Origin of the sequence: Streptomyces sp. B6B3 (genome assembly GCF_039871525.1) — a bacterium.
In the GTDB taxonomy this organism is placed as follows: domain Bacteria; phylum Actinomycetota; class Actinomycetes; order Streptomycetales; family Streptomycetaceae; genus Streptomyces.
In genome coordinates, this window is sequence record NZ_JBDPLU010000004.1 from 226826 (window position 1) to 281756 (window position 54931).

The 54931-nt window shown below is 73.5% G+C and carries 58 protein-coding genes (2 of these 58 cut by a window edge); 31 read left to right on the plus strand and 27 right to left on the minus strand.

The features are described from left to right. The 3 genes in view from ABGB06_RS11200 to ABGB06_RS11210 are tightly spaced (at most 53 nt apart) and all read right to left on the minus strand, a layout consistent with a single transcriptional unit that may run on beyond the window. Positions 1-118, minus strand: the 5' portion of a protein-coding gene (locus ABGB06_RS11200) for a hypothetical protein (protein ID WP_347587924.1). Its footprint begins 50 nt before the window's first position; only the first 118 of its 168 coding nucleotides appear in the window; its start codon is at positions 116-118; its stop codon lies beyond the left edge, outside the window. 10 nt (positions 119-128) lie between these two features. Further along, on the minus strand, positions 129-485 hold the full coding sequence (locus ABGB06_RS11205; protein WP_347587926.1) for a PRC-barrel domain-containing protein: 357 nt from the start codon (positions 483-485) through the stop codon (positions 129-131). A 53-nt stretch (positions 486-538) separates the two neighbouring features. After that, positions 539-1300: an IclR family transcriptional regulator gene (locus ABGB06_RS11210; RefSeq protein ID WP_347587928.1), complete on the minus strand. Its 762-nt coding sequence runs from the start codon at positions 1298-1300 to the stop codon at positions 539-541. Between the two features lie 89 nt (positions 1301-1389). On the opposite strand from ABGB06_RS11210, the gene ABGB06_RS11215 reads away from it, so the two are divergent. From ABGB06_RS11215 to ABGB06_RS11245, 7 genes are all read left to right on the plus strand, one after another. After that, the gene (locus tag ABGB06_RS11215; protein WP_347587930.1) at positions 1390-1992 is read left to right on the plus strand and encodes a bifunctional 4-hydroxy-2-oxoglutarate aldolase/2-dehydro-3-deoxy-phosphogluconate aldolase; all 603 of its coding nucleotides are present in this window, start codon (positions 1390-1392) and stop codon (positions 1990-1992) included. Continuing rightward, entirely contained in the window at positions 1989-2957 is a 969-nt protein-coding gene (locus tag ABGB06_RS11220; protein ID WP_347587932.1) for a PfkB family carbohydrate kinase, read from the plus strand. The genes ABGB06_RS11215 and ABGB06_RS11220 overlap by 4 nt, the downstream gene beginning before the upstream one ends. Positions 2958-3212: 255 nt before the next feature. Continuing rightward, positions 3213-3707: an ROK family protein gene (locus ABGB06_RS11225; RefSeq protein ID WP_347587934.1), complete on the plus strand. Its 495-nt coding sequence runs from the start codon at positions 3213-3215 to the stop codon at positions 3705-3707. Between the two features lie 210 nt (positions 3708-3917). After that, the gene (locus ABGB06_RS11230; RefSeq protein ID WP_347587936.1) at positions 3918-4988 is read left to right on the plus strand and encodes a lactonase family protein; all 1071 of its coding nucleotides are present in this window, start codon (positions 3918-3920) and stop codon (positions 4986-4988) included. A 184-nt stretch (positions 4989-5172) separates the two neighbouring features. Beyond that, complete coding sequence (locus ABGB06_RS11235) at positions 5173-5670, plus strand: TrkA C-terminal domain-containing protein (RefSeq protein WP_347587938.1); 498 nt, start codon at positions 5173-5175, stop codon at positions 5668-5670. 2 nt (positions 5671-5672) lie between these two features. Beyond that, positions 5673-6968 carry a cation:proton antiporter gene (locus tag ABGB06_RS11240; protein WP_347587940.1) on the plus strand — a complete coding sequence of 432 codons (1296 nt, stop codon included), beginning with the start codon at positions 5673-5675 and terminating at the stop codon, positions 6966-6968. Between the two features lie 124 nt (positions 6969-7092). Then, positions 7093-8565, plus strand: a complete 1473-nt coding sequence (locus ABGB06_RS11245; protein ID WP_347587942.1) for an FGGY family carbohydrate kinase — start codon at positions 7093-7095, stop codon at positions 8563-8565. 58 nt (positions 8566-8623) lie between these two features. Here ABGB06_RS11245 and ABGB06_RS11250 read toward each other — a convergent pair whose 3' ends face one another. Genes ABGB06_RS11250 through ABGB06_RS11260 form a run of 3 tightly spaced genes read right to left on the minus strand, consistent with a single transcriptional unit; the run spans position 8624 to position 12217 of the window. After that, positions 8624-9142, minus strand: a complete 519-nt coding sequence (locus ABGB06_RS11250) for a DUF1203 domain-containing protein (RefSeq protein WP_347587944.1) — start codon at positions 9140-9142, stop codon at positions 8624-8626. 37 nt (positions 9143-9179) lie between these two features. After that, the gene (locus ABGB06_RS11255; RefSeq protein WP_347587946.1) at positions 9180-11312 is read right to left on the minus strand and encodes an acyltransferase family protein; all 2133 of its coding nucleotides are present in this window, start codon (positions 11310-11312) and stop codon (positions 9180-9182) included. Positions 11313-11368: 56 nt separating this feature from the next. Next, positions 11369-12217 (minus strand): helix-turn-helix transcriptional regulator, encoded by an 849-nt coding sequence (locus tag ABGB06_RS11260; RefSeq protein WP_347587947.1) that lies wholly within the window; start codon positions 12215-12217, stop codon positions 11369-11371. Between the two features lie 143 nt (positions 12218-12360). Here ABGB06_RS11260 and ABGB06_RS11265 point away from each other — a divergent pair, with 143 nt between their 5' ends. Together ABGB06_RS11265 and ABGB06_RS11270 are read left to right on the plus strand one after the other, a co-directional pair. After that, positions 12361-13230 (plus strand): SDR family NAD(P)-dependent oxidoreductase, encoded by an 870-nt coding sequence (locus ABGB06_RS11265; protein WP_347587949.1) that lies wholly within the window; start codon positions 12361-12363, stop codon positions 13228-13230. 36 nt (positions 13231-13266) lie between these two features. Beyond that, positions 13267-13908, plus strand: a complete 642-nt coding sequence (locus tag ABGB06_RS11270) for a hypothetical protein (protein ID WP_347587951.1) — start codon at positions 13267-13269, stop codon at positions 13906-13908. Here the strand turns inward: ABGB06_RS11270 and ABGB06_RS11275 are convergent. Next, positions 13893-14819 carry a LysR family transcriptional regulator gene (locus ABGB06_RS11275; RefSeq protein WP_347587953.1) on the minus strand — a complete coding sequence of 309 codons (927 nt, stop codon included), beginning with the start codon at positions 14817-14819 and terminating at the stop codon, positions 13893-13895. The two genes, ABGB06_RS11270 and ABGB06_RS11275, sit on opposite strands and share 16 nt — an antisense overlap. Positions 14820-14872: 53 nt before the next feature. Here ABGB06_RS11275 and ABGB06_RS11280 point away from each other — a divergent pair, with 53 nt between their 5' ends. The 4 genes from ABGB06_RS11280 to ABGB06_RS11295 all read left to right on the plus strand — a co-directional run bounded on the left by ABGB06_RS11280 (position 14873) and on the right by ABGB06_RS11295 (position 16948). Continuing rightward, on the plus strand, positions 14873-15985 hold the full coding sequence (locus ABGB06_RS11280) for a DMT family transporter (protein WP_347587955.1): 1113 nt from the start codon (positions 14873-14875) through the stop codon (positions 15983-15985). Continuing rightward, complete coding sequence (locus tag ABGB06_RS11285; RefSeq protein WP_347587957.1) at positions 15913-16437, plus strand: YbaK/EbsC family protein; 525 nt, start codon at positions 15913-15915, stop codon at positions 16435-16437. The genes ABGB06_RS11280 and ABGB06_RS11285 overlap by 73 nt, the downstream gene beginning before the upstream one ends. Before the next feature lie 120 nt (positions 16438-16557). After that, on the plus strand, positions 16558-16695 hold the full coding sequence (locus ABGB06_RS11290; RefSeq protein ID WP_347587959.1) for a hypothetical protein: 138 nt from the start codon (positions 16558-16560) through the stop codon (positions 16693-16695). Positions 16696-16717: 22 nt separating this feature from the next. Further along, entirely contained in the window at positions 16718-16948 is a 231-nt protein-coding gene (locus ABGB06_RS11295) for a hypothetical protein (RefSeq protein WP_347587961.1), read from the plus strand. A gap of 18 nt (positions 16949-16966) precedes the next feature. Here the strand turns inward: ABGB06_RS11295 and ABGB06_RS11300 are convergent, their stop codons facing one another. Further along, the gene (locus ABGB06_RS11300; RefSeq protein ID WP_347587963.1) at positions 16967-17332 is read right to left on the minus strand and encodes a VOC family protein; all 366 of its coding nucleotides are present in this window, start codon (positions 17330-17332) and stop codon (positions 16967-16969) included. 366 nt (positions 17333-17698) lie between these two features. On the opposite strand from ABGB06_RS11300, the gene ABGB06_RS11305 reads away from it, so the two are divergent. From ABGB06_RS11305 to ABGB06_RS11315, 3 genes are all read left to right on the plus strand, one after another. Continuing rightward, positions 17699-18220, plus strand: coding sequence for a DUF6879 family protein (locus ABGB06_RS11305; RefSeq protein ID WP_347587965.1), 522 nt, complete (start codon positions 17699-17701; stop codon positions 18218-18220). 21 nt (positions 18221-18241) lie between these two features. Beyond that, positions 18242-19093 carry a helix-turn-helix transcriptional regulator gene (locus ABGB06_RS11310; RefSeq protein WP_347587967.1) on the plus strand — a complete coding sequence of 284 codons (852 nt, stop codon included), beginning with the start codon at positions 18242-18244 and terminating at the stop codon, positions 19091-19093. Between the two features lie 89 nt (positions 19094-19182). After that, positions 19183-19383, plus strand: coding sequence for a hypothetical protein (locus ABGB06_RS11315; protein WP_347587969.1), 201 nt, complete (start codon positions 19183-19185; stop codon positions 19381-19383). 66 nt (positions 19384-19449) lie between these two features. Here ABGB06_RS11315 and ABGB06_RS11320 read toward each other — a convergent pair whose 3' ends face one another. After that, positions 19450-19983, minus strand: a complete 534-nt coding sequence (locus ABGB06_RS11320; RefSeq protein WP_347587971.1) for a hypothetical protein — start codon at positions 19981-19983, stop codon at positions 19450-19452. A gap of 239 nt (positions 19984-20222) precedes the next feature. Between ABGB06_RS11320 and ABGB06_RS11325 the strand changes: the two genes are divergently transcribed. Then, positions 20223-21158, plus strand: a complete 936-nt coding sequence (locus ABGB06_RS11325; RefSeq protein ID WP_347587973.1) for an SDR family oxidoreductase — start codon at positions 20223-20225, stop codon at positions 21156-21158. Between the two features lie 149 nt (positions 21159-21307). Here the strand turns inward: ABGB06_RS11325 and ABGB06_RS11330 are convergent, their stop codons facing one another. The 6 genes from ABGB06_RS11330 to ABGB06_RS11355 form a co-directional block, all read right to left on the minus strand. Continuing rightward, positions 21308-21904, minus strand: a complete 597-nt coding sequence (locus ABGB06_RS11330; protein WP_347588394.1) for a GNAT family N-acetyltransferase — start codon at positions 21902-21904, stop codon at positions 21308-21310. Between the two features lie 137 nt (positions 21905-22041). Further along, positions 22042-22734 (minus strand): lytic polysaccharide monooxygenase auxiliary activity family 9 protein, encoded by a 693-nt coding sequence (locus tag ABGB06_RS11335; protein WP_347587975.1) that lies wholly within the window; start codon positions 22732-22734, stop codon positions 22042-22044. 404 nt (positions 22735-23138) lie between these two features. Next, positions 23139-23579, minus strand: coding sequence for a hypothetical protein (locus tag ABGB06_RS11340; protein WP_347587977.1), 441 nt, complete (start codon positions 23577-23579; stop codon positions 23139-23141). Between the two features lie 387 nt (positions 23580-23966). Next, the gene (locus ABGB06_RS11345) at positions 23967-24506 is read right to left on the minus strand and encodes a DUF1707 domain-containing protein (RefSeq protein ID WP_347587979.1); all 540 of its coding nucleotides are present in this window, start codon (positions 24504-24506) and stop codon (positions 23967-23969) included. 36 nt (positions 24507-24542) lie between these two features. Next, positions 24543-24752, minus strand: a complete 210-nt coding sequence (locus ABGB06_RS11350) for a DUF397 domain-containing protein (protein WP_347587981.1) — start codon at positions 24750-24752, stop codon at positions 24543-24545. Next, entirely contained in the window at positions 24749-25573 is an 825-nt protein-coding gene (locus ABGB06_RS11355) for a helix-turn-helix transcriptional regulator (RefSeq protein WP_347587982.1), read from the minus strand. Before ABGB06_RS11355 ends, ABGB06_RS11350 begins: the two co-directional genes overlap by 4 nt. A gap of 121 nt (positions 25574-25694) precedes the next feature. On the opposite strand from ABGB06_RS11355, the gene ABGB06_RS11360 reads away from it, so the two are divergent. From ABGB06_RS11360 to ABGB06_RS11375, 4 genes are all read left to right on the plus strand, one after another. Further along, positions 25695-25904, plus strand: a complete 210-nt coding sequence (locus ABGB06_RS11360) for a hypothetical protein (protein ID WP_347587984.1) — start codon at positions 25695-25697, stop codon at positions 25902-25904. A 139-nt stretch (positions 25905-26043) separates the two neighbouring features. After that, positions 26044-26283 carry a hypothetical protein gene (locus tag ABGB06_RS11365; protein ID WP_347587985.1) on the plus strand — a complete coding sequence of 80 codons (240 nt, stop codon included), beginning with the start codon at positions 26044-26046 and terminating at the stop codon, positions 26281-26283. A 34-nt stretch (positions 26284-26317) separates the two neighbouring features. After that, on the plus strand, positions 26318-26707 hold the full coding sequence (locus ABGB06_RS11370) for a hypothetical protein (protein WP_347587987.1): 390 nt from the start codon (positions 26318-26320) through the stop codon (positions 26705-26707). 6 nt (positions 26708-26713) lie between these two features. After that, positions 26714-29296, plus strand: coding sequence for an Hsp70 family protein (locus tag ABGB06_RS11375; RefSeq protein WP_347587989.1), 2583 nt, complete (start codon positions 26714-26716; stop codon positions 29294-29296). Positions 29297-29321: 25 nt separating this feature from the next. Here ABGB06_RS11375 and ABGB06_RS11380 read toward each other — a convergent pair whose 3' ends face one another. Beyond that, positions 29322-29768: a hypothetical protein gene (locus ABGB06_RS11380; RefSeq protein ID WP_347587990.1), complete on the minus strand. Its 447-nt coding sequence runs from the start codon at positions 29766-29768 to the stop codon at positions 29322-29324. Between the two features lie 131 nt (positions 29769-29899). On the opposite strand from ABGB06_RS11380, the gene ABGB06_RS11385 reads away from it, so the two are divergent. Together ABGB06_RS11385 and ABGB06_RS11390 are read left to right on the plus strand one after the other, a co-directional pair. Beyond that, the gene (locus ABGB06_RS11385) at positions 29900-30442 is read left to right on the plus strand and encodes an MOSC domain-containing protein (protein WP_347587992.1); all 543 of its coding nucleotides are present in this window, start codon (positions 29900-29902) and stop codon (positions 30440-30442) included. 32 nt (positions 30443-30474) lie between these two features. Then, positions 30475-31377: a CehA/McbA family metallohydrolase gene (locus ABGB06_RS11390; RefSeq protein WP_347587994.1), complete on the plus strand. Its 903-nt coding sequence runs from the start codon at positions 30475-30477 to the stop codon at positions 31375-31377. 4 nt (positions 31378-31381) lie between these two features. Here ABGB06_RS11390 and ABGB06_RS11395 read toward each other — a convergent pair whose 3' ends face one another. The 7 genes from ABGB06_RS11395 to ABGB06_RS11425 form a co-directional block, all read right to left on the minus strand. Then, positions 31382-32083, minus strand: coding sequence for an ATP-binding protein (locus ABGB06_RS11395; protein ID WP_347587995.1), 702 nt, complete (start codon positions 32081-32083; stop codon positions 31382-31384). A 44-nt stretch (positions 32084-32127) separates the two neighbouring features. Continuing rightward, on the minus strand, positions 32128-33240 hold the full coding sequence (locus tag ABGB06_RS11400; protein WP_347587997.1) for an RNA polymerase sigma factor: 1113 nt from the start codon (positions 33238-33240) through the stop codon (positions 32128-32130). 74 nt (positions 33241-33314) lie between these two features. Continuing rightward, positions 33315-35261 (minus strand): DNA primase, encoded by a 1947-nt coding sequence (gene dnaG / locus ABGB06_RS11405; protein WP_347587999.1) that lies wholly within the window; start codon positions 35259-35261, stop codon positions 33315-33317. 104 nt (positions 35262-35365) lie between these two features. Next, entirely contained in the window at positions 35366-36208 is an 843-nt protein-coding gene (locus tag ABGB06_RS11410; RefSeq protein WP_347588000.1) for a nitroreductase, read from the minus strand. Between the two features lie 100 nt (positions 36209-36308). After that, a complete protein-coding gene (locus ABGB06_RS11415) occupies positions 36309-37583 on the minus strand; it encodes an FAD-dependent oxidoreductase (protein ID WP_347588002.1) in 1275 nt (424 codons plus the stop codon). Positions 37584-37652: 69 nt separating this feature from the next. Then, positions 37653-39140: a deoxyguanosinetriphosphate triphosphohydrolase gene (locus tag ABGB06_RS11420; protein ID WP_347588004.1), complete on the minus strand. Its 1488-nt coding sequence runs from the start codon at positions 39138-39140 to the stop codon at positions 37653-37655. Between the two features lie 35 nt (positions 39141-39175). After that, the gene (locus tag ABGB06_RS11425; RefSeq protein WP_347588006.1) at positions 39176-39940 is read right to left on the minus strand and encodes a CbiX/SirB N-terminal domain-containing protein; all 765 of its coding nucleotides are present in this window, start codon (positions 39938-39940) and stop codon (positions 39176-39178) included. 161 nt (positions 39941-40101) lie between these two features. On the opposite strand from ABGB06_RS11425, the gene ABGB06_RS11430 reads away from it, so the two are divergent. The 3 genes from ABGB06_RS11430 to ABGB06_RS11440 all read left to right on the plus strand — a co-directional run bounded on the left by ABGB06_RS11430 (position 40102) and on the right by ABGB06_RS11440 (position 44862). Continuing rightward, on the plus strand, positions 40102-42462 hold the full coding sequence (locus ABGB06_RS11430) for a molybdopterin oxidoreductase family protein (RefSeq protein WP_347588008.1): 2361 nt from the start codon (positions 40102-40104) through the stop codon (positions 42460-42462). 78 nt (positions 42463-42540) lie between these two features. Beyond that, a complete protein-coding gene (locus ABGB06_RS11435; RefSeq protein WP_347588010.1) occupies positions 42541-42912 on the plus strand; it encodes a cupin domain-containing protein in 372 nt (123 codons plus the stop codon). A gap of 435 nt (positions 42913-43347) precedes the next feature. Further along, on the plus strand, positions 43348-44862 hold the full coding sequence (locus ABGB06_RS11440) for a phosphatase PAP2 family protein (protein ID WP_347588012.1): 1515 nt from the start codon (positions 43348-43350) through the stop codon (positions 44860-44862). A gap of 19 nt (positions 44863-44881) precedes the next feature. On the opposite strand, the gene ABGB06_RS11445 is transcribed toward ABGB06_RS11440, so the two are convergent. Beyond that, entirely contained in the window at positions 44882-45823 is a 942-nt protein-coding gene (locus ABGB06_RS11445; RefSeq protein ID WP_347588013.1) for an AraC family transcriptional regulator, read from the minus strand. 82 nt (positions 45824-45905) lie between these two features. On the opposite strand from ABGB06_RS11445, the gene ABGB06_RS11450 reads away from it, so the two are divergent. Both ABGB06_RS11450 and ABGB06_RS11455 read left to right on the plus strand, forming a co-directional pair. Continuing rightward, positions 45906-46778, plus strand: coding sequence for an NmrA family transcriptional regulator (locus ABGB06_RS11450; RefSeq protein WP_347588015.1), 873 nt, complete (start codon positions 45906-45908; stop codon positions 46776-46778). 518 nt (positions 46779-47296) lie between these two features. Continuing rightward, on the plus strand, positions 47297-48022 hold the full coding sequence (locus ABGB06_RS11455) for a hypothetical protein (RefSeq protein ID WP_347588017.1): 726 nt from the start codon (positions 47297-47299) through the stop codon (positions 48020-48022). A gap of 63 nt (positions 48023-48085) precedes the next feature. On the opposite strand, the gene ABGB06_RS11460 is transcribed toward ABGB06_RS11455, so the two are convergent. Continuing rightward, positions 48086-49096 (minus strand): sulfotransferase, encoded by a 1011-nt coding sequence (locus ABGB06_RS11460; RefSeq protein WP_347588018.1) that lies wholly within the window; start codon positions 49094-49096, stop codon positions 48086-48088. Positions 49097-49223: 127 nt separating this feature from the next. Between ABGB06_RS11460 and ABGB06_RS11465 the strand changes: the two genes are divergently transcribed. The 3 genes from ABGB06_RS11465 to nirD are packed head-to-tail and all read left to right on the plus strand — an operon-like array spanning position 49224 to position 54062. Then, positions 49224-51029 carry an FAD-dependent oxidoreductase gene (locus ABGB06_RS11465; RefSeq protein ID WP_347588020.1) on the plus strand — a complete coding sequence of 602 codons (1806 nt, stop codon included), beginning with the start codon at positions 49224-49226 and terminating at the stop codon, positions 51027-51029. A 4-nt stretch (positions 51030-51033) separates the two neighbouring features. Then, positions 51034-53655 carry a nitrite reductase large subunit NirB gene (gene nirB, locus ABGB06_RS11470; RefSeq protein ID WP_347588021.1) on the plus strand — a complete coding sequence of 874 codons (2622 nt, stop codon included), beginning with the start codon at positions 51034-51036 and terminating at the stop codon, positions 53653-53655. Further along, positions 53655-54062, plus strand: coding sequence for a nitrite reductase small subunit NirD (nirD, locus tag ABGB06_RS11475; RefSeq protein WP_347588023.1), 408 nt, complete (start codon positions 53655-53657; stop codon positions 54060-54062). The genes nirB and nirD overlap by 1 nt, the downstream gene beginning before the upstream one ends. Here nirD and ABGB06_RS11480 read toward each other — a convergent pair. Both ABGB06_RS11480 and ABGB06_RS11485 read right to left on the minus strand, forming a co-directional pair. Further along, positions 54041-54586 carry a hypothetical protein gene (locus tag ABGB06_RS11480; protein ID WP_347588025.1) on the minus strand — a complete coding sequence of 182 codons (546 nt, stop codon included), beginning with the start codon at positions 54584-54586 and terminating at the stop codon, positions 54041-54043. The two genes, nirD and ABGB06_RS11480, sit on opposite strands and share 22 nt — an antisense overlap. Positions 54587-54705: 119 nt before the next feature. Next, positions 54706-54931: the final stretch of an endo-1,4-beta-xylanase gene (locus ABGB06_RS11485; protein WP_347588026.1), read on the minus strand. It continues 860 nt past the right edge of the window; the window shows 226 of its 1086 coding nt (coding positions 861-1086); the start codon falls outside the window, past its right edge — the gene reads right to left on this strand; it ends in the stop codon at positions 54706-54708.

The following is a 54931-nucleotide window of genomic DNA, read 5'->3' on the forward strand; positions in this document are numbered from 1 at the left end:
CGAGGTCGGCCACCAGCACGGCGATGCCGATGAACAGCAGGTAGGTGAGGCCGTCGGCGGCGATCCCGATGATGCCGAGGACGATCGCCACCAGCAGCAGTAGGAGGAAGAGGATCATCGTCGGATCCTCAGCGACGGGCCAGCCGGCGCTCGCCCTGGCTGCCCGGCTGGTAGGTGAGGTCGTAGTGGGCGAAGACGGCCGGCTCCTCGGTCGCGGGCAGCTCGTCGTCGGTGCCGATGGCCGGGGCCGCCTTCACCGTGCGCTTGTCGAAGGAGACCTTGAGGTAGCGGGGCCCGACCTGCGCCCCCCGCAACGGGACGAACGCCAGCCGGCGCCGGCCCGCCATGCCCATCGTGACCGTGGCGAACGAGGGCAGGTCGCTGACGGTGTCCACGTAGACGGCCTCCAGCGTGCCGATCTTGTGCCCGCCGTCATCCACGACGGACTCACCCCGCCAGTTCCGGATGTCGTCAGCCTCGAACATTTGTCCTCCTTCCTCCGGTTATGCCGAGTACCCTGACGAGCGACGGCTACGCCTCAGACCAGGCGGCTGGAGAGGGCCGCGGCGGTGGTGCGGAGGGTGTCGGACCAGGTGAGGAGCTCGTCGCGGTCGACCTGGAAGGTGACCGTGGAGACGCTGACGCCGCCGATGACCGCGCCGGACGGGTCGCGCAGCGGGGCCGCGAGGCAGCGGACGGTGGCCTCGTTCTCCTCGTCGTCCAGGGCCACGCCGCGGTCCCGCACCTCGGCCAGCTCGCGGCGCAGCGCGGCCGCGTCCGTGAGGGTGCGCGGGGTGCGGGCCGGCAGCCCGGTGCGGCCGATGAGGGCGGCGAGCTCGTCGTCGGCCAGCCCGGCCAGCACGCACTTGCCGATGGCGGTGGAGTGCAGCGGCATCTCCATGCCGACGTGCGAGGCCATCTGCACGGCGTGCGGCCCGGCCACCTTGTGCGTGTAGACCGCGCGGTCGCCGCTGCGCAGCGCCAGGTGCACGGTGTTCCCGGTGAGCTGCCGCAGCGCCGTCAGCTCACCGCGGATGCCCTGGTCGTCGTCCGCCGCGGCGCCGACCCGGGCGGCGAGCGCGCGCAGCCGGGGCCCGTGGGCGTAGCCGCCGGTGCCGTCGGCGGTGAGGAAGGCGGCGTCGACGAGGGTGCGCAGGATGCGGTGCGCGCTCGCCTTGGGCACGCCTGCCGTCGCGGCGATCTCGCCCAGCCGGTGCGGGCCGCCGGGCGCGGCGGCGGCCTCCAGCAGGCGCAGCGCCTTCTCGGTGGCGTTGCCCGCCTGCGACGTTCGCCCGGTCAACGGCGCTCCTCCCATCGACGGCCCGCGGCCCGCGTGTTAGCGTAGCCGCGTTCTTCCTAGTGAACTCATATTCTATGTAACGGAACTCCATGGACGCAACGCACCCGCTCGTTCCCGCGCTGCGCGCCCAGCGGCTGCTGCCCGTGCTGCGCTCCCCCGACCCGGCGTCCGCCGTGGCCCGGGTCCGCGCGCTGCTGGCCGCCGGCTGCCGGGTCGTGGAGCTCACCACCTCCACCCCCGGCTGGGCCGGGGCGCTCGCCGACTGCCGGGGCGAGCACGGCGACGGCGCGCTGCTCGGGGTCGGCACCGTGACCCGCGCCGAACAGGCGACCGCCGCGGTCGAGGCGGGCGCGGACTTCCTCGTCTCCCCCTTCCCCGCGCCGCCGGTGCGGGAGGTGGCCGCGCGGGCCGGAGTGCCGTTCGTGGAGGGCGGCTTCACCCCGGCGGAGATCGCCGACGCGGCGGGGCGCGGTCCGGCCAAGGTCTTCCCGGCGCACGTGGGCGGGCCGAGGTATCTGGCGTCGCTGCGGGCGGTGTTGCCGGACGCGGTGCTGGTGCCCACCGGGGGGATATCCGTGGCGGAGGCGCCCGCGTACCTCGACGCGGGTGCGGTCGCGGTGGGGATCGGCTCCGGCCTGCCGGCGGAACCCGAGGCGCTGGCCCGGGTGTTCGGCGGGGGTGGCGCGGCGTGACCGCGACGCGGGCGGACGGCCCGTTCGACGTGGTGCTGCTGGGCGAGATCCTGGTGGAGTTCTTCTGCGAGGGGCCGTTGGGCGGTGAGACGCCGGTGCGCCTCGGCTTCTCGGGCGACACGCTGAACGCCGCCGCCGCGGCCGCCGCGGCCGGCGCCCGCACCGCCGTGCTGACCGCCGTCGCCGACGACGCGCTCGGCGACGCGCTGGTCGCCCGCGTCGCCGAACTCGGCGTGCACACCTCGCTGATCCGGCGCGGTCCCGGCAGCAACGGCGCCTACCTGCTGCACGGCGACGTGACCGGCGAGCGGGAGTTCACCTACTGGCGGCGCGGCAGCATCGCCTCCCGACTGGACGAGCCGGACGTCGAGCGCTGGGCCGACGCGCTGCGCGGCGCCGGCGCGCTGGTGGTGTCCGGCATCGGCAGCGCCCTGTCCGACGGCAGCCGCCGGGCCGTGCTGGCCGCCGCGCGGACCGCCGCCGGGGCGGGCGCGGCCGTGCTCTACGACCCGAACTTCCGCGCCCGGCTGACCACCACCGAACGAGCCCGCGCCGCGCTGGCGGAGATCGCCCCGCACTGCGCGCTGGTCACCCCGTCCTGTCCGGCGGACGCCCGCGCGCTGTTCGGCACCGAGGACCCGGCCCGGGCCGCCACGGCGGTGCGGGCGCTCGGCGCACGCGCCGCGGCGGTCACCTCGGGCGCGGAGCGGGTGCTGGTCGCGGACGCCGGCGGGGTGGTCGGCCTGCCGGTGCCGCACGTTGCGGACCCGGTGGACGCGACGGGCGCCGGCGACGTGCTCGCCGGCACGACGGCCGCCCGGCTGGCGCTCGGCGACCCGCTGCGGGCCGCCGTGGCGCTGGGCGTCGGCGCGGCCTCGCTGTCCCTGGCCGGCCGCGGCGGCACCGGACACGTCCCGCCCCTGGCCGCCAGCCGGGCGGCGGCCCCGGCCGTCCCGGAGGGCTGAGGTCCGGAAGGGCCGCCGCCCTCGGCGGCTGCGGCTACGGCATGGGCGGGGTGGGGCGGGTCTCGGTCAGCGGGATCTCGCCCTTGAGCATCCGGCCGCCGTCGCCGGTCAGCCGGAGGTACCGGCATCACGCAGGGCTGGTAGTCGATGCCGTGTGCCGCGCAGTCCTCCTGGTCGGGCACGACGTCGTTCGCGTAGTGGGCGTCGGCGCCGGCGACGTCGGAGATCCGGCCGACCATCCACGGCGAGGGCCTGGTGGTGGAGGACACGGTGCTGCGCGGGGTGTCGGGGAACGCCGGCGAGGTCGGCGGCCTCGGCGCGGCCTGCACCACCCGGGCGATGGTCGAGGAGGCCATCCAGCTCGGCGTGCTCGGGCACGACTACACGCCGGCCGGGCCCAGGGACGCGGAGCGCGGCCTCGTCGAGCTCAGCCGGCTGGCCGAGGACAACGCCACCGCGGGCGACATCATCGACCGCTGGGCGGTGCGGGTGGGCCGCGGCGTGTGCGCGGCGGCCACGCTGGTGGACGCGGAGATGATCGTGTTCGGCGGGCCCATCTGGCCGCATCTCTCCGAGCGTTTCCTGCGGATCATCCCCGCGATGGTGGAGAAGTCACCCTTCGTCAAGAAGATCCACCCGACCGCGGTGACCAGCACGGAGATCGGCGACGACGTCGGCGCGGTCGGCGCGGCCTGTCTGGTCCTGGACCGCACGCTGTCGGTGCAGCCGCAGTCCCCGCTGCTGCGATGACGCCCGTCGCGGCCCGCACCGCGGCCCTGGCTGCCGCGGTGCGGGCCGCGGCGGTGCGGTCGCGCCGTGCGCCGGCGGGGTGCGCGGCATGATGGCGCGGTCGCGTGTCACCCGGCCGCGCCGTCTCGGCCGGCGCCGGGTCACCTGCGCGCCGCGGCCCCGCCCACACCCGCACGGGCGCCAGGAAGCAGGAAGAGAGCGAGGAGAACCATGCCCGACCAACCGCACCGGCTGATCTGCGTCGGCTCCTACACGCCGGAGACCGGCGGCACGGGACCCGGGGTCACCGTGCTCCGGGAGCCGCTGGGCTCGCCGGACGCCCCCGGGGACGGGCGCCCCGGCCGGCCGGAGCCGGCCGGCGAGCTGCGCCTGACCGCGGCCTCCTGGCTCCAGTGGCACCCGTGGCTGCCCGTGGTCTACGCGGTGCGGGAGCTGGCCGAGGGCGCGGTGAGCGCGCTCCTGCTCGACCCGGACGGCACCGTCCGGGTCATCGGCGAGGAGGCGACCGGCGGCGCCGACCCCTGCCATCTGGCCGTCACCCCCGACGGCGACTACCTGCTGGCCGCCAACTACGGCAGCGGCAGCGTCGCCGTCTTCGGCCTCGACGAGCGCGGCGCCCCCACCCGCCGCGCCGACCTGGTCGAGCATTCGGGTTCGGGCCCGGTCGAGGACCGCCAGGAGGGTCCGCACGCGCACATGGTCACGCTGGACCCGGCCGGGTCGCTGGTCTGCGTCACCGACCTGGGCAGCGACCGGATCTGGGCGTACCGGCTGCGGGCCGACGGGACCCTGGCCCGGGTCGCGGCGAGCGCCCTGCCGCCGGGCACCGGCCCGCGCCAGCTGGTGCGGGCGCCGGGCGGTGGCCGCGGCTTCGCGGTGGCCGAGCTGGGCTCGGAGCTGCTCGTGCTGTCCGAGGAGGAGCCCGGCGCGTTCGTGCCGCGCGGCTCCTGCGCCGCCTCCGACCGTCCGGGCACGAACTTTCCCGCCCATCTGGCGCTGTCCCCCGACGGCCTGCGCGGCTACCTGTCCAACCGCGGCGCGGACACCGTGGCCACGTTCGACCTGACCGGCGACCGGCCCGAGCGGATCGCCGAGCACGATCTGGGCGCGGCCTGGCCACGCCACTTCGCGCTGGTCGACGACCGGCTGTACGTCGCGGCCCAGCAGTCCGACGAGGTGGTCGCGCTGGACCTGGACCCGGAGACGGACGAGCTCGTCGAGCGCTACCGGATCCCGGTCGGCTCCCCGGCCTGTGTGGCGGTGCAGCCGAGGCCGGCGTGACGGCCGCCGGCACCGATCGGCCCTGAGTAACACTGAACTGAGAAGCGCGGAACGGCTCGGAGGAGCACGGAGTGGCTCCCCGGCTGCCCGTGAACAGCCTTTATACCCGGATTATCCGGACACGCTACGGCGTTAAGATCACATTAAGATCCTAGGAAAACCACCTCGGGGAGGACGGCACCTCATGGCCCTGAAACGCACTCCGCTGCCGGGGGTCGGCACGCAGTACGACTTCACGACCCGGGAGGGGCGGCACATCTCCGTGGTGGTGCACGAGGACGGCCGGCGCTTCGTCGGCTTCTTCGATCCCGACGATCCGGACCGCTGTCAGGCGACCGTGCCGCTGGAGATGATGGAGGCCGCCAAGCTCGCCGCCATCCTCGCCCCCGAGGGCACCGGCGCGGTCGGCGCCGCCGTGCGCAAACTGTCCGGCGGCGAGCTGGGGCTCGACCTGGTCACCGAGAAGATCCCGATCGGACCCGAGTCCCCCTACCGCGGGCGCCCGTTGGGCGACACGAAGGCGCGCACCCGCACCGGCGCCTCGATCGTGGCCGTGCTCCGCCGGACCGGGGCACACCCGTCACCGGCACCTGACTACCGGCTCGAGGCAGGTGACACGCTGGTCGCCGTCGGCACCCGGGAAGGTGTCTCCGACCTGGCCGACATCATCGGCGGAGGTTGAGCGTGCACGACACGACCAGCATGCTCATCGAGCTCGGCCTCATCGTCCTCGGTCTCGGGATCGTCGGACGGCTGGCCGGGCGCCTCGGACTCTCCCCCATCCCCCTCTACCTGCTCGGCGGCCTCGCGTTCGGCCAGGGCGGCCTGCTGCCGCTGGACACCGTCGAGGGCTTCATCGAGGTCGGCGCCGAGATAGGCGTCATCCTGCTGCTCCTGATGCTCGGCCTGGAGTACACCGCGCCGGAACTGGTGAGCAGTCTGCGCGAGCAGTACCCGTCGGGCCTGGTGGACCTGCTGCTGAACGCCACCCCCGGCGCGATCGCCGCGCTGCTGCTCGGCTGGGGCCCGGTCGGGGCGTTGGCGCTGGCGGGCATCACCTACATCTCCTCCTCCGGCGTGGTCGCGAAGGTGCTCACCGAGCTGGACCGGCTCGGCAACCGCGAGACGCCCGTGGTGCTGGGCGTCCTGGTGATCGAGGACCTCGCCATGGCCGTCTACCTGCCGGTGCTGACCACCGCGGTGGCCGGCGTCGGGCTGGCCAGCGGCAGCCTCACCGTCGCGCTGGCACTTTTCACGGCGGGCGTCGCGCTGTACGTGGCGCTCCGGCACGGGCGGGTGATCAGCAAGGCGGTCTCCTCCGACAACCCGGAGATGCTGCTGCTCGTGGTGCTCGGCCTGACGCTGCTGGTGGCCGGCGTGGCCCAGGAGCTGCAGGTGTCGGCGGCGGTCGGCGCGTTCCTGGTGGGCATCGCGCTCTCCGGCGAGGTGGCGACCACCACCCGGCGGCTCTTCACGCCGCTGCGGGACCTGTTCGCCGCGGTGTTCTTCGTCTTCTTCGGCCTGTCCACCGACCCCACCGAGATCCCGCCGGTGCTGGCCACCGCGCTGCTGCTGGCGGTGATCACCGCGGGCACGAAGATCGCCACCGGCATCTACGCCGCCCGGCGGGCGGGCATCGGCCCGCGCGGCCGGCTGCGGGCCGGCGGCGTGCTGGTGGCGCGTGGCGAGTTCTCCATCGTCATCGCGGGACTGGCCGCCGCTTCGGAGCCGCGGGTCGCGCCACTGGCCACGGCGTACGTGCTGATCCTGGTGATCCTGGGCCCGTTCACCGCACGCTGGACCGAACCGGCCGTCCGCTGGACGCGGGAGCGGCGGCAGGCCAGGCGCGCCGGGCGCGCGGAGCGCGGCGTCGACGGCTCGGACGGCGCGAAGCGGTCCGCGGACCCGGCGGCCGGCGCCGGCGGCCCAGGCGGCGCGACCGCCGCCGACGAGCCGCGCGACTCGGCGTCACCGGTCTGAGTGACCGCGGGAGATCGACCGTGACGCGCCCCGGGACCGGGGCGCGTCACGGCTCGGCGCGTGGACTGTCACAGGTGTGACCGATCGGTCCGGAACGGTGACGAGATGAGGCATCATCGGGCCCATGGGAATCGTCGCCGGCCTGGACAACTCATCCGCATACACCCGCATCGTCGTCTGCGACGCGGACACCGGCCAGGTTCTCCGGCAGGGGCACGCAGCGCATCCGGAGGGCGAGCAGGAGCCGCAGTCGTGGCTGCTCTCGCTCGGCGAGGCCGCGGACGGCGGGGTGCTGGAGGAGGTCACCGCCATCGGCGTGGCCGCGCAGATGAACGCGCCGGTGGCGCTGGACGCCGAGGAGCAGCCGGTGCCCATGCCGTCGACCGGCGGCGAGCGCGCCCAGGCCGCGGCGCTGTGGCTGATCGACGCGCTGGGCGGGCGCCGGTCGTGGGCGGAGGCCGTCGGCTCGGTGCCGCAGACCGCCCAACCGGTCGCGCAGCTGCGCTGGCTGGCCAGGACCGACCCGGAGGCGGCCCGCCGCACCACCACCGTGCTGCAGGCGCAGGACTGGCTCGTGTGGCAGTTGCTGGGCCGGCCCGGCCGGTGGACCACCGACCGGGGCAGCGCCTCCGCCACCGGGTACTGGTCGGCGTCGGCCGAGTCCTGGCGCCCCGAGCTGGCCGAGCTCGCCATAGGGCACCCGGTGGCGCTGCCCGACGTGCTGGGGCCGTCCGCGGCCGCCGGGCGCACGCCCGAGGGACTGCTGATCTCGGCGGGCACCGGCGAGACGATGGCCGCCGCGTTCGGGCTCGGCGTCGGCCTCGGCGACGCGGTGATCTCGCTGGGCGCCTCGGGGTCGGTGTGCGCCGTGCACGACGAGGCGCTGAGCGACCCGACCGGCACCATCACCAGCTACGCGGACGCCACCGGGCGCCATCTGCCGGTGGTCCGCACGCTGAACGCGACGCGGGTGCTGCGCGGCACCGCCGAGCTGCTGGGCTGCGAGCTGCCGCGGCTGTCCGAGCTGGCGCTGACCTCCACGCCGGGCGCGCACGGCCTGGTGTTCCTGCCGTACCTGGCGGGCGAGCGCACCCCCGAGCTGCCGCACACGGCCGGCACGCTGGCCGGGCTGCGGCGGGAGAGCATGCGGCCCGAGCATCTGGCGCGGGCCGCGTTCGAGGGCATGCTGTGCGGCCTGGCCGACGCGGCCGAGGTGCTGCGCGGGCGCGGGGTGCGCATCGACCGGGTCTTCCTGCTCGGCCAGGCGGCGGAGCTGCCGGCCGTGCGGGCGCTCGCGCCCGCGCTGTTCAACGCGCAGATCGTGATACCGGCGCCGGCGGACTACACCGCGCTGGGCGCGGCCCGGCAGGCGGCCTGGGCCCAGGGGGTGGCGGACGGCTCGCTGAGCGCCGACACCCCACCCCCGTGGCCGCCCGCGCCCGGGCGCACCATCCGCCCCGGCGAGGGCACGGCGGACGCGTCGCAGGTCGGCTCCGCCGTGCGCCAGCAGTACGCGGCGGTGCGCGACCAGACCCACCCCGGCGCGTTCGACGCCCCCCACGAGGACGCCGAGACGGACGACGCCACCGCGGCGTGAGCCCTCCGGGCGGGTAGCGCGCGCCCCGAGCGGCCCCGGGCCCGCAGGGGGGTGCGCGCTACGGTCGCCGGACCTCGAAGTGGAAGCAGCCGTACTCCAGGGCCCGCACATGGACCAGGGCCACCTTCGGATCGGCGAACGCCTCGTCGAGGGCCCGGTCGAACCCGGCCCGGACGTCCTCGGGCATCTCGAACCGGCGCCCTCCGACGATGTGACCGCCCGCGTCGTAGCGCCGGAGGGTGCGCTGCGCCCCCGGGCGCGCGAAGGGATAGCCGCGACGGTCCCCCGGGCCCGCGCACTCCTCGGCGTGCACGTACACCGGGCCGCACTCGTCGTACGCCCCGGGGTCCGCGCCGGTCGCCGCCGCCCAGCGCCGGAGCGGCGCGTACGAGACGAGCGCGACCCGCTCGCCCGGCTCGACGCCCCGCAGGCAGCAGCGCAGCGGATCGCCCACGCAGTCGAGCGGTGCGCCGTCCTCGCCCGCCGTGAACGGCCGCGGCGGGCGCCCGGAGTCGTCGACATCGCGGAGCTCCCTGAGCGCCGCGGGAGGGATGGGGAGGGGCGTGTAGGCGTTCATGCCTCCAGCGTCGACGGGGGCCCGCCGGTCACCCGCCTCAGAGGTCCTCGGGGAGCCGGCGGTCGAACCAGTCGGTCATGGTGCGGGTGTACGTCGAGGTGAGGTGCGTGCCGTTGCGGTAGACCAGGGCGTTGCCGATCACCGCGGGACAGTCTCCGTCGTCCGGGCACAGCAACGGTGTCGGGTCGACCAGGGTCACCCCGGAGACCTCCTTCGCCGCCAGCGTGTTGACCGGCTCGTAGGACAGGCCCTCGCGCCGCGGGAAGGCGCAGGCGTCCAGGTCGTCGAGGTGCGCGGAGACGCAGGACGGCACGTCGGTGGTCGGGTAGGGGTTGTCGGCGATCACCGACACCTCCGCCCCGGTGTCCGTGAGCCGCCGCAGGGTTTCGGCGTATCCCGCGGTCATGGCCTCGGCACTGGCCTCCGCGCCCAGCCGCCGGCCGTCGTCCAGCACGGTGGCGACGGCCTTGTTGCCCGTGACGACCAGCGCGGGGTCGAGCTCCTCGATGCGGTCGAGCGCGTTGGCCCGCCAGTCGTCGCACTCGTCGTACGCCCGCTCGAACTGGCTGTGGTAGACCGTGACGTCGGCGGGCGTGCAGGCCGACTTGGTGAGCACGGCGAGGCGCCAGCCGCGTTCCTCGGCGATCGGGTCGAGCGCGGCGAAGTACTGCATGGCGTGCGAGTCGCCGAGCAGCACCACCGTGGTGTCCGCGGAGGTGTCGCCGTAGAAGCAGGGGCGGGCGGCGGTGTCCTCCTGGCCGGCCAGGCAGCCGTCCTCGTCGGCCCGGCCCTTGTCCGCCTCGGCCTGCGCGGGCAGCGGCCGCAGCTCGCTGGCCACGAGCTGCGGCGCGGTGCTGGTGGCGAGGGCCCGCGCGCCGGGGGTCTCCGACCACCCGGCCAGGGCGACCGTCGGCACGGCCGCCTGCGCGGTCGTGCCCAGCGCGACGCTCACCGCGGTGCAGCCGCCGCCGAGGGCCAGCGCCGGCCCGTTCCCGGTGAAGGCGCGGGCCCGGCGGAACGGCGTCTCGACCAGGCGGTGGGTGAGCGCGGCGGGGATCCAGGAGAGCGCCACCACGACCAGCAGCAGCGTGCTGGGCAGCCCGCTCATCCGGGCGCTGGCGAGGACGATCAGCGGCCAGTGCCACAGGTACCAGGAGTACGAGATCCGGCCCACGTACCGCATCGGTGCGGTGGACAGCAGCCAGCCGACGGGGGTGGCCCGCGAGATGGCGCCGGCCGCGATGACCGCCAGGGCGCCGGCCACCGGAAGGGCGGCCCAGGGTCCGGGAAACGGGGTGCGCTCGGTCAGCCCGACCAGCGCCACGGCGATGGCCGCCGTGCCGGCCAGGCCCAGCAGCCACGCCGCCCGGGTGCCGGCCCGGCGCCAGTACCCGGTCGGCACGAGGGCCAGCAGGCCGCCGGCCGCGAGCTCCCACGCGCGGGTGGTGGTGGTGAAGTAGGCGGCGTCGCCCTGCTCCTGGGTCAGGTGGATCGCGTAGCCGAAGGACACGACGGTCAGCGACCCCAGCGCGAACGCGAGCCGGCGCCGCAGATGCCGCCGGCCGCGGCGGGCCAGCAGCGCGACGCCGAGCACCAGCAGCGGCCACAGCAGGTAGAACTGCTCCTCGACGGCCAGCGACCAGAAGTGCTGGAGCGGGCTGGCCGCGGCGTCCAGGTCCGAGTAGGCGACGGCCTCCGTGGCCTGCCGCCAGTTGATCACGTAGAGCGCGGCCGCGACGACGTCCGCGTAGACGGTCGAGCGGTCCACCGGCGACAGCACCAGCCAGGCCAGCACCACCACCGCGGCGAACACCACGACGGTGGCCGGCAGCAGGCGGCGCACCCGCCGGGCGTAGAACGTGCCCAGCCGGATCGTGCCGGTGCGCTCGACCTCCCGCAGCAACAGGCCGGTGATCAGGAATCCGGAGATGACGAAGAACACGTCCACGCCGACGTAGCCGCCGGTCGCCCAGCCGACCTCGGCGTGGTAGACGAGCACCAGCGCGAGCGCCACCGCGCGCAGGCCCTCGATGTCGGGTCTGAAGCCGTGGTCTCGGGTCGTGCCGGTCCGACGCTCCGTACACTCCGTCGTCGTCCCCCGGACCGGCCGCAGCGTGGCTACGGCGCCTGATTCTTCACCTGTCTTCCGCGCGTCAACCCGATCGTCCATCACATATCGATATCAGACAGATAACGGATCGCGCCAATCCCGGACGGGGTTTCCGGCTACGTATGGCCGAACTGTGGCCACCTGGCGGCCAGTTGCGTACGGCTGGCGCTGCGGGTCTTGGCGAGCGCCCGGGTGAGGTGCTTCTTCACCGTGTCCACGCCGACGAAGAGTCGCCGGGCGATCTGCTGGTTGGTCAGGCCCTGCGCGGCGAGTTCGGCCACCTCGCGCTCCCGCACGGTGAGTCCGAGGTCGCGGCAGGCGTCCGCGGTCCTCCGGTCGCGGGCCAGCTGCGCGGCGGCGTGCGGCGCCAGGTGCCGGCTGAGCGCGCGCAGCACCGCCACGTCGCGCGCCGGCACGGTGCGGGCGCCGCGGATCACCGCCCCGACGTAGACCACGCCCTCGGCGCCGCCGTCGATGATCATGCTGCCCTTGTCGCTGATGCCGTGCGGCCGCAGGAAGCGCTCGACGTACTCCCGCTGGGCGGGCACCCGCTCGGGGTGCAGCTCGCGCAGCGTCACGCAGCCGCGCTCGGCCAGCAGCCGGTGCGCCTCCGGCGTCATGAACGGGTCGTGGGCGATCCAGCGCTCCGCGTACTCGTCGAGGAACTCCTGGGCGTAGCCGCTCTTGATGCCGTGCCCCTCCCACAGCGCGGCGGCGACGGTGGGCCCGTGCAGCACGGCGATGGTGCTGTACCCGAACCACTCCTCCAGGGCGCGCAGCAGGCTCTCCCGGAACGCCGGCAGGTCGGGCGCCCGGTCCACCGCCTCCAGGACGCCGAAGAGCCGCCGGTAGTCCTCCGGCGGCAGCGGCTCGCCGCCCGGCAGCCGGCGCGGCCCGCGCGGTTCGGACACGATCGCGTGCGCGGCGGCCACGGCGGGCGAGGGCTCGGCCGTGGACTCGGTCATACGGCCGTTATAGGCGCCCGGACGGGGACCGGGCAAGCGGGTTCCTGCCCCCTGTTCCACCTTCGGGCCATGCCGGGCGGGCGCGCGGCGCGGCAGCATCCGGAGCAGTAGCGATGGATGCCGCGAGTGGAAGCGAGTGGGACATGACGACGAACGAGACGCCGGCCGCGACGCCGGGCCCGGAGGCCCGTTCCTGGCTGATCACCGGTGCGAACAGCGGCTTCGGCGCCTCCTTCACCCGCGCCGCGCTGGCCGCGGGCGACGTGGTGGTGGCGGCGGTGCGCCGCCCCGAGACGATGGCCGAGCTGGTCGCCGAGCACCCGGGCCGGCTCTCGGTGGTCACCCTCGACGTGCGCGACGCCGCCCAGTGCCGGGCCGCCGTGGAGGCGGCCGTCACCGAGCACGGCCGGATCGACGTGCTGGTGAACAACGCGGGCTACGGCACGGTCGGCGCGCTGGAGGAGACCACCGAGGACGACCTGCGGGACGCGATGGAGGTGATGTTCTTCGGGCCGATGCGGCTGACCCGGCTGGCGCTGGCGGGCATGCGGCGCCGCCGCGGCGGCACGGTCGTCCAGGTGACCAGCATGGGCGGCTTCCTGTCGTTCGCCGGCGTCGGCACGTACTGCGCGGCGAAGGGCGCGCTGGAACAGGCCAGCGAGGCGCTGGCCGCCGAGGTGGCGCCGCTCGGCATCCGGGTGCTGATCGTCGAACCGGGGGCGTTCCGCACCGAGTTCCACGGCGCGCTCCAGATCTCTGACCCGATCGACGACTATGACGGAACGGTCGGCGCGACCCGCGACGCGTTGGTGGAGAGTGGCGGCAAGCAGCCGGGCGACCCGGACAAGGCCGCCGCCGCGCTGCTGACCACGCTCGACTCGCCGACGCCGCCGCTGCGGCTGGCGCTGGGCGACGACGCGACGACGGCGATCCGCGCGAAGCTCGCGGCGGTGGCCGCGGACCTCGACGCGACGGCCCACCTCGGCACCGGCGCCGCCATCAACCTCCCCTGATCGGAACCGGCTTCGCGGCGGCGCCGTCCGATGAGCATGACTGCACACGGACGGGCCGCCGCGGTGGCCGGCTCCCTGCTCCTCGCCCTGCTGGCGACCGGCTGCGGCGAGGAGACGGGCGGGACCGGAAACGGAGCCGGCCCCGAGACCGGGAACGAGGCCGGCGGCGAGGCCGGCAGCGGGACCGGAAACGGTGCCGGTGGCGGAACCGGCGGCGAGACCGGGGCCGATCCGCTGTCCAACGAGCCCGCGGAGTCCGGCACTCTGGTGGAGGGCGACGGCTGGCGCGGCGTGCTCCTGGAGACCTCCCTCCAGGACTCGATCACCCTCCCCAGCGGCGAGACCGTGGACGCCGTCTCCCGCGTGCCGGCGCTCGCCGACGTCGAGCGCTTCGAGGAACTCCTGCCACCCACCGAGGAGTTCACCTGGCCGAGCGGCGCGAACGGCCAGTCGGAGACCGAGATCGTCGAGTTGAACGAGGACTACGTCCGCCAGTACACGGAGCTGTCCGCCGGCGACCACCGCCAGCTGAGGGTGATGGGCATCTGCAATCCGTCGATGTCCGGCTGGCAGGACGAGTGGCTGCTCGTCGCCGACGGCGGCTCCTGCTTCTGGGACGCCACCATGGACCTCGCCGCCGACGAGATCACCAGCTTCTCCTTCTACGGCATCGGCTGATCCGCGCCGTCGTCCCGGCCGCGGACCGCCGCGGCGGCGTTCCGCAACCCGGCGAGCACCGTGCGGACGGCCCGCCTGGCGGCGCGTTCCGGGCGGTGCAGGGCGTCGATGTGCCGGCGCGCGTGCACCCCGACCAGCGGCCTGAGCACCAGCTCCGGATGGGGGCGGGTGGTCCAGCGAGGCATCAGCGCGATGCCGCCACCGGCGGCGACGACCTCGGCCACGACGGCGAACTCGTTGATCCGGTGGACGATGTCGAGATGACGGTCCGCGGCGGCGGCGAGCGCCTCGATGGTGGCCATCAGCGGAAAGCCGTCGTGGACGGTGATCCACGGCTGGTCGGCCACGTCGGACGGGGACAACCGGGGTCGGTCGACCAGCGGATGGCCGGCCGGCAGCGCGACGTCGAGCGGCTCCCGCAACAGCGGCGCGACGGCCACCGTGCCCGGCCAGGGCGGGGCGTGGTCGAGACGGTGCGCGAGCACCAGGTCGTACTCCCCCGTCAGCCGCGGGAACTGGTCCTGCGCGACGTCCTCGTCGGCCAGCACCAGCCGCGGCCGGTCAGGCCCGGCGAGCCCGCGCAGCAGCGGCGGGAACAGGGCCGCCGCCGCGCTGTGGAAGCCCGCCACCGACACGTCGCCGTCCGGCCGGTCGACGAACTCCTGGACCGCGTGCCGCGCCCTGGCCAGCGCGGTCTCCACCTCGATCGCCGCGCCCGCCAGGGCCCGGCCGGCGTCGGTGAGCACCAGCCGCCGGCCGGCGCGTTCGGTCAGCGGGACCGGGATCGCGCGTTGGAGCAGCCGTAGTTGCTGGGAGATCGCCGAAGGCGTCACCAGCAGCGCCTCGGCGACCGCCGTGACGCTGCCCCGCTCCCCCAGTTCGCGCAGGACCCGCAGCTGTCGTTCGTCCACCACGTCAGTGTAGGGCTGCTACACGTTCGGTTGAGAAGTTCGTACTGGGCTACATGATCGTGTTGGTGCAGCGTGAGGGCGTGTTCCAAGCCCACCGCACCGACGGGGTGCTGCTGCTCGTCGCGCTCGTCTGGGGATCCAGCTACCTGGCCGCGAAGAGCGCCACCGACGCCCTGCCGGTCGTGCTGGTGCTCTTCGCGCGGTACGCCCTCTCGGCGCTCGCCTGCCTGGTGTTCCTCGCCGCCGGGCCCGCGGTCCGGCGCGCGGCCCGGCCCGCGGTCCGGCCCACCTGCCGGTCGGCGTCCCCGTCCCGGGACGGCGGCGGGTCCCGGCGTCCGACCGCCACCGAGGTCCGGTGCGGTGCGGTGCTGGGGGTGACCCAGGCGGCCGTCCTGGTGCTGGAGACGTACGGCGTCGCGCACACGAGTGCCGCCAACGCCGGGCTGATCATCAGCCTGACCATCGTCCTCACCCCGGTGCTCGACCGCCGCCCGGGGCCGGGCGGCCGGCGCGGACCACCGCCCGCGTTCTTCGCCGCGGCCGGGGTCTGCGTGCTGGCCGTGGCGTTGCTGATGTCCGGCACCGGCATCCAGGCTCCCCGGGTCGGCGACCTGCTGATGGTGGCCGCGGCGGTGGTGCGGGCGGCGCACGTCGCGCTCGTCGGGTGGCTCACCGCGCGCCACGCGCTGCGCCCGGCCCAGCTCACCGCCGGGCAGACCGTCGTCGGCTCGGTTCTGTTCCTCGTCCCCGCCGCCGGCGCGTTGCCGACCCTGGCCCACGCCGGGGCCGCGACGTGGGGCCAGCTGCTCTACCTCGCGCTCTTCTGCAGCGTGTTCGCGTTTCTGGCCCAGACCTGGGCGGTCCAGCGCACCTCGGCCAGCCGCGCCAGCCTGCTGCTGGGCACCGAGCCCGTCTGGGCCGCCGCCGTCGGTGTCGGGCTCGGCGGCGAACGGCTCACCCCGCTCGCCGCGCTGGGCGCGGCGCTGATGGTGACCGGCACGTACTGGGGTCAGTCCGTCGAACGCGCCCACCGCACCGTCGCCGGCGACCCGGCGACGCATCGCCACCCGCACGCCCCGAACCAGGAGATCCCATGCCCGACCACCACCACGACGTCCACCACGACGACCAGCACGACGCCGAGCACGCCACCTACCGGCGGCTGATCGCGCTGCTGGACGAGGCCACCGTCGCGTACCGGCTCATCGACCACGAACCGGACGGCACCACGGAGACGGTCAGCGCGCTGCGCGGCCACCCCGTCGCCGACGCGGCGAAATGCCTCGTGCTGCGGGCGAAGACCGACCGGCGGACCACCCGTTACGTGCTCGCGGTGGTTCCCGGCGACCGGCGGGTCGACCTCGCCGCGATCCGCGCCCTGTTCGGGGCCCGCTACGTCGGCTTCTGCGACGCCGCCACGGCACAACGCCTGGCGCGCGCCGTGCCCGGCACCGTGCTCCCGTTCAGCTTCGACCCCGACCTCGAGGTCGTCGCCGACCCGGAGGTCGTCGCGCGGCCCCGGCTCTACTTCAACGCCGCCCGTCTGGACCGCTCGTTGGTCATCTCCGGAGCGGATTACGCGCGACTCGCCCGGCCCCGTGTCGTCCCCATTACGTAACGGAAGGAATATGTCCGTAACGGATCTGTTTTGTGCGGACGCAACAGGAAACCCCTAAGAGAGGAGGCGTTCGCGCCACGCTGGATGCGAGCACCACCGTGCCGCAGGAGGAGGCAGACCATGAACGAGCACGAGACGCAACAGGAACAACGCACGAGAGAGGGCGTCACCCAGGCCACGCGCAGGAGGCTGCGCGAACGGGTCAAGCAGGTGAACCAGCAGTCCGCCGCCAACGTGCAGGCCCGGGGAGGCCGGTGACCGGGAGGTGCCGCGTCAGCGCATGCCGGACATCCCTGAGGAGGAGGCGAGATCCCGCTACCGCAGCGGGCAGCCGATGACCTCCCTGGCCCGCCTCTACGGCGTCTCCGCGACCTGGCTCACCCACCGTTTCCGCGAATGGGGCGAGCCGCTCAGGGGCCATGCCGAGGCACAACGCGCCCGCAAGGGCATCTCCCTCACCGACTGGCGCGCGCTCAACGACGCACGCGAAAGCGCCGCCGAGGAGCCCTGAGGGCTCCCTCCCCCGGTTTCACTCGTTCTGGGCACAGAGGCAGAACGGGTGGCCGTCCGGATCGGCGAAGACCGGGCAGGAACCACCCATCGCGGGCAACGGCGTGGCGCCCAGCCGCAGCGCCCGCTCCTGGGCCGCCGTCGAGTCGTCCACACCCAGGCACAGGTGCATCTGCTGCGGATACGCCCGCTCCGGATCCGGCCACAGCGGTGGCCGATACCCCTCCACCTCCTCGAACGCCAGCCGCGGCAGGCTCTCCTCGTCCTTCGCGACCACCACCCAGTCCTCCCGGACGACCCGCCAGCCGAGCAACTCGGCGTAGAAATCCCCCAGCGCCCGGGCATCGGAACAGTCGAAGACGATGTTGCGCACGTACACGTTCATCCCGCCAGCATCACAGCCCTCACTGACATTCCCCGACAGCCACGACGGTCGCCTCCATCGATACCGATCACTCGAAAGTGTTCTTGACGCCGCCAGCTGAGAGAAAGACGCTCATAGAACTCATCGGAACGCACGAGAGGTCGACGGCAGCCATGGCGCTACAGTTCATCGCGAAGGACCCCAACACCAACGGGACACAGTGCCCCACTGTGTGGGTGGACGACACGACGGAAGAGATCGTCATCCAAGGATGGAGGGCAGATCCAGCGCTCCTGCGGCAGTGCACCGAATCCGGACCGATCCCGGAGACGGAAGCGGTGGTGCGGGTGCCAGTCCGTATGGCGACTGCGCTGAGGGAGGCCTGCGATGTCGCAGACCGACGTGGCGTTCGTTGATCTATTGGGTCAGACTCGCCATTCAGCCGTGCATCTGGAAATGCGCGACTCGTACGGGATCGACGAGGAGGCAGCTGAGTTCCACAAGTGGCGGACCGGGTGGCGTCCCGACCCTGATCCGGCGACCTGGTGGAACGACTTCCACACCTGGGTACGCGATGCCACGGCCAGAGGTGTCGTGTTCCGCCGTGCCCGTGTCGTCTCCGAGCCCGTGAGCGACTACATCAGGTATGAGCACGGATGTACGTACCAGAACATCGCCGCTGGCGAGTCGGTCCGGTGGTTGCCACGGCGCAGGGCTTCCGATCTCGGCCTACCGGGCAATGACTTCTGGCTGTTCGACGACCAGCTGATCCTGTGGAACCATTTCACCGGCGAGGGAGGTTCCGCAGGCCCTGAGCTGGACGAACGGCCCACGGTGGCGGAGTTCTGTGCGGCAGCCTTCGACGCGGTGTGGGTCCGTGCCACTCCCCACGAGGACTACCTCATCTGACGGAACGATCTACCATCAGGCATGCCCGGGTCCCCGTCGTCGAGTGTTCAGGAAGCCCGCAGGGCGATAGCTGACCGGCTGCGGGAGATCAGGAAGGACGCCGGCCTGTCCGGGCACGCCTTGGCCACGAGTGCGGGGTGGTACAAGTCCAAGGTCTCTCGCCTTGAGAACGCCGTCACTCCTCCGTCCGCGGAAGACATCCGGGCCTGGTGTCGCGCTTGCCGTGCCGACGACCAAGCCGCCGACCTTCTTGCCGCCGCCCGCTCCGCCGACACCATGTACGTTGAATGGCGGCGTGTTCAACGGTCCGGCCTGAGACGACTCCAGCAGTCGTATCTTCCGCTGTACGAGCGCACGAAGGTGTTCCGCACCTACTGCTCCAACGTGGTCCCCGGCGTTCTTCAGACGCACGCCTACGCGACGGCACTTCTGCGTTCGATCAGCGAGTTTCACCAGACGCCCGATGATGTGGCCGCAGCGGTGGAGGCCAGACTGGACCGTTCCGCGCGCGTGGTCCGCATGGGCGACCACCGCTTCGCCTTGGTGCTCGAAGAATCAGTGCTACGGCACCGAGTGGGAGACGCGGAGATCATGGCCGGGCAACTCGGCTACCTCCTGTCCGCCATGACGTTTCCGTCCATCTCGCTGGGCGTGATTCCCTTCGCCGGTGAGCGCCGAATGTGGATGACCGAGACGTTCACCGTGTACGACGAAGAGCAGGCCGAAGCAGAACTGCTCACAGCACGCGTGAACGTCACCGCGCCAAGCGAGGTGACGCAATACCTCAGGGCCTTTCGGGAGTTCTCCCGACTAGCCGTCTACGGGGCCGAAGCCCGCGCTCTGATCACCGCCGCGGTGGATGCGTTGGAGTGATGCATGTAGAACTTTGTAGAACCTTCTGGTTGCTGACCGTCGCCGCTCCCTAGCGTTGCGTCGTCAGGACAACAAGAAGGGAAGCTGGCATGACGACGAGCAGGAGGGGGAACGTCTCCATGACCGGAGCGGCCGTCGAGACGTACGACTCCCGTACGCCGGACGCCGACGGATGGCGTGGTGTGCCGTTCAAGCATCCGCTGAACATGGCGGACGCCGGCAAACACGACGGGGGCCCGATGCCGCCCGAGGCGCCCCGTCCGCCCGAGCCCAAGCCCAAGGACAAGTAACCCACGCCGCATGAGGACTACAGCCTCACCTGACCGAACGCCCTGGTCAGCCGTCGGTGACCCGGTTCAGCCGACGCCGCCGAAGGTGAAGAAGGTGATCTCGTCGGCGCCGAGGTCCATGGTGGCGTGCCAGAAGCAGGAGCCGCCGTCCATGACGCTGATCCAGCGCTCCTCCCAGCCGGGGGTCAACGACGGATCGCAGTTGCCCAGCACCCGCAGCTGCCGTTGGTCGCCGCCGGACAGCTCGGTGTACTGGCGGACGAAGTCCTCGTTCAGCTCGACCGTCTCGGTCTCGGGCTCCTCGTCCTCGCCGTTCGGGGGCCACGTGAACACCTCCGTCGCCGGGAGGAGTTCCTCGAAGCGCCGGACGTCGGCGACCGCCGGCACGCGGGAGACCGCGTCCACCGTCTCGCCGTTGGAGAGCGTCATCGAGTCCAACGCGCCGTCCTCGGCCTCCAGCAGCACGCCGCGCCAGCCGTCGCCCTCGACCATCGTCCCGGAGTCCTCACGCCCGTCACCGGTCCCCCCACCGCAGCCGGCCGCCAGCAGACCAACGGCGACCACGCCGGCCGCCACGGCGGCCCGTCTGTGTCCAGTCATGCCGATCCGACGACACCGTCGCGAAGGTGGTTCCCGTACCCGGAGTTGACGGCACCGACAGGGCCCGCCCGCTGCTCAGCGGGACGAGCACCCGGGCCGGCCTCCCCGTGCCGCGTGCGGCGTCCGTGACCCGGGTGAGAAAACAGGACACAGGCTGTCTGGTTTCGGAGCGAACATGGTGCACCGGTCGGCGTCGTTGACGGACGCGGACCGGGTCGTACCGACAGAAGAGGACGCACATGGGATTCACGCCCGACACATCGACCACCGACCTCGACGGAAAGGTCACGCTGGTCACGGGGGCCACGCGAGGCGCCGGGCGCAGCATCGCCGTCCAACTCGGGGCGGCTGGCGCGACGGTCTACGTCACTGGCCGTACGACGCGGGAACACCGCTCGGAGTACGACCGGCCCGAGACCATCACGGAGACCGCGGAACTCGTCACCGCCGCGGGCGGAACCGGCATCGCGGTGCCGACCGACCACCTGGTGCCCGACCAGGTCCGTGCACTGGCCGAGCGCATCGACGCCGAGCAGGGGCGTCTCGACGTACTGGTCAACAACGTCTGGGGCGGCGAGCGGCTCTTCGCGTTCGACACACCGGTGTGGGAGCACGACCTCGAGAACGGACTGCGGCTGCTCCGGCTGGGCGTGGAGACACACGCGATCAGCAGCCACTTCCTGCTGCCCCTGCTGGTGCGGCGACCGGGCGGGCTGGTGGTCGAGATGACCGACGGAACGGCCGCGTACAACGGAACGACCTACCGCAACTCGTACTTCTACGACCTGGTCAAGAACAGCGTGCTGCGCATGGCGTTCGTGCAGGCACACGAGTTGACGCCGCACGGCGGGACCGCGGTGGCGCTCACCCCGGGCTGGATGCGCTCCGAGATGATGCTCGACGCGTTCGGCGTCACCGAGGACACCTGGCGCGACGCGCTGGCCACGGTGCCGCACTTCTGCATCTCGGAGAGCCCGGCGTACGTCGGACGCGCGGTCGCGGCCCTGGCCGGTGACGTCGACGTCGCACGCTGGAACGGCCAGTCGCTGTCCAGCGGACAACTCGCACGGGAATACGGCTTCACCGACCTCGACGGCTCACGACCGGACTGCTGGCGCTACCTGGTCGAGGTCGAGGCCCCCGGCAAACCGGCGGACGCGACCGGGTACCGGTGAGGAGGTCCCTGCCCGGGCACGCCGAGCGAGGACTACGAGGTGACCTGTCCGGAACGCGCCAGCCAGCGGCGCCGGCAGGGCACCGGCTTGCCGCCGCACAAGCCCGCTGGTTCCGGTTTCCGGAATTCAGGCCCGTCCCGGCGGCCCGGTCAGGGGTCGCCGTGGACTCGGGCGTGCTGGTGCATGTCGTGCCAGCCGTCGGTGTGCAGGGCCACGCTGCGTCGGGTGCCTTCGAGGGCGAACCCGGCCTTGAGCGCCACCCGGCAGGACGCCTCGTTGCGGACCGAATGCTCCAGGTCAACGCGGTGGAACTCGGCGACCCTCAGCGCCCAGTCGGCCACCGCGGCGAGGGCGCGCGGCGCAACCCCGGTTCCCCGCGCCTCCGGCAGCACCCAGTACCCGCAGCGGGCCAGGCCCTGGTGGAGGTCGAACCTACCGAGGGCCGTCCGGCCGAGAACCTCGCCGCTGCCGGCCCGGACAATCGCCCATTGGGCGCGCTGCTCCTGCTGCCAGCTGCGGTCGGCGACCTCGATCCACTCCCGCGCCTCGTCCAGCGAGCTCATGTGCCGGGCGTGCCAGTGGCGGATCGCCGGGTCCTGGTAGGCGGTGTACACGGCGGCGGCATCCCGAACGTCCCACGGCCGCAGCAGAAGTTCGCCGTCCGTCGAGCTGAGCGAGGGCTGGGTCGTGGCGGACAGGCTCCCGGCGGGAATGACGGGCACGGTCGTGATCGGCACAGAAACCATCATGCTCGGGACCTGACACGGCCCGTCAAGGCCAGGACCCGTGGGCCCGATGGGGGGACGGCGCCGGGTGCGGCCCCGCCGGCGGGGCGGGAGGGCGTCGGTGGTGGCTCGGCGGGACCGCGGTTGTGGTCAGCGGGTCAGAAGGTCACGTCGCTGCACATGAAGTAGATCTGGTCGGCGTGGGACGCCTTCCAGATCGTGTAAACGACGTGGTGGCCGGTGCGGCCGGGCGCGCTGACGTCGACGGTGTAGTGCTCGGCGGGCGCGTAGCGGTCGGTCTCGGCGACCATCTCCAGGTCGCCCCAGTCCAGGGCGTCGGTCTCGGCGTCGTAGCCCTGCTCGGTGACGTAGACCTGCAGGTAGTCGGCGCCGTGCCTGGCCAGATCGTAGACGTCGACGGTGAAGTCGGTGCCGACCTCGGTGGTCCACCAGGGACCCGGGGTGTCCATGGCCCTGAATTCGGAGTTGTAGGTGTGGCCGGCGCTGCAGAGCTGGTTGTCGGGGATGAACGCCTGGAAGTCGCCGCCGGTGCCCTCGCGGTACAGGCCGGGCCAGCCCCACATGGCGTTGGGGTTCTCCTGCCACGCCCGGTAGCACATGGGGTCCTGCTCCTCCACGGCCGGGTCCTGCCAGGTGTACTCCCAGCGCAGCATGCAGCCGTAGACGCGGGAGAGGGGGTCCTGGACCGACCCGTGGGCGGAGGCGGTCGAGGCCGACCAGGGGCTTGCGACCACCATGGCCACGGCCAGGGCCGCCGTGACCGCGGCGGCCAAGAGGGCGCGGGGGGTCCAGGTCCGCGCCTCGGTTCGCTGGTGTCGAGGGGGTGACATCACCGCTCTCCTCTCTGCATGTCCATGACATGCAGGCGACTGTCCCAGCCCTCTCGCTCCAGCGAGGCTAGTGCGGGGCGCCGCCGCCTGTCGATAGCTTGGACAAGAAACTCTCTGCCTTCAGAAGCGAAACTCTCTGCCAATTTGCATGAAGAGTATCCGGACCTGCTGGCCGCCGCCCGGTGAAGGACGGGTCGAGGCCATGCGGCTGATCGTCCGCCACCACGTCGCGCCGGCCGAGAGGCTCCACCCCCGCGGACCCCGCCCCAGTAGAGTGAAAGTGCGCTGCCCGGGCACACCGTCGCAGCCGACGAAGGGGCCGTCACCCCGATATCGGCGGGGTGACGGCCCTGGGTCAACGGACTAGGTCGGACAACGTTCTGACCGAGCGATCAGCTCCGGGTTCAGAGCGGGAACTCGCAGAGCACCTGGCCCCTGGCGTTGAGGAACTGGTGCCTTCCGTCGTCCGTGAGGCGCATGGTCTCGGCCTGGTTCCAGATGGGGCTCTGGCCCGAGTTGATGCATGCGCCGTCTCCGTTGAAGACCGCCGCGCCGTTCGCGTCGTAGACCACGAAGTTGCCGTCCTCCTGGAAGGCGGCGACGGAGCCCTTGCTCCAGGTGCCCGCGTAGGAGTACGTGGGCTGGCCCTGGTAGTAGAGGACGAGGTGGCCGTCCTCCTGGAGCCGCAGCAGGGTGGAGCCGTTCCCGGACGTCCACGCCATGTTCTGGCTGATGCTGGTCGGCGCCGTGAACACCGCGGCGGCGAGCGTCTCATCCTGGCCAGGCGCCTCCGCGGCCGCGGTGACCGCCGCCCCGCCGACCAGCAGCATGGCCGTAGTGGCCACGACGGCCATCGCGCTTCGGATCATCCTCACTGAGCTACCTCCTGGTGGTGAACTGCGGGCGGACTCCGCTGAGTTGGGAGTGCCCGTCCACAGATTGCCCGGGGTTTTCCACGGAAATCCGCCGTCCGAGCGAGGCACGGCGTGTCAGCCAACGCCGAGGAGGCGCGATGAAAGGTTTTTCCGCCTGATTGACACACTGATGAGATGATGGACAGCCAAGAGAATCAGTCCGAAAAGCGATCAACTTCGAAGAAGCGTACTAACGCGGGGCGTGGCTTCAGGGTTGGACGTCGCGGCAAGGGCCGGCGCGGACATGCAACGGTCGTATTAATGTGACCGCTGATGACACGATCAATTGTGCGCCTTAGGCGGTCATAATCGCCCGCGTTACGCCCGCTTCTCGATGACCTTCGCGTGTAGAAGCTGTCCGACGAGCTCGATGCGGAGACGGGCAGCGTCGGCGGAGTTCCTGGGACGGAGCTTCAGCTTGGAGTAGGTGAGGTTGAGCCCGTCGGTGTCGATCACGATGTCCGGCGAGGTGACGAGAAACAGCTTGCCGTGGACCATGTCCGTCTCGATCCGCACGACGTCGGCGGTGATCAGCGCGTCGGTGAAGTCGAGGGTGACGCGGCACAGCTGCGGGCGCAGCTCGATCCGCCGGGGCACCGACCAGCGCCCTTCCCGTACGTACCTGCCGCCGTGCTGCTGGACGACGAGCACGTCCTTGCCCTGGGCTGCCGGCGCGACGGGCAGGTCGGCGGTCAGCTCGGCCAACTCGCCGAGCGTCCGCGCCGAAAGCGCGCTCTCCAGCCGGCTGTCGAGCTCCTCGGCGCTGAGCCGGCCGTCTCCGCCGGCGATCCGCAGCGCCTCCACGACGCGGTCGCGGTCCTCGTGGGACGCTCGCAGATCCGGCCGGTCGTTCGACACGGCAGCCACGCTAGCAGCAGCGCGGATTGGGAGGCATCACCGAGGGGCGGGAGACGAACCGTTGAGCGTCTTCAGCAGGCTCTGCCAGGCACTCGCCGACACGAGCAGGGTGACGTCGGGATTCTTCGAGTCGCGCACGGGCACGACGCCCGGGAAGCCGTCCGCGACCTCCAGGCATTCGCCGTTGTCGGAGCCGCTGTAGCTCGACTTGCGCCACACGGCGGTGCCCGGCTCAATAATGATCACGACGCGTACTCCTCCCGACACCTTCCGATGAACTCCAACGACTCCTCCGGGCACAGGGCGTGGACCCGAGCAAAGTCGAACAACTGCGTGAGTTCGGCCGCTCGTTTGGGTGACTCGATCAACTGGCCGAAGGTGAAACTCTCCACGTAGGCGAGATGCTCCCCGTGGGGCATGGTCAGCAGTGTCATGCTACCTCCCATCATGGGGTGTGCGCCCGCATCGAACGGATGCACCTGGATCACGACGTTCGGGGATCGGGCCATCTCCACCAGCGCTTCCAGTTGCTCAACCATGCACTCCTTGCCGCCGACCGGCCTCCTGAGTGCGGCCTCGTCCATGATCGACCAAAAGAGAGGGGGGTCATCCTTCTCGAAGACGAACTTGCGAGCCATGCGGGCGTTGGTGAACGCTTCGAGTTCCTCATCGGAGATCCCCGGCTTGGACGCCCGAAACAACGCGCGCATGTACCGCTCGGTCTGGAGCAGTCCGGTGACCAGGCTGCTGTTGAAGACCTGGACCCGCGTCGCTGTTCCCTCCTTCTTCATCATGACGCGAACGTAGTCCTGGATCGATGCACTGCGAATCGCCTCAAGAATCCGCTGAAGCAGATCACCGGTCTCGAACAGCTCGTCGAGAGTCTTCGCCAGTGCATCGGACGGGAGCTGTTCCCCGCGCTCGATGCGGCTGAAGTACGTGTGGTTGTACGTCGTCTTCGCGGCCACGTCGCGCAAACTCCAGCTGCGCCTCTCCCGTTGACTCCTGATCTCCTCCGCCAGCACCTTCCGCAGGTTTTCGCGCCCGTCGTTCTCGTACTCGGCCAATCGAACAACCACCCGTCGACATGCACCAGTTGTCCCCGCAATTTCCCTGGTCAGCGTACTCCGAGATGCCGACGCTTGTAGTCAGTCAGTTACAGCAACGGCCAGCGGAAGGCGCACGCTCATGGCAGACCTCATCCGACCGGACGCGATGGTCCTGCGGGACTCGCTCCGCGACCTTTTCGCGCTGCTGGGCATCACCGCCACCGTGCAGTGCGGGACGGTCGGGACGCGGCGGACCGTTGTCGTCAGTCCGCTCGCGCTCGGCGACGCGCGGCTGCTCGTTCGGGCCCTGGACCGCAGCGACGACACCCGGACGCGGGGGTCGCGGTGACCACGCCCGCTCCCCCGCAGGAACGTCCGCCCACCGGCGGCACCGCCGAGGAGCTCCGTAAAAAGGTGAAGCAGGCCAACGAGCTCACCAGGAAGAACGCTCAGATGAAGGGCAACTGACGACCGTGCCCCGTAAACAGATGCCCGAGATACCCAAGGCGACCGCCATCGTCCGGTACCGGAGCGGTCAGCCCATGGCCTCCCTCGCGCGTAAGTACGGCGTGTCGGCCGGTTGGCTCACGCAGCGCTTCCGGGAATGGGGAGAGCCGATCCGCGGCCACGCGGAGGCGCAACGCGCGCGCCGCGGCATGACCCTCGCCGCCTGGCGGGCGCTCAACGAGCGCCGCGAATCAGACGCTAACTCCCCTGCACGCGACTAAAATTGTCGCCTGCGTGCACCAACGGGGAGGCAGCGTGGCAGTGGCGGGAACTCCGGTCGAGCTGGTGCTCGAAACGGGCGACGGCGACGGCGATCGCGAGTACGCCGAGGAACAGCTCCAGTACCTGCTCGACGAGCTGAGTCAGCTGGAGCTCGCGTCCATCGACCGGGCCCCGTCCCCCCTCCCGCCGCCGCCCGGCACGCGCAACGCCGGCGCCTGGGAGCTGGGCGCGTTGGTGATCGGCCTGGGCGGGAGCGGAGCGTTGCTCCCGGTGCTCGTCGGGTGCGTGCAGGACTGGCTGAACCGGCGCCGCTCCGGCACCATCCGCATGAAGATCGGCGACGACGAGATCGAGCTGACCGCGGTCTCCGACGAGATGCGGCAGCGCGCCCTGGAGGAGTTCCTCCGACGTCACGGGGAGTGAGCCGCCGTGGCGAAGCGGGCCCTCATCATCGCGAACAGCCGGTACGACGACGCTCACTTCGCCACTCTCCCCGCCGCGACCGCCGACGCGGCCGAGCTGGCGAAGGTGCTCGGCGACCCGGACATCGGCGGCTTCGCCGTCGACGCGCTCGTCGACGTCGAGCAGCGCACCGCCTCGCGCGCCCTGGAGTCCTTCTTCTCTCACGCGAAACCCGACGACCTGCTCCTCCTCCACCTCTCCCTGCACGGCTGGAAGGACCTGCGCGCCCGGCTCCACTTCGTCATGCGCGACACCGAGCGCGACTTCCCCGGCGCCACGGCCGTCTCCGCGGACGTGGTCGGCAACTGGATGAGCGAGAGCCGCTCCCGGAGCATCGTCGTCCTCCTCGACTGCTGCTACAGCGGGGCCTTCGCGATGAACGCCCGGCGCCGGGACGGCGGGACGCCCACCGTCGACGTCGCCGAGCCGTTCGCGGGCAACGGCCGGGTCGTGCTCACGGCGTCCACGGCGCTGCAGTACGCCCACGAGCGCGAGCGGGAACAGGAGGTCCGCTACAGCCGCGCGCCCGCCGAGCCGTCCGTCTTCACCTCCGCGGTGGTGCACGGGCTGCGGGACGGGTCGGCGGATCTGGACGGCGACGGGCTCGTGTCGGTCGACGAGCTCTACGTCTACGTGCACGAGCGGGTGCGGGAGCGGGTCGCCGGCCAGACGCCGACGCTCAGCGTGGACAGCGGCCAGGGCACGATCTACGTGGCCCGCAGCCCGCGGCACGGCGATGTCGACCGGCTGGTCGAGATGCGGGCCGCCGTGCTCGACACGCAGGCGTGGAAGCGCATCGGCTCCCTGCATCTCGTCGAGCAGTTGCTCGGCAGCGTGCGCGAGGCGACCCGGGACGCGGCGCGGGCGGCGTTGCTCGGACTGATCGCCGACGAGGACCGTGAGGTCGCCCGGCACGCGCGGGAGTTGTGGCAACGGCGCGGGCTCGGCGACATCCCCACGGCCCGGGCGTCCCGCCCGTCGCGTCCGGCGGGACGCCGCCCGGACGCCGCCGGCCGCCCGATCGTCGGCATCGACTTCGGCACGACGAACTCGGCGATCGGGGTCTACGAGGGCGAGGACGTGCGGCTGATCCCCAACGCCGAGGGCGCGCTCAGCACGCCGAGCCTGGTGGCCATCACCGCCGACGGGACGGTCCTGGTGGGTACCACCGCCAAGCGGCAGGCGATCGCCAACCCCGACTACACGGCGCGGGCGGTCAAGCTGAGGCTGGGGACGGACTGGAGCATCACGCGCGGCGCCGTGCGGCTGACGGCCGAGGACGTCGCCCGGCTGATCCTGGCCCGGCTGCGGGAGGACGCCGAGGCGTACCTGGGCGGGCCGCTCCGCGGCGCGGTGCTGACGGTTCCCGCGAACTTCGGCCTCGACCAGCGGGCGGCGCTGGTCCGGGCCGGCGAGGCGGCGGGGCTCAGCATCGCGCGGATGGTCAACGAGCCCACGGCGGCGGCGGTGACGTACGGGCTGGGCCGGGACGACGAGAGCACGGTGCTGATCTTCGACCTCGGCGGCGGCACGCTCGACGTCTCGCTCCTGGAGATCTCCGACGGCGTCGTGGAGGTCAAGGCGACCGCCGGCGACAACCATCTCGGCGGCGACGACTGGGACCGCCGGATCGTCGCGCACATGATCGAGCGGGTGCGGCATCGGCACGGCGTGGACCTCGCCGGCGACGTGGCGGCGCTGCAGCGGCTGCAGGAGGCGGCCGAGGCGGCGAAGATCGATCTGTCGGCGACGCGCCTCACCTCCCTCCGCCTGCCCTACCTCGCCTCAGGCCCGAACGGCCCGCTGCACCTCGACGAGTACCTGACCCGCGAGCAGTTCGAGGAGTCCACCCGCTCCCTGCTGAAACGCTGTCGGCGGCCCGTCGAGCAGGCCGTCAGCGACGCCGGGCTCACGCTCTCCGCCATCGACCGGGTGATCCTGACGGGCGGCGCGACCCGGATGCCGGCGGTGGGCGAGCTGGTGCGCCAGCTCACGGGCGGCCGGGAGCCCTATCGCGGCCTGATCCCGGAGGGGGTCGTCACCGGTGCGGCGCTGCAGGCCGGCGTGCTGTCCGGCACCATGAAGGACGTCTTCCTGCTCGACGTCTGCTCCGCCTCGATCGGCGTCGAGGTGCGGGAGGGAATCAACGCGAAGCTGATCGAGCGGAACACGTCGATCCCCTCGAAACGCACCGAGATCTTCACCACGCACTCGGACCACCAATCGAGGCTGGTGCTGCACTTCGTGGAGGGCGAGAGAGAGCTCGCCGTCCACAACAGGAGCGTCGCGGTCCTCGAACTGACGCTGCCGCCCGCCCCCGAGGGCGTGCCCCGGATCGAGGTGACCGCCGAGTTCGACGCCAACGGCATCCTGTACGTCGCGGCCAGGGACCTCGGCACCGGCAACGAGGTGGGCACCACCGTCAGTCACGCCACCGCGGAGAAGGCCGACGCTCTCGTCAGGTCGCCTCGCTGGGCCGACCTGCGCGCTCTCGTCCCCGCGCCGCCTGAACCACCGCCCGAACCCGCACCGTCGCAGACGAAGGGATGATCCCGGCAGGTCAGGCCAGGGCAGGTCAGGTCTGCGAGGGATCGGCGAGGTCCACCGTGAGCTCGACGCCCGACGTCGAGCGGAAGCGGACGAGGCGGCCCGACTGGACGCGGATGTCGGTGAACGGGTTGGCCCCCGTGAGGAGGAGGAGCCACCGCAGCCGGCCGTCGTCACCGAGACGGGCGCAGAAGCCGTCGGCGCCCTGCGCGGCCTCGCCGCAGCACACCGTGCCGCCGCCGCCCGGCAGATGCACCTGGTGCTGGGTGTCCACGGCCGTCACCAGCCCCGGGTCGGCGCTCAACTCCGCCGCCAGATCGAACGGTTCGAGAAACGCGACGCCGCGCGCGGTCCCGGGATCGAGCTTGGCCCCCACCGACACCCCGGACGCCAGATGCAACGCGTCCCTTATCGGCACCAACCCGCCCGCCCACAGCGCCTCGATCGCGCTCGTCCCCACCCTACCGGTCGTCATGCACACCTACCCTACGCGCCGGCGCCTCCCACTCGTGCAGGCGTGCGACACAAACCATCTGTCCGAGAACGGCCACGGCTGCGAAAATTGCGCTCGTAGGTGATCGTTTACCGGCGAGGGTAGGTCGAGGCATGAGCGGCACAGTGGCAGCGGTCAGCAGGAACGACGTGTACTCGTTCACCAAGCCCACCCGGGACAGCATCACGCTGCTCGCCGGGCTCGGCGTCGAGGGCGACGTGCACGCGGGCGTGACCGTCAAGCACCGCTCGCGCGTCGCGCAGGACCCCACCCAGCCGAACCTGCGCCAGGTGCACCTCATCCAGGAGGAGCTCTTCGCGGAGCTCGCGGAGGCGGGCTACACGGTGACGCCGGGCCAGCTCGGCGAGAACGTCACCACCCGCGGCCTCAACCTGCTCGCACTGCCGGTGGGCACCCTGCTGCACCTCGGCGACGAGGCGGTCGTCGAGGTCACCGGGCTGCGCAACCCCTGCCTGCAGATCGACAACTTCCAGCACGGCCTGCTGAAGCAGGTCGTCGGCCGCGACGCGGCCGGCGAGGTCGTGCGCAAGTCCGGCATCATGAGCATCGTCCGCACCGGCGGTGCCCTCCGCCCCGGCGACCCGATCCGCGTGGAGCTCCCCGCCGAGCCCCACCGCCCGCTGGAGCGGGTCTGATCGCGGGCAGCCCACACGGAACGGACACCCTCGTGACCGACCTGCCGTTCGACCGGCCAGGACGCTTCTGGCGGGGCAGTCTGCACACGCATTCCGACCGGTCCGACGGCGCGTTGCCGCCCGAGGAGCTCGCGCGGCGCTATCGAGAGGCCGGCTACGACTTCCTGGCCGTCACGGATCACTTCCGAGCCAGGTACGGGTTCCCGCTGACGGACACCCGCTCGCTGCGCCGCCCGGGCTTCACCACGCTGCTGGGCGCGGAACTGCACGCTCCGCGCACCGAGTTCTCCTCCGAGTGGCACATCCTCGCGGTCGGGCTGCCGCTGGGCTTCCCGCCACCCGAGCCCGGCGAGAGCGGCCCGCGGTTGGCCCGCCGGGCCGGGGCCGCCGGTGCGTTCATCGGCATGGCCCACCCCGCGGCCTCGCTGCTCACCCTCGCCGACGCCGAAAGCCTGGACGCGGCGCACGCGGTGGAGGTCCACAACGCGCTCTCGGCCCGCGAGGACCGGGGCGACAGCTGGCACCTGGCCGACGTCCTGTTGAACCGGGGCCACCGGCTGAGCGCCTACGCTGCCGACGACGCGCACTTCCAGCCCCAGGACCCGCCAGGCTGCACCGCCTGGGTCCAGGTGCGCGCAGCCTCCCTCGACCCCGCGGCGCTCCTCGCGTCCCTCAAGGCCGGCCACTACTACTCCAGCACCGGCCCGGAACTGCACGACGTGCGGCTCCACGACGGCGTGATCACGGTGCGCTGTTCGCCGGTGCGGAAGGTGCTGATCACCGGCGGCTCACCCGGCGCGCAGGTGATCGAGGGAGAGACGCTGACGGAGTGCTCGCTGCCCGTCGCGATGTTCGAGTCACGATTTTGCCGGGTCACCGTCGAGGACGCCGCCGGACACCGTGCCTGGAGCAACCCGATCCACCTGGCGTCATAGCACGTTACGGCTCGGGGATCTTGACCGCCACTGGCGCACCGTCCCCAAGGTGCAGGATGCCGCTGCCGGGCTGGACCTGCTCGACCGCCGCGCTGCGAGGCGATTTGGCGCCGATCAGGTCGCCCTGCCGGTGGTTTCGCGGTGACAGGAGAACGCCGCGCCGCCCCTTCTTCGCCTCGGGCTGCCATCCGGTGAGCCCCGAGCAGATTTCCTCCGCGTCGCCCGCCAGCACGATGGCTGTGCCCCGGTCCGCCCCCTGAGTGATGACGGTCTTGAGCTCGTCGCTCGCGTCACACCGCCTCAGCTCCTCAGCGTCGTCCATGAGCATCACGACGGGCTGGCCGGGCGAGGCACTGACGAGGGCCTCCCTGACCTGGTCGGCCTTCAGCTTGTTGCCCTTCAGTACCTCCACCACGCCCTCGCGCCCCTCCAGTTCGGCCAACGGCGACGTCCTGGGAGTGGAAAGCACCAGGCGGACGCCCTTGTTCAGGTACGCCTCGGCAAGGTTGAGCAGCAGCGTGCTGCGTCCGGACTTCGGTGGGCCGGCAATCACGAAGGCTCGGGTTCCGGCGGCGAGGTCGGGCCCAAGTCCGGTCAGTTCGTCGCCGCCGACGCCGACCAGGGCCCAGAGCCGGGCGTCCGAGGTCTCCGGATCGCGCATCTCCCACGCGTCGGCGAGGGTGAGGCGGCGGGGCAGCACGTCCACCCGGAACGGCCGCCGGGAAGCTCAGGCGTTCGGTTCCGGACGGTCTAGTCCAGGTAGCCGCGGAGTTGTTCGGCGTAGGCGTGGTCGCGGAGTTTGCCGAGGGTCTTGTGTTCTATCTGGCGGATGCGTTCGCGGGTCACGCCGAAGAGGCGGCCGATCTCCTCCAGGGTGCGGGGGCGACCGTCCATCAGGCCGTAGCGGAGCTCGACCACGCGGCGTTCGCGGTCCGCGAGGGTGGAGAGCACGGCCTCCAGCTGCTCGCGGAGCAGCAGGAACGCGGCGGACTCGGCCGGGGAGAGCAGGTCGGCGTCCTCGATGAGGTCGCCGAGGTTGACGTCGTCCTCCTCGCCGACCGGCGCCTGGAGGGAGACCGGGTCCTGGGCGAGGCGGAGGATCTCGCTGACCCGGGCCGGGGTGATGCCGAGCAGCATCGCGACCTCCTCCGAGCTGGGCTCGGAGCCGCGCTCCTGGAGCACCCGGCGCTGCACCCGCACCACCCGGTTGATCAGCTCGACCACGTGCACCGGCACCCGGATGGTGCGGGCCTGGTCGGCTATCGCCCGGGACATCGCCTGCCGGATCCACCACGTGGCGTAGGTGGAGAACTTGAAGCCGCGGGTGTAGTCGAACTTCTCCACGGCGCGGATCAGCCCGAGGTTCCCCTCCTGCACCAGGTCGAGCATGGTCAGGCCGCGGCCGATGTAGCGCTTGGCGACGGAGACCACGAGGCGCAGGTTGGCCTCGATCAGCTGACGCTTCGCCAGCCGCCCGCGCACCACCAGGCGGTCCAGGTCCAGGGCGAGTTGGTCGTCCAGGCCGGTCGCGGTGAGGAGCCGCTCCTCGGCGAAGAGGCCGGCCTCGATCCGGCGGGCCAGCTCCACCTCGTCGGAGGCGTTCAGCAGCGGGATGCGGCCGATCTCGCGCAGGTACTGGCGGAAGAGGTCGCTGCCGCCGAACGTGGCGGAGGCGCCGGTGTCGCGCCGTGGCGGCGCCTCCGGTGGCTGTTCTGGTTCGGTTTCCGCGCGCTCCAGGGTGGCCAGCGTCGGTGCCTGGCCTGCGGCCGGGGCCGCGTTGCTGAGCGTCCGGGTGTGCACGGGGCGACCTCCAGGTGATCGCGGCCGGTGAATCGGCGCCTCACCCAGTGTGGGGTACGACACAGGTCCGCCACGAGGGTCATGCGTCCACTTTCCGCGCCGCGCTCACGCTCCGGGCGCTCAGGCGCACGCCCCGCTCACGAATACAACGCCTCCGCGCCCCGTTCGCGAAGCGAGATGCGATAGCGCTGGAGGGTCCACACCTCCTGGCGCACGCCGGCGGCACTCTCGTCGCCCCGGGCCTCCAGACGCCGCGCGGCGCCCTCCAGTTCGGCGAGCCGGCGGTCCACGGCGGCGAGCCGCACCTGCACCAGCTGCACCCCCGCGTAGAACGCGTCGGGAACGCGCCGGCGCAACGGCTCCACGGCGAGCTCGGTGATCAGCCCGCGCACCGTGTCGTCCGGCGCGGCCTCGCGAACCCGGCCGAGGTACGCCACGCCGTCCCCGCCGCTGCCGTCCCCGCCGGGGCCGACGCCGCCGGCGTCCGCGATGGCCCGGCGGACGACGGCGTACGGCGGCGCGGTGAACTCGTCCTCGCCGTACGCGTCGAAGACCGGGGCGACGAGATGCGGGAACTGCAACGCGAGCTTGATCAGCTCCCGCTCGGCGAGCAGCGCGGGACTGCGCAGGTTCAGCGGGGGGCCCGAGGGGCCGGCGGAGGCGGCAGGGGCGGCGGCGGGCGCCACGGCCCGGGGTCCGGGACCCGGGCCGGCGGGCCGGCCGGCACCGCCGCGGTCCTGGGCCCGGCTCCTGCGGGCCAGCTGGTAGACCCGGCGGACGATGAACTCCTCGTCCAGCACGCCGAGCAGCCCGGCGAGCCGCACCGCGTAGTCCCGGCGGATCGCCGGGTCCTTGATGCCCGCGACGATCGGCGCCGCGTGCTCCAGGGCGGCCGAACGGCCCTCCGCGGTGTCCAGGTCATGCTGCCGCAGGACCGACCTGACGGCGAAGTCGAAGAGCGGGGTGCGGGAGTCGACGAGCTTCTCCACCGCCGCGTCCCCCTCGGCGAGCCGGAGCTCGCAGGGGTCCATGCCGCCGGGCGAGACGGCGATGAAGGTCCGGGCGGCGAACTTCTGGTCGTCCTCGAACGCTCGCAGCGCCGCCTTCTGCCCCGCGGCGTCGCCGTCGAAGGTGAACACCACCTCGCCGGCGCTGTGCGAACTGCTGCTGTCCATCAGCACCCGCCGGAGGATCTTCACGTGCTCCCCGCCGAACGCGGTGCCGCAGGTGGCGATGGCGGTGGTGACGCCCGCGAGGTGACAGGCCATCACGTCCGTGTACCCCTCGACCACGACCGCCCGGTTGTGCTTGGCGATGTCCCGCTTGGCCAGGTCGATGCCGTACAGCACCTGGGACTTGCGGTAGATCGGGGTCTCCGGCGTGTTCAGGTACTTGGGCCCGTTGTCGTCGTCGCGCAGCCGGCGGGCGCCGAAGCCGACCACCTCGCCGGTGATGTCGCGGATGGGCCACACCAGACGGCCGCGGAACCGGTCGATCGGGCCGCGCCGCCCGTCCTGCGCGATGCCGGAGGCGAGCAACTCCCGGTCGGTGAAGCCGCGCCCGCGCAGGAACCGCACCGCGTGGTCCCAGCCGGCCGGCGCGTACCCGACGCCGAACCGCTCGGCGGCGGCCTGGTCGAAGCCGCGCTCGTCCAGGAACCGGCGCCCGACCTCCGCCTCCGCGGAACCGAGCTGCTCCGCGTAGTACGCCGCGGCCACCTTGTGCGCCTCGACCAGCCGGGTGCGCTCGCTCTGCTGCCGCCCCGGCGCGTACCCGCCCTGCTCGTACCGCAGGGTGATCCCGGCCTGCCCGGCGAGCCGCTCCACGGTCTCGGCGAACGACAGGTGCTCGACCTTCATCACGAAGGCGATGGTGTCGCCGCCCTCCTGGCAGCCGAAGCAGTGGTAGAGGCCCTTGCTCGGGCTGACGTGGAAGGACGGGGACTTCTCGTCGTGGAACGGGCACAGGCCCTTGAGGTTCCCTCCGCCCGCGTTGCGCAGCTGGAGGTACTCCGCGACGACGGCGTCGATCGGCACGGCGTCCCGCACCGCCCGCACGTCCTCGTCGTTGATCCTGCCCGCCACGACAGAAGTCTACGGCCGGGTACCGACACCTCGGGCGGGGTCGAGGCGGTCCGGGACACCCGGTCCACGACTCACGGTGCGCCGGCGACATGTCGACCAGTCGATCAGTCGATCTCCAGCACCAAAGGGACCGGCCGGCGGGCGGTGGCCGGGGACGGTGGCGCGTAGCCGAGGCGCAGCACCATCTGCGGGCGTTCGGGCGCGTGCGGCTCGGACCATTCGGGGGTGTGCGAGGTCAGGGCGGCGCTGAGGCCGTGCCCGGTGGCGACCAGCAGCAGCCGTTCCAGCGCCTGGCCGGCGCGCAGCCAGTCCAGTGGGCGGTCCTCCGAGGTGCCGAGCAGCGCGAGCTGCGCGGGCTGCCCGGTGCCGCTGGTGGTGAAGTTGGCGAGATCACGGCCCTCGGCGTCCTGGGACAGCTCCAGGATGATCCACGCCTCGCCGGGGGGCGGGAAGCGCAGGTGGGCGCCCTCCCGCTCGGCGGCGTCGACCAGCAGCTCCCGCACCTCGGCGGGCACCGGCTCGTCGCGGAACGGCTGGCGGCTGGTGCGCCGCTGGCGGATCGCCGGGAAGAGGTCGGCGAGATCGGTGAGCATCGCCAGCTCCTCCGCCGCGCCGGCGCGCGCCGGGGGCGGCGGGGGCTCCAGCCGCACCGTGGCGAGCAGGCGCGGATCGTAGGGGTCGGGCAGCAGCCGGGTGACCGGCAGCCAGGCGGCGTGCGCGGCGGCCACGCGCAGGTTGAACAGGGCGGCGGCGCAGCCCAGGTGCAGCGCCCGCCCGTGCGGATCGGCCTGCGGCAGGCAGCGGTCCAGGGCGGCCCTGACCTGGAACGTGGCGCTGTCGCTGAGGAAGCGGAAGCGCCACGGCTGCGCGTTGTGCAGGGAAGGCGCCGCCGTGGCAGCCCTGACCAGAGAGGTCACGACCTGCGTGTCCAGGGTCTGAACGGCCACCTGGTACCGGACCTTCACTCGCCGCTTCTGTTACGTATGTCTCCTTTCACCCTAATCCCGGCACCCTCATCCCGCCCGTCGCACCGCACCCCTCGACCGCTCAGGGCGCCAGGTTCTCCAGCGGCACGTCGGGGTCGGCGAGCCCTTCGAGATCCACGGGCACGCCGCTGCGGATCCGCTCCTGGATGGAGTCCGTGACGTCCCAGACGTTCATGTTCAGGCCGGCCAGAATGCGGCGCTCGCGCAGCCAGAAGGCGATGAACGAGCGCTTGGTCACGTCCCCCCGGTACACCACCTGGTCGTACGTGCCGGGCGGGGCCCAGCCCGAGTACTCCAGGCCGACGTCGTACTGGTCGGAGAAGAAGTACGGCACCCGGTCGTAGGTGACGTCGTGGCCGAGCATGGCGCGGGCGGCGGCCGGGCCCGAGTTCAGCGCGTTCGCCCAGTGCTCCACCCGGCGCCTGGGCGGCGCGCCGCCCTCGCCGGCGCCGGGCAGCGCCACGGCCGCCGCGTCGCCGGCCGCGAAGATCCGCGGGTCGCTGGTGCGCAGGCCGGCGTCCACGGCGATGCCGCCGGCGCCGTCGTCCACCAGCTCCAGGCCCGCGGACTTGGCCAGGGCGGTGCGCGGGCTGGCGCCGATCGCGGCGAGCACGGCGCGGGCCGGCAGCTCCTGCCCGTCGGCGGTGTGCGCGGCGGCGACCATGCCGTCCCGGCCGGTGAGCTCGGTGATCCTGGTGCCGAAGTGGAACGTCACGCCGTGCTCGCGGTGCAGGTTCGCGAAGACCTCGCCCAGCTCGGGCCCGAGCACCTGGTACAGCGGGGTGGGCTCCGGCTCGACGACGATCACCTCGGTGCCCAGCGTGCGCGCCGCGGCGGCGACCTCCAGGCCGATCCAGCCGGCGCCCGAGATGACCAGCGGCCGGTCCGGCTGACTGCGGTCGGTGAGCACGCCCCGCAGATGGTCGGCGTGCGCCAGCCGGCGCAGGTGGTGCACGCCGGCCAGCTGGGTGCCGGGAACGCCCAGCCGGCGCGGTTCGGCGCCGGTGGCCAGCAGCAGCGCGTCGTACTGCACGCGGGTGCCGTCGCCGAGCCTGACCTCCCGGCTGTCCCGGTCGATGGCGACGGCGGGCTGGCCGAGATGCAGCTCGATCCGCTGGTGCGCGTACCAGGAGGCGTCGTGCACGTAGACGCTGTCCCGCTCGGCCCGGCCGATGAGGTAGTCCTTGGAGAGCGGGGGACGTTCGTAGGGCTGCTCGTGCTCGTCCCCGATGAGAATGACCCGCCCGGTGAAGCCCTCCTCACGGAGGGTTTCGGCCGCCTTGGCCCCGGCCAGTCCACCGCCGATGATGACGAACGTTCGATATGTCCCGTTCACACGCAGCCTCCCGATCGCTTGGCTCCCCAAGGAGCCTGCCCCACCTGGGGCGTTACCGGAAGAGGGGCGTCAGCCACGCGCGCCCGCGCGTGGGCCTCCGCGCCGGGTGGTGAGCCGGGCGTGCAACCAGCCGGCGGACGCGTCGGTGAGCGACGCGATCTGGTCGACGATCACCCGCAGCCGGGCCGCGTCGTCGGTCGCGGCGGCGAACAGCGCCCGGTACTGGGGGTCCAGCCCCTCCGGCGCGCGGCGCCCGAGCTCCGCGCCGAGCTCGGCGAGCACGGCGCGCTGGCGGGCGCGCAGCCGTTCGAACTCGGGGCGCTGCATGACGTAGGCGTCGGCGACCGCCTTCAGCACGGCGCACTCCAGCCGGGTCTCGGGCGGCACCACCACGTCGGCGGCGTAGCGGCGCAGCCGGCCCGGGCCGTGGGCGGCACGGGTGGCCCGCTCGGCGGCCACGCAGAACCGGCCGATCAGCTGGCTGGTGGCGTCCTTCAGCCGGGCCTGGGCGGCCGCGCTGCCGTCGTAGCGGTGCGGCCACCACTCCTGTTCGAGCAGGCGGTCCAGGGCCGCGGCCAGCTCGGCGAGGTCCGCGCCCGCGGGGGCGTAGCGGCGAGCGGCGACGGAGAACACCTCGCGGCGCTCCGGCTCGGCGTGCAGCCACCGCGGGTCGACGTGTCCCGCGTGCACGCCGTCCTCCAGGTCGTGCACCGAGTACGCGATGTCGTCCGCCCAGTCCATCACCTGGGCCTCGAAGCAGCGGCGTCCCGGCGGGGCGGCGGGGGATCCGTCGCGCAGCCAGGTGAAGACGGGCAGATCGTCCTCGTAGACGCCGAACTTCGCCGAGTCGGGCCCGGCCGGATGCCCGCCGCGCGGCCACGGGTACTTGGTGGCGGCGTCGAGGGTGGCGCGGGTGAGGTTGAGGCCGACGGAACGGCCGCTGGCGCTCCACCGCTTGGGCTCCAGGCGGGTGAGCAGGCGGAGGCTCTGGGCGTTGGCCTCGAAGCCGCCGCAGTCCGCGGCGATCTCGTCGAGGGCGCGCTCACCGTTGTGGCCGAACGGGGGGTGGCCGAGGTCGTGGGCCAGGCAGGCGGCCTCCACGATGTCGGGGTCGCAGCCGAAGGCGGCGCCGAGGTCGCGGCCGATCTGGGCGCATTCCAGGGAGTGGGTGAGCCGGGTGCGCGGCGCCGCGCCCCACGCGTCCCACTCACCGAACGGCGCCTCACCGAACGGCGCCTCGCCGGCCGGGTCCTCGTCCGCCGAGCCGGCGCCGGCCGCCTGGTCGTCGCCGTCGAGGGTGACGACCTGGGTCTTGCCGGCGAGGCGCCGCAGCGCGGCCGAATGCTGCACCCGGGCCCGGTCGCGTTGGAACGCGGTGCGCCCCGAGCGTTTGTCCGGCTCCGGGTCGAAGCGCTCGGCGTCGGCCTCGTCGTACCCGTCAGGCCCGTCGTGCCCGTCGTACCCGTCGTACCCGTCATACCGGTCGCCGCTGGGAGTCCCGGCGGTGTCGGGGGTGTCGGCGGGAGTGGCGGCTGCGTCGGCGTCATCGGCGTACATACGCCCGACGGTAGCCCCGAACGGTGGTGGGCTCGCTACCGGACGGCCTCCAGCGGGCGACGGACGTGCGAGGGGCGCGGGGTCGGAATGCCGCGCGCCTGGTCGTACCGGTGCAGCAGCAGCCGGGCGAGGATCGGGTGGGCGCCGAGCGGCGCGGACACCACGCCGGGCGCGGCCTCGGCGCACCGGGTGGCGAACAGGCCGGGTGCCACGAAGCAGGAGGCCACGGCGATGTGGGCGGCCGGATGCCTGTCGGCGCGCAGCGCGGCGACCGCCTCGGGCACGGTGGGCTGGGCGGCGGAGGCGTAGCCGGGCAGCACCGGGACCCCGCCGAGCCGGGTGGACAGCAGATCGGCGGTGTGCCGGGTGCCCGCGGCCGACTCGGGGTCGAGCGAGCCGGCGGCGGCCAGCACCACCGGGGAGCCGCGGCGGTAGCCGGCCTCCAGCAGCCGCTGGTGCAGCACCTCGGCCAGCAGCGGATGCGGGCCCAGGCAGGCGGCGGTGACGGCGTCGAGCCGGCCGGCGGCCCGGGCGGCGGCCAGCACCGCGGGCAGGTCGTGCTTGACGTGGTAGCCCCGGCTGAACAGCAGCGGCACCAGGACCGCCGTGCCGCTCAGCCCCGCCAGGGTGTCGCGGAGCAGCGGACGGTCGGTCTCCAGATAGCCGAGTTCGACGCGCAGCCCGGGGCGCAGGGCGCCGACCAGCCGCACCAGGGCGCGGACGGCGTGCTGGGCGCGGGGATCGGGGGAGCCGTGCGCCACGGCGACCAGGGTCGGGGCGGAGGCGGTGCCGGCGGTCATGCCGCCAGCCTGCGGGCGACGCGTTGCCGGGGTGTTGCCGGCACGTCACCAATCACCGTGTCCTTCCTCACCGTCCCGCGGGCCGCCGGCTGAGCGCGGCGCACCGGCGGCGTAACGGTCCGCGCAGCCCGGCCGTAACACGCGCGACGCATCCTGAGCGCATGGTGGCGATCGTGCGGGGCAGGGGCGGCAGCGACGGCGGAGACGCCGGCAGCGGCGGGGACGGCGGTATCGGGGGCGCGGGCGGTGTCGGCCTGGCCGGAGCGCGCGGCGAGGCGGCCCCGGGGAGCGCGTCCGGGACCGACACGCACTGCCCGTACTGCGCGCTCCAGTGCGGCATGACGCTGCGCCCTGACGCCGGCACGCCCGGCGGCCTGGAGGTGCTGCCCCGCACCGCGTTCCCGGTCAACAAGGGCGCGCTGTGCGGCAAGGGCCAGACCGCCCCCGAACTGCTCGCCGCCGGCGCCCGGCTCACCGAGCCGCTGGTGCGCCGCCACCGGTCCGGCGAGCTGGAGCCGGCGAGCTGGGACGAGGCGCTGGACCGCCTGGCCGCCGGTCTGGCCGCCGTCAGCGGGCGGCACGGCCCCGACGCCGTCGGCGTCTTCGGCGGCGGCGGGCTGACCAACGAGAAGGCGTACGCGCTCGGCAAGTTCGCCCGCCTGGTGCTCGGCACCTCGCAGATCGACTACAACGGGCGGTTCTGCATGTCCTCGGCCGCCGCGGCCGGGAACCGCGCGTTCGGCGTGGACCGCGGGCTGCCGTTCCCGCTCGCGGACATCCCCAGGACCGGCTGCGTCATCCTGGTCGGCTCCAACCTCGCCGAGACCATGCCGCCGGCGTTGCGCTACTTCACCGAGCTGAAGGAGAACGGCGGCCGGCTCGTCGTCGTCGACCCCCGCCGCACCCGCACCGCCGAGCTCGCCGACCTGCACCTGGCGCCGCGTCCCGGCACCGACCTGGCGCTGGCGCTCGGCCTGCTGCACGTGGTGGTCGCCGAGGGCCGCACCGACGAGGCGTTCGTCGCGGCCCGCACCAGCGGCTGGCCGGAGGCCAGGGCCGCGGCCATGGCGCACTGGCCGGAACAGGTGGAGCGGATCACCGGCGTGCCCGTCCCGCAGCTGCGGGAGGCCGTGCGGATGTTCTGCGAACCGGCCGCCGCCATGGTGCTCACCGCGCGCGGGCCGGAACAGCAGTCCAAGGGCACCGACACCGTCGGCGCCTGGATCAACCTGTGCCTGGCCACCGGCCGGGCCGGCCGCCCGCTGTCCGGCTACGGCTGCCTGACCGGGCAGGGCAACGGCCAGGGCGGGCGGGAGCACGGGCAGAAGGCCGACCAGCTTCCCGGCTACCGGATGCTGGCCGACGCCGCCGCCCGCGAGCACGTCGCCGGCGTGTGGGGCGTGGACCCGGAGACCCTGCCGGGCCCGGGGCGCAGCGCGTACGAACTGCTCGACGCGCTGGGCCGGGACCGGCCCGACGGGGTGCGGGCGCTGCTGCTGATGGCGTCCAACCCGGTGGTCTCCGCGCCGCGCGCCGCGCATGTGACGGAGCGGATCCGGGCGCTGGACTTCCTGGCCGTCTGCGACGTGGTGCTGTCCGAGACCGCCCGGCTCGCCGACGTGGTGCTGCCGGTGACGCAGTGGGCGGAGGAGACCGGCACCATGACCAACCTGGAGGGGCGGGTGCTGCTGCGCCGGCAGGCCGCGGAACCGCCGGTCGGGTGCCGCAGCGACCTGCGGGTGCTGCACGATCTGGCGGGCCGGCTGGGCTGGGAGAAGGGCTTCCCGACGGATCCGGAGGAGGTCTTCGACGAGTTGCGGCGTGCCTCGGCGGGCGGCAAGGCCGACTACTCGGGCATCACCTACCGGCGGATCGCCGAGGAGGACGGGGTGTTCTGGCCCTGCCCCGAGGGGCCGGTGAGCCCGCCCGACGCCCTCGGCGGCCCCGATGCTCTCGACGCCTCCGACGACGAGCCGTCCAACGACCATTCGGCCGCGCCCCACCCCGGCACGCCCCGTCTCTTCCTGGACCGCTTCGCGACGCCGGACGGGCGGGCCCGGTTCGCGCCGGTCAGCCACCGCCCCGCGGCCGAGGAGCCGACGGCCGAGTATCCGCTTCTGCTGACCACCGGGCGGGTGCTGGCGCAGTACCAGTCGGGCGCGCAGACCCGGCGGGTGGCGCGACTGAACGAGGCCGAGCCCGGCCCCTTCGTGCAGCTGCACCCCCGGCTGGCGGAGCGCATCGGCGCGGCCGAGGGCGACCGGCTGGCGGTCACCTCCCGGCGCGGACGCGCCGTCGCGCCGGCGCGTATCAGCCGGGACATCCGCCCCGACACGGTGTTCATGCCGTTCCACTGGCCGGGTGAGGGCCGCGCCAACACGTTGACGAACCCGGCGCTCGACCCGACCTCCCGGATGCCCGAGTTCAAGGTCTGCGCGGTCCGCGTCGAACTGGCGACCGACCCGGCGACGGATGGCGACGGCTCGCCGGGCAGGGCTACCGTGGCACGAGAGCACAGCTGACGCCCCCACCCGGTCCGAACGCCTGGGCGGCGGGTGAATCAGGTTGCGAGGGCTGGGGTACACGGAAGCATGGATGTCATGGAAGACCTCACCCTCCTCGCGGAGCAACACCTGGCCCTCGCGCGACAGGCCGAGCACGGCCGCAGCGCCCATCTGTTCCTGCACGACGGGCCGTTGCGGCAGAGCGTGATCGCGCTGGCCGCCGGAGCGGAGCTGGAGGAGCACACCGCGCCGCCCGCCGCGAGCCTGCACGTGCTGCGCGGCCGGGTGCGGCTGATCGCGCGGGAGGGCGAGGACACGGAGCTGCGCGCCGGACAGGTGCTGAACATCCCGCAGGGCCGGCACAGCATCCGCGCCCTGACCGACTCCGCGATCGTCTTCACCACGGTCACCGCGAACCCGGAGCCGGTGGCCGTCTACGACAGCCGGAGGACGCCACAGGCCGGGTGAGCCGCGTGGGGACGGCGGCCGAGTGACGACGGCCGCCGTCCCCACGCACGGGTCGCTTGCCGCGGGTCGCTTGCCGCGGGTCGCTTGCCGCGTCGTCGCGGCACCGCGGTGCCTCCCGGCCCCGCGCGGCCCGGGCGCCGAGGCCGCGCCGTGCTACACCCCACCCGCACCACTGGCACCACCCGCACCACCCACACCGGCACGGAAACGCCGGCCGGCCGCCGCCGGCCCGCACCACCCGCACCACCCGCACCACCCGCACCAGCACGACGCCGGCCGCCACCGCCGACCCACGCCACCCGCACCAGCAGGGCCACCACCGCCGGCACGGAGCGCCGGGCGGCGCTCGGGACGGCCATACCCGGACCCCGACATCCGCGCCGACCCGGAACCGACCCGGGAGCGAACCCGGACAACACCCGGAAAGGGACAAGCATGGGACGCCTCAGCCGTCTGGACCGCCGCGTCTTCGCGCGCGTCGCGGCCGCACATCCGCCCGGCGTGCAACGGGTGCTGCCGCGCCTGAGCCGTTCGGCGAACCACGGCGTGCTGTGGTTCGCCACCGCCGCCGGGCTGGCCGCGGTGGGCGGCCGGCGCGGGCGCCGCGCCGCGCTCCGCGGCGTCGCCGCGCTGACGCTGGCCTCGGCGACGACCAACACCGTCATCAAGTACCTGGCCCACCGCCAGCGTCCGCTGATCGACGCCGTGCCGCTGGCCCGCCGGCTCGCCCGCCAGCCGCTGACCAGTTCGTTCCCGTCGGGGCACTCGGCCTCGGCCGCGGCGTTCGCCACCGGCGTGATCCTGGAGTCGCCGCGGCACGGCCTGCCCGTCCTCCCGGTGGCCGCCAGCGTCGCCGCCTCCCGCGTCTACGTCGGCGTCCACTACCCGTCCGACGTGGTCGCCGGCTGTCTGATCGGCATCACGGCGGCCTACACGACGAGCCAGGTGTGGCCGCGCCGCCCGCCGCCGCAGGGGCTGGTGCACCACCGGGCGCCGGCGCCCGCGTTGCCCGAGGGCGCGGGCCTGTTCGCGGTCGTCAACGACCGCGCCGGACCCGGCGGCGAGGGCAGCGCGGAGCGGCTGCGGACCGTGCTGCCGCAGGCCGAGGTGGTGACCTGCGGCGAGGGCCAGGACCTGGGCGCGCTGCTCGACGACGCGGCGAAGCGCGCCGCCGAGGTCGACGGGGCGCTCGGCGTCTGCGGCGGCGACGGCAGCCTCAACGCGGCGGCCCGGCGCGCCGCCGAACATCGCGTGCCGCTGGCGATCTTCCCGGGCGGCACGCTCAACCACTTCGCCCTCGACACCGGAATAGAGACGTTCGAGGACACCGCCGAGGCGGTGCGGAACGGCGACGCCATCGCGGTGGACCTGGCCCGCGTCCGCAGGACCCGGGGCGTACGGGGGTCGGGCCCCGCCGACGAGGCGTTCCTGAACACCTTCAGCCTCGGCCTCTACCCCGAGGTGGTCCGCATCCGCGAGTCGCTGGAGGACCGCATCGGCAAGTGGCCGGCCGCCGCCGTGTCCATGGCCCGCGTGCTGCGCACCGCCCGCCCGGTGGAGGTGGAGCTGAACGGGCATCCGCACCGGCTGTGGCTGCTGTTCGTGGGCAACGGGCTGTACTCCCCCGAGGGCTTCGCGCCCGCCCACCGCACCCACCTCGACGACGGGCTGCTCGACGTGCGCGCCGTGACCGCCGACCGGCCGCTGGCCCGCACCCGGGTGGTGCTCGCCGCGCTGACCGGCACGCTGCCCCGCTCCCCCGCGTACTCCGCGGCCCGGCTGCCGGAGCTGCGGCTGTCCGGGCTGCCCCGGGACACTTCCCTGTCCTACGACGGCGAGGCCGCGGACGCCGCGACCGAACTGGTGCTGGACAAGCGTTCCGGCGGCCTGACCGTCTACCGGCCGGCCCGCTCCGCGGACGACCTGCAACCCCGGGCGGGCGACGCCTAGCGGTGTCCGGGGCGCGGGGTCAGCCGACGCGGTGTTCGCTCGGGCTGACCCCGCGCTCCCGCTTGAACGCCGCGCTCAGCGCGAACGCGCTGCCGTAGCCCACCCGGCGGGCCACGGCCTCCAGCGTGAGGCCCGGTTCGCGCAGCAGGTCGGCGGCCAGCTCCAGCCGCCAGTTCGTCAGGTACGTCATGGGCGGCTCCCCCACCAGGGAGGCGAAGCGGCGCGCGAGCCCCGCCCGTGACGCGCCGGCGCGCGCCGCCAGCGCGGCCACCGTCCAGGGGTGCGCGGGGTGCTCGTGCAGCAGCCGCAGCGCGGGACCCACCACGGGGTCGCCGTGCGCCCGGAACCAGCCGGGCGCGTTGCCGCGCGGCCCGGCGAACCAGGCGCGCAGCACGGAGATCAACAGCAGGTCGAGCAGCCGGTCGAGCACGATCTCCTGGCCGGGCCCGTCCTTCACGATCTCCTCGCCGAGCAGCGGCAGCAGCGCCGACTCCCACTCGTCCGCGCGCAGCGCCAGCACCGGCGGCAGGGCCCGCAGCAGGCGCCCGCCGATCTCGCCCGGCACCTGGTACGTGCCGATCAGCAGCGCCGTCGCGCCGTCGGGTCCGGTGCCCCAGGTGCGCGCGCCGAGGCTCATCTCCTCGCACAGGTTGACCCGGCCGTCCAGCGACATTCCGCACCCGCCGGGCGTGACCAGGGTCTGCGGCGGGGTGCCCGGGTCGTCCGCGGCGGTGTACGGCGCGGGGCCGCGCACCACGGCCACGTCACCCGGCCCCAGCCGCACCGGCTCCGCGCCGGAGCCGGCGTCGGGCACGATGTACGCGCCGCCCCTGGCCACGCACACCACGGTGACCGGCGCCTCGTCCATCACCCGCACCCCCCACGGCGGATCGACGATGACACGCATCAGGAAGGCGCCCCGGGCCCGGGGTCCGTCCAGCAGGGTGGTGAGGGCGTCCATGGTGAAAGAGCGTAGACGCACGCGTATGCGTCCGAGCCCCTCGCCGATGTTGTCCTGCCCCCGCCGCCGGTGGAATGAGGACATGACGACGAACGCCGCGCACGGCATCACGAGCACCCACACCACCGACTCCCCCACCGCCGACACCCATCTGGTACTCGGCGGCACCGGCAAGACCGGCCGCCGCGTCGCCGAGCGGCTCGCCGCCCGGGGCGCGTCCGTGCGGATCGGCTCCCGGTCCGGCACGCCCCGCTTCGACTGGACCGACCAACGCACCTGGGAGCCGGTGCTGCGGGAGGTCACCGCCGCCTACGTCGCGTACGCCCCCGACATCTCCGCCCCGGACGCGGCCGAGCACATCGGCGCCCTCGGCGAGCTCGCCGCCGCGCACGACGTCCGGCTGGTGCTGCTCTCCGGGCGCGGCATGGCCTCGGCGCGGCCGGCCGAACGGGCGCTGCGGGAGTCGGGCGCGGCGTGGACGATCCTGCGCTGCGACTGGTTCGCGCAGAACTTCAGCGAGGAGTTCCTGCGCGATCTGGTGCTCGCCGGCGAGATCGCGTTGCCCACCGGCGAGGTGCCCACGCCGTTCGTCGACGCCGACGACATCGCGGAGGTCGCCACGACCGTCCTCCTCGACCCGGGCCACGCCGGCGCCGTCCACGAACTCACCGGCCCGCGTTCGTTGACCGTCCGCGAGGCCACGGCGGAGATCGCCGCCGCCACGGGCCGGGAGCTGCGCTACCTCCCGGTGTCCGCCGACGAGTTCGTCGCCGGCATGGTCGGCGCCGGCGTGCCGGCGGAGCTCGCCGGGATGGTCGCGGCGATCTTCACCGAGACCTTCGACGGCCGGAACACCGAGCCGACCGACGACGTCCGCCGCCTCCTCGGGCGCGAGGCCCGGGACTTCGCCGACTACGCCCGGAGCACGGCCCCGACGGGCGTGTGGCGGGGGTAGCGTGTCGCGCATGCCCCAGCCCTCCGACCGTTCGACATGTCGAACGTCGTTCGTAAAATTGGACGAGAGTGCTGACACGAGGGCTCCGCGACTGATACGTTCCAGCCGGGCTGGGAGGTGGTCCGTGTCCCCACGCCACCCCCCGAGGAAAACTGTGATGTCGCGAAGGTCGATACGAAAGCGCGCACCGCTGCCTCGTGCGTTGTGCTGAGCGGGGAGACGACACTCCCGAGACTCGCCACGGCACGGCAGCGACCCAACGCAGCAGCAGCGATGGCCGGCTCCGTCGTCGGCCCGCGGTCGTGACGCGGCGTGCGCCCCCAGGGCCATCCGGCCACCCCAAACCCCCCAGCCCGGCCGGGCGGCCCTGGGCCAGCGCACCCTCCCTGTCGGGAGCACCAGAACGGGAACTGGATCATCGCCGGGCGCGTCCGAACTCCTCGATGAGCATTGGACTTTCGAGTGGACTTTCGAGGGGGATGTGGGGGATGAGGCGGATGCGCGGCCGATGGGGTGCGGTGACTGCGGTCACGGTGGCGCTGGTGGTGACGCTCTCGGCCTGTGACGGGGGCGGCGGCCGGCGGAGCGGCGGCAGCAGCGGTGGCAGCGACGGAGGAAGCGGTTCGTCGGCGGACAAGCATGACGACGATGACCTCAACCTGGACGATCTGGGCGACGCCGGCAGCGCCGGAGGCACCGGGACCGACGAGGAGCCGGAGGACGCGCTGCCGGCCACCGAGGAGACCGCGAACGCGATCCTGCCGGACCTGCCGGCCCTGGAGGGCACGGTGTTCACCGTCTCGGGCGGGCGCGGCGACACCGGCTTCTGCCAGCAGTACACCAGCGCCTGCGGATCGGTCGCGGCGCAGTCCCAGATCGGGTTCCTCAACGCGGCCGAGGACGAGATCGCCGCGTTCCAACTGCTCGCGCACGACAGCGCGGCGGACGCCGGCGTCACGCTGGCCAACGCCGAGGACGAGGTCGGCGCCGACGAGACGTTCGGCGCGGGCGGACTCGCCGCGGCGGGCGACGACGGCGCCAGCTACGTCATCACCGAGGGCGGCGAGCAGGTGGCCTACGTGACGTTCGTCCAGCGCGGGCCGTACGTCGGCATCGTCACGCACTCCGCCGAGGACCCGTCGGTGCTCCGGGACACGAGCGTGGCCGAGTCCCTGAACGCGATGCTCGACGCCCGCATGACCCAGGCCACCGCCGGCCAACAGCCCACGGCCACGGTCGGCTGACCCGGTCCGCCGAAGGCCCGGGCAACGCCCGGGCCTTCGGTCTCCGGCAGCGGCCCGGCGGGCTCAACCCGCGGTGGTCAGGGCCTGGGTGCCGGGGGCGCAGGCCGCCTCGACAGCGGCGTAGTCGGTCGGGGTGAGGGCGCGGGCCGCCGGGTGGGCGCGGGCCGGGTCGAGCAGGCCGCGGGCGGCCGCCAGCCAGCCCGGGTCGGCGGTGACGCCGACGAACTCGGCGAGCCGCGTCAGCTCGCGGTCGGGCTCGGCCAGCAGCGCCTCGTAGGAGAGCGAGGTGCGTGCCGCGGCCGGAACGGCGGCGAGGTGGTCGACGCCCTCCACGACCAGCTTCGACCAGAGCTCGGCGTAGCGGTGCACCGGCAGTGCGGCGTCGCGGATCAGCACCGGGTCGAAGCTGGAGCTGAAGATGGCCGCCAGGTCCAGCGGCAGCGCGGCCACGTGCTCCGGCGTGATGTCGGCGAGCCGCCCGACGCCGGCCACCGCCATGACCTCGTGCACCAGCGCGATGGTGCGGTAGCCGACGTGGCGGCTCATGGACAGGGCGCAGTCCGGACCGTCCCGGTGCAGATGGACGAAGCGGGCCTCGGGGAAGCAGGCGCGCAGCCGGGGCACCCAGTGCAGCGAGTAGCCGGAACGCTCGACCACCACGCGGCGGTCGAAGCGGAGCCGCAGCGTGTCGAAGAGCGCCAGGAAGTGCTCGGCCGCCGGGCGGCTCGGCCACTTCGGCACCACGCGGGCCAGCTCCTCCTGGAGCCGGGCCGGGTCGTCGGTGAGGTGCGGCAGCACCATCAGGCGCACGGCGGCGAGGCCGGGACGCGGGTCGAGGAACTCGGGCAGCGGCGCGCCGCCGCGGATCATGGCGTCGAAGAACGGGTTGGGCTCGGCGAGCAGCCGCCAGAAGTCCCCGCCGGTCATCGGCTCGGCGGGCAGCGCCCGGTCCGGGTCGACCAGGGACGCGCACAGCTCGTTCAGGCTGAGCACGTCCGGATGCAGGTTGACGATGCGCGAGAGCGTCGTCGAGCCGCTACGGCCGGTGCCGACGACGAAGGTTAAGGGCGCCATCACGGCAGGGTACCGCGCGGTTCCCAGCGCTCTCACAGTGTGGGAGGCGGGGCGCTGAGGTCAGCGTTGCCCGGGGGAAACGACCGTGATGCGGTCGGGTAACAGCCTGCCCGCACCCTTTTGACCCATGAGCTCGGAAACGCGTGTGGTGATCGTCGGCGGCGGGATGGCCGGCGCCCGGCTCGCCCAGCACCTCGGCGGGGCGGCCGGCGTCTCGGTGACCGTGGTGGGCGAGGAACCGCACGCCGCGTACAACCGGGTGCTGCTCGCCGAGGTGCTCGGCGGCCAGTACCCGCCCGAGGTGATCGCGCTGCCCCGCCCGGACTCGGGCGTCACGTGGCTCTCCGGGGTGCGGGTGGTGCGCGTGGACCGCGCCGAACGGTCGGTGGTCTGCGACGACGGGCGGGTGCTGGGGTACGACGCGTTGGTGCTGGCCACCGGCTCCAACCCGGTGCTGCCGCCGCTGCGCGGCCTCTTCCCGGCGGACGGCGGGGAGCTGCCCGAGGGCGTGCACGCGTTCCGCGGCATGGACGACTGCCTCGCCCTGGACGCCGCGCTGGCGCGCGCGCCGGGCGGCGCGCGCGCCGTGGTGATCGGCGGCGGGCTGCTCGGGGTCTCGGCGGCCCGCGCGCTGGCCCGACGCGGCGCCCGGGTGACGCTGGCGCAGCAGGCCGAACGGCTGATGGAACGCCATCTGGACGCCGACGCGTCGGCGTTGCTCGACGCGCACCTCACGGAGCTGGGCGTCGAGGTCCACACGGAATGCCGCGTCCGCGGGGTCCTTGCCGGACAGGACCCGGACCAGAGCGCGGCACCGTCCGACTCGCGGGCGGCCCGCGCGGCTGCCCTGGCCGGCCCGGGCAGCCGCGACGGCGGGAGCGAACACCCGGAGACCGCGGACGACCGCGCGAGCGCGCCGGACACCGCTGCGGTCGGCGGCGGGACCGCGAACGGCCGCCCCGACGGCCCGGGCACCGGCGCCCGCGGCGAGGCCGCGCCGACGAGGGCCGCTGACGGCTCGGGGGGTGGGTCGGGGGGTGGGTCGGGCGTCGCCGCTGGCGGGGGCGACGGCCGGCGGGTCGGTGGGGTGGAAGGCCGCGGGAAGCGGGTGGTGCGGGGGGTGGTGCTGGCCGACGGGTACGAGCTGGCGGCCGACATCATCGTGCTGGCCTGCGGCGTGCGCCCGCGCGTCGGGCTGGCGCGGGCCGCCGGGATCGAGCTCGGGGCGCGCGGCGGCGTGCGGGTGGACGACCAGCTGCGCACCAGCGATCCGCGGATCTTCGCGCTCGGCGACTGCGCCGAGCACGACGGCGTGCTCTACGGCCTCGCCGGCGCGGCCCAGGAACAGGCCGACGTGCTGGCCCGCGTACTCGCCGGGCCTGGCAGCCCGGACCAGGCGGCGGACCTGGACGCCGGCACGCACGCCGAGAGGCGGCCTGGCGGCCACGCCCCGGGCGCCTCCGGCGGCGGCCCGTCCGCCGAAGCGCGGCCCGGTGCCGTAGGCAGCGGCGCCCGCGCCGAAGCGGACCTCGGCGCCCCGGGCAACGGCGCGCACGCCGGAACAGAGCTCGGCACCCCGGGCGCCGCTCCCGGCGGCGGGGACGGCGGGCCGCGTTATTCGGGGACGCGGGCGCTGGTGCGGCTGACGTTGGGCGGCGGCGCCGGGGCAACCGGCTCCGCGGCCTTCGACCTGGCCACGTTCGGCGACACCACCCCCGCCCCCGGCGACGACGTGGTGCAGCTGGCGGACGCGACGCGCGGCGCGTACCGGAAGATCATCGTCCGCGGCGACCGGCTGCGCGGCGGCATCCTGCTCGGCGACCTCGGCAGCGTCGGCACCCTGGCCCGCACCTGGGAGGGCGACGAGCCGCTCCCGGCGGCCGCTCCCCTGCTCCACCTGCTCACCCACGACGCCCACCACGGAGGGTTGTAGAGATATGGCCACGGAACGCACGACGCCCCGCGAGACGATCGTGCTGGTCGGTCACGGCATGGTCGGCCAGCGCTTCCTGGAGGAGCTCGCCGACCGGGGCGTGACCGAACGGGCCCGGATCGTGGTGCTGTGCGAGGAGCCGCGCCCCGCGTACGACCGGGTGCACCTCACGTCCTACTTCTCCGGCACCACGCCGGAGCAGCTGTCCATGGTCGAGGACGGCTTCATGGAGCGGCACGGCATCGAGCTGCACCTCGGTGACCCCGCGGTGGCCGTCGACCGCGCGGCCCGCACCGTCACCGCGCGGTCCGGGCTGACCGTCGGCTACGACACGCTGGTGCTGGCCACCGGCTCGTACCCGTTCGTGCCGCCGGTGCCGGGCAGCGAGGCCGAGGGCTGCTTCGTGTACCGGACGATCGAGGACCTGACGGCCATCGAGGACTACGCGAAGGGCGCCACGACCGGCGTCGTGGTGGGCGGCGGGCTGCTCGGCCTGGAGGCCGCGGGCGCGCTGAGCGGCCTCAGGCTGGCCACCCACATCGTGGAGTTCAACGCGCGGCTGATGGCCATCCAGGTGGACGAGGGCGGCGGCGCGGCGCTGCGCCGGAAGGTCGAGGAGCTGGGCCTCACCGTGCACACCGGCGTGGCCGGCGAGGAGATCACCACGACCGAGGGCGGCGTGGTGTCCGGGATGCGGCTGTCCGACGGCTCGGTGCTGGAGGCGGATCTGGTCGTGTTCTCCGCCGGCGTGCGCCCCCGCGACCAGCTGGCCAGGGAGTCCGGTCTGGAGGTCGGCGACCGCGGCGGCGTGGTCATCGACGAGCGGTGCCGGACCACCGATCCGCACGTCTACGCCGTCGGCGAGTGCGCCAGGGCGGTGGACGGCATGGTGTACGGGCTGGTGGCGCCGGGCTACGAGATGGCCGCCACCGCCGCCGCGCACATCGCCGAACAGGGCGCCGACAGTGCCTCGTTCACGAGCGCCGACACCTCGACCAAGCTGAAGCTGCTCGGCGTGGACGTGGCCTCGTTCGGCGACGCGCACGGCGCCAGCGAGGGCTGTCTCGACGTGGTGTACTCCGACTCCCGGGCCGGCGTCTACAAGAAGCTGGTGATGGCGCAGGACGGCACGCTGCTGGGCGGCGTGCTGGTGGGCGACGCCGACTCCTACGGGCTGCTCCGCCCGCTGACCGGTTCGGTGCCGCCGGCCCCGCCCGAGCAGCTGGTGCTGCCGGCCGGGCTGGCGCCGCCCACCGCGCTCGGCCCGTCCGCGCTGCCGGACTCCGCGACGATCTGCAACTGCCACAACGTCACCAAGGGCAGCGTCCGCGCCGCCGTCACGGAGCACTCCTGCGGCAGCGTGCCCGAGGTGAAGAAGTGCACCAAGGCCGGCACCGGCTGCGGCAGCTGCCTGAAGGTGCTCACCCAGCTGGTCAACGAGGAGCTGGCGGCCGGCGGCGCCACCATCGACCAGGGGCTGTGCGGCTGCTTCGGGCACACCAGGCAGGAGCTGTACGAGATCGTGCTCGCCCTGCGCGTCACCTCGTACCAGGAGCTGCTGGACGGCCACGGCCGCCCGGAGGCGCGCGGCGGTGACGGCTGCGAGATCTGCAAGCCGACGGTGGCCTCGATCATCGCCTCGCTGGCGCCCACGATCGGCGCCGGGGGACACGTGCTGGACGGCGAGCAGGCGGCGTTGCAGGACACCAACGACCACTTCCTCGCGAACCTGCAGCGCAACGGCTCGTACTCCATCGTGCCGCGGGTGCCGGGCGGCGAGATCTCGCCGGAGAAGCTCATCGTGATCGGCGAGGTGGCCCGCGACTTCGGGCTCTACACCAAGATCACCGGCGGCCAGCGGATCGACCTGTTCGGCGCCCGGGTGGACCAGCTGCCGGCGATCTGGGGACGGCTGGTGGCGGCGGGCTTCGAGTCGGGGCACGCGTACGGGAAGTCGCTACGCACGGTCAAGTCCTGCGTCGGCTCGACGTGGTGCCGCTACGGCGTGCAGGACAGCGTGCGGATGGCGATCGACCTGGAGCTGCGCTACCGCGGGCTGCGCTCGCCGCACAAGCTGAAGTCGGCGGTCTCCGGCTGCGCCCGCGAGTGCGCGGAGGCGCAGAGCAAGGACTTCGGGGTGATCGCCACCGCCAACGGCTGGAACCTCTACGTCGGCGGCAACGGCGGCGCCACCCCGCGGCACGCCGACCTGCTGGCCCAGGACCTGTCGGACGCGGAACTGGTCCGGCTCATCGACCGGTTCCTGATGTTCTACATCCGCACCGCGGACCGCCTGGAGCGCACCTCGGTGTGGCTGGAGCGGCTGGAGGGCGGCCTCGACCACCTCAAGGACGTGGTGGTGCACGACTCGCTGGGCATCTGCGACGAGTTGGAGGCGCTGATGGCCGCGCACGTGGCGGGCTACCGCGACGAGTGGGCGGAGGCCCTGAACGACCCGGAGAAGTTGCGCCGTTTCGTGTCGTTCGTCAACGCCCCCGACGCGCCCGACCCCACGGTCCGCTTCGTCGCCGAACGCGACCAGCACAAGCCCGACCTGACGCTGCTGTCGGGTCCCGACATCCCGGTCCGCGGCGCCGACCGCGCGCTCGAAGGGAGCACCCACTGATGACCACGGTCACGGAAACAGTCACCGAAGCAGTCGCCTCGCCCCTCCCCGGAACGCTCACCCAGACGCTGGCGGGCGCCCAGGTGCAGATCGAGTGGGAGGGACGGTGGGTCCCGGTCTGCGGGGCGGGCGAGCTGACGCCGGGTCGCGGGGTGGCCGCGGTGCTGCCCGACGGGCGGCAGGTCGCGGTGTTCCTCGACCGGTCGGGCCGCACCTACGCGATCGGCAACCGCGACCCGTTCACCGGCGCCTACGTGCTCTCCCGCGGGCTGCTCGGCTCCACCGGCAACGACGGGCGGCCGTTCGTCGCCTCGCCGCTGCTGAAGCAGCGGTTCGACCTGGTGAACGGCCGCTGCCTGGACGACGAGGCGGAGTCGGTCCCGGTCTACCCCACCCGGCGGCGGTAGTACGCCACGGCGACCAGCAGGAGCACCGGACCCCAGGCCAGTAGCGGCAGGTAGCAGACGGCGAGCAGCCACTGGTGGCCGAGGCCGCCGATGAAGGTGGGGTCCAGGAAGAACCGCCACATGGCGAACGTCCAGATCGCGGTGAGCGCGACCGCGCCGGACACCGCGGGCAGCACGGCGGCCAGCGGCGGCACCCGCCGCCCGCCGACCAGCGGGATCCAGCGCGGCACCACCTCGCCCCACGGCCGCACCAGGCCCTGGGTCAGCAGCGCCAGGCCCTCGGTGACGAGGCTGAGGCCGACGATGTACACCCGCTCGCCGAGCCCCGGCGGTTCGCCCAGGTCTCCGGCGGCCACCGGCAGGCCGGCGACGAGGGCGACCCGCCACAGCGCGGAGGGCAGCACCAGCAGCGGGACCAGATGGGCCAGCCGCCGCGCCGTGCGGGACACGGGCACGGGCACGGGCGCGGCGGGCGACGACGGGCCGGACGGTTCGGCGGGGGTGGCGAGGGTGGCGGCGCTCATGCCCCCAGCCTCGTCGCGCCCCAGCCCGGCCGCGTCGGACGGCGGTCCGATCCCGCTCCCCCGCCCGGGGGAGGGCGGGACGAGCGGGGCGGACGAGAAGGTCCCGCGGCGCGGCGGGCTCAGCCCGTGCCGGCCGCCAGGAACGCGTCGCGGATGGCGTCGTGGGCCGGCTTCGTCTGGTAGTTCTCGTCCCAGGGGTGCGCCGCCCCGTAGCCGGGGAACGTGCCGGGGATCCACGAGTCGGCGTCGGTGAAGCCCCAGACGGTCACCCCGATGCAGGCCGACACGGCCGTGCAGGCGTCCACGACGGCCCCGAAGTCGCTCGCCTGCTGCGCCAGTTCGGCG

What these genes read in the sequence shown, in the direction of transcription:
- ABGB06_RS11205 (WP_347587926.1), bottom strand. Translation starts at nt 485, where the DNA reads ATGTTCGAGGCTGACGACATCCGGAACTGGCGGGGTGAGTCCGTCGTG.
- ABGB06_RS11215 (WP_347587930.1), top strand. Translation starts at nt 1,390, where the DNA reads ATGGACGCAACGCACCCGCTCGTTCCCGCGCTGCGCGCCCAGCGGCTG.
- ABGB06_RS11230 (WP_347587936.1), top strand. Translation starts at nt 3,918, where the DNA reads ATGCCCGACCAACCGCACCGGCTGATCTGCGTCGGCTCCTACACGCCG.
- ABGB06_RS11235 (WP_347587938.1), top strand. Translation starts at nt 5,173, where the DNA reads ATGGCCCTGAAACGCACTCCGCTGCCGGGGGTCGGCACGCAGTACGAC.
- ABGB06_RS11245 (WP_347587942.1), top strand. Translation starts at nt 7,093, where the DNA reads ATGGGAATCGTCGCCGGCCTGGACAACTCATCCGCATACACCCGCATC.
- ABGB06_RS11250 (WP_347587944.1), bottom strand. Translation starts at nt 9,142, where the DNA reads ATGAACGCCTACACGCCCCTCCCCATCCCTCCCGCGGCGCTCAGGGAG.
- ABGB06_RS11255 (WP_347587946.1), bottom strand. Translation starts at nt 11,312, where the DNA reads ATGGACGATCGGGTTGACGCGCGGAAGACAGGTGAAGAATCAGGCGCC.
- ABGB06_RS11260 (WP_347587947.1), bottom strand. Translation starts at nt 12,217, where the DNA reads ATGACCGAGTCCACGGCCGAGCCCTCGCCCGCCGTGGCCGCCGCGCAC.
- ABGB06_RS11265 (WP_347587949.1), top strand. Translation starts at nt 12,361, where the DNA reads ATGACGACGAACGAGACGCCGGCCGCGACGCCGGGCCCGGAGGCCCGT.
- ABGB06_RS11270 (WP_347587951.1), top strand. Translation starts at nt 13,267, where the DNA reads ATGACTGCACACGGACGGGCCGCCGCGGTGGCCGGCTCCCTGCTCCTC.
- ABGB06_RS11280 (WP_347587955.1), top strand. Translation starts at nt 14,873, where the DNA reads ATGATCGTGTTGGTGCAGCGTGAGGGCGTGTTCCAAGCCCACCGCACC.
- ABGB06_RS11285 (WP_347587957.1), top strand. Translation starts at nt 15,913, where the DNA reads ATGCCCGACCACCACCACGACGTCCACCACGACGACCAGCACGACGCC.
- ABGB06_RS11290 (WP_347587959.1), top strand. Translation starts at nt 16,558, where the DNA reads ATGAACGAGCACGAGACGCAACAGGAACAACGCACGAGAGAGGGCGTC.
- ABGB06_RS11295 (WP_347587961.1), top strand. Translation starts at nt 16,718, where the DNA reads ATGCCGGACATCCCTGAGGAGGAGGCGAGATCCCGCTACCGCAGCGGG.
- ABGB06_RS11300 (WP_347587963.1), bottom strand. Translation starts at nt 17,332, where the DNA reads ATGAACGTGTACGTGCGCAACATCGTCTTCGACTGTTCCGATGCCCGG.
- ABGB06_RS11305 (WP_347587965.1), top strand. Translation starts at nt 17,699, where the DNA reads ATGTCGCAGACCGACGTGGCGTTCGTTGATCTATTGGGTCAGACTCGC.
- ABGB06_RS11310 (WP_347587967.1), top strand. Translation starts at nt 18,242, where the DNA reads ATGCCCGGGTCCCCGTCGTCGAGTGTTCAGGAAGCCCGCAGGGCGATA.
- ABGB06_RS11315 (WP_347587969.1), top strand. Translation starts at nt 19,183, where the DNA reads ATGACGACGAGCAGGAGGGGGAACGTCTCCATGACCGGAGCGGCCGTC.
- ABGB06_RS11320 (WP_347587971.1), bottom strand. Translation starts at nt 19,983, where the DNA reads ATGACTGGACACAGACGGGCCGCCGTGGCGGCCGGCGTGGTCGCCGTT.
- ABGB06_RS11325 (WP_347587973.1), top strand. Translation starts at nt 20,223, where the DNA reads ATGGGATTCACGCCCGACACATCGACCACCGACCTCGACGGAAAGGTC.
- ABGB06_RS11330 (WP_347588394.1), bottom strand. Translation starts at nt 21,904, where the DNA reads ATGGTTTCTGTGCCGATCACGACCGTGCCCGTCATTCCCGCCGGGAGC.
- ABGB06_RS11335 (WP_347587975.1), bottom strand. Translation starts at nt 22,734, where the DNA reads ATGTCACCCCCTCGACACCAGCGAACCGAGGCGCGGACCTGGACCCCC.
- ABGB06_RS11360 (WP_347587984.1), top strand. Translation starts at nt 25,695, where the DNA reads ATGGCAGACCTCATCCGACCGGACGCGATGGTCCTGCGGGACTCGCTC.
- ABGB06_RS11365 (WP_347587985.1), top strand. Translation starts at nt 26,044, where the DNA reads ATGCCCGAGATACCCAAGGCGACCGCCATCGTCCGGTACCGGAGCGGT.
- ABGB06_RS11380 (WP_347587990.1), bottom strand. Translation starts at nt 29,768, where the DNA reads ATGACGACCGGTAGGGTGGGGACGAGCGCGATCGAGGCGCTGTGGGCG.
- ABGB06_RS11385 (WP_347587992.1), top strand. Translation starts at nt 29,900, where the DNA reads ATGAGCGGCACAGTGGCAGCGGTCAGCAGGAACGACGTGTACTCGTTC.
- ABGB06_RS11420 (WP_347588004.1), bottom strand. Translation starts at nt 39,140, where the DNA reads ATGTACGCCGATGACGCCGACGCAGCCGCCACTCCCGCCGACACCCCC.
- ABGB06_RS11425 (WP_347588006.1), bottom strand. Translation starts at nt 39,940, where the DNA reads ATGACCGCCGGCACCGCCTCCGCCCCGACCCTGGTCGCCGTGGCGCAC.
- ABGB06_RS11430 (WP_347588008.1), top strand. Translation starts at nt 40,102, where the DNA reads ATGGTGGCGATCGTGCGGGGCAGGGGCGGCAGCGACGGCGGAGACGCC.
- ABGB06_RS11435 (WP_347588010.1), top strand. Translation starts at nt 42,541, where the DNA reads ATGGAAGACCTCACCCTCCTCGCGGAGCAACACCTGGCCCTCGCGCGA.
- ABGB06_RS11440 (WP_347588012.1), top strand. Translation starts at nt 43,348, where the DNA reads ATGGGACGCCTCAGCCGTCTGGACCGCCGCGTCTTCGCGCGCGTCGCG.
- ABGB06_RS11445 (WP_347588013.1), bottom strand. Translation starts at nt 45,823, where the DNA reads ATGGACGCCCTCACCACCCTGCTGGACGGACCCCGGGCCCGGGGCGCC.
- ABGB06_RS11450 (WP_347588015.1), top strand. Translation starts at nt 45,906, where the DNA reads ATGACGACGAACGCCGCGCACGGCATCACGAGCACCCACACCACCGAC.
- ABGB06_RS11460 (WP_347588018.1), bottom strand. Translation starts at nt 49,096, where the DNA reads ATGGCGCCCTTAACCTTCGTCGTCGGCACCGGCCGTAGCGGCTCGACG.
- ABGB06_RS11465 (WP_347588020.1), top strand. Translation starts at nt 49,224, where the DNA reads ATGAGCTCGGAAACGCGTGTGGTGATCGTCGGCGGCGGGATGGCCGGC.
- nirB (WP_347588021.1), top strand. Translation starts at nt 51,034, where the DNA reads ATGGCCACGGAACGCACGACGCCCCGCGAGACGATCGTGCTGGTCGGT.
- nirD (WP_347588023.1), top strand. Translation starts at nt 53,655, where the DNA reads ATGACCACGGTCACGGAAACAGTCACCGAAGCAGTCGCCTCGCCCCTC.
- ABGB06_RS11480 (WP_347588025.1), bottom strand. Translation starts at nt 54,586, where the DNA reads ATGAGCGCCGCCACCCTCGCCACCCCCGCCGAACCGTCCGGCCCGTCG.